The 57378-nt window shown below is 66.3% G+C and carries 49 protein-coding genes, 2 pseudogenes and 1 riboswitch (2 of these 52 cut by a window edge); of the genes and pseudogenes, 27 read left to right on the top strand and 24 right to left on the bottom strand.

Annotation, left to right across the window (positions count from 1 at the left end; all coding sequences use genetic code 11):
• Nucleotides 1-747, top strand: partial view of an argininosuccinate synthase gene (locus tag AC1VV3_RS14190; protein WP_431568731.1) — the 3' portion only. Its footprint begins 474 nt before the window's first position; the window shows 747 of its 1221 coding nt (coding positions 475-1221); the start codon falls outside the window, past its left edge; it ends in the stop codon at nt 745-747.
• A 202-nt stretch (nt 748-949) separates the two neighbouring features.
• Complete coding sequence (locus AC1VV3_RS14185; protein WP_132261910.1) at nt 950-1420, top strand: septal ring lytic transglycosylase RlpA family protein; 471 nt, start codon at nt 950-952, stop codon at nt 1418-1420.
• Between the two features lie 112 nt (nt 1421-1532).
• On the opposite strand, the gene AC1VV3_RS14180 is transcribed toward AC1VV3_RS14185, so the two are convergent.
• Nucleotides 1533-2369 (bottom strand): hypothetical protein, encoded by an 837-nt coding sequence (locus AC1VV3_RS14180; RefSeq protein WP_431568730.1) that lies wholly within the window; start codon nt 2367-2369, stop codon nt 1533-1535.
• A 619-nt stretch (nt 2370-2988) separates the two neighbouring features.
• Here AC1VV3_RS14180 and AC1VV3_RS14175 point away from each other — a divergent pair.
• The gene (locus AC1VV3_RS14175; RefSeq protein ID WP_465128050.1) at nt 2989-3180 is read left to right on the top strand and encodes a hypothetical protein; all 192 of its coding nucleotides are present in this window, start codon (nt 2989-2991) and stop codon (nt 3178-3180) included.
• 131 nt (nt 3181-3311) lie between these two features.
• The gene (locus AC1VV3_RS14170) at nt 3312-4382 is read left to right on the top strand and encodes an ATP-binding protein (protein ID WP_431568729.1); all 1071 of its coding nucleotides are present in this window, start codon (nt 3312-3314) and stop codon (nt 4380-4382) included.
• Nucleotides 4383-4714: 332 nt separating this feature from the next.
• Here AC1VV3_RS14170 and AC1VV3_RS14165 read toward each other — a convergent pair.
• The 4 genes and pseudogenes from AC1VV3_RS14165 to uvrA form a co-directional block, all read right to left on the bottom strand.
• A pseudogene (locus AC1VV3_RS14165) lies at nt 4715-4900 on the bottom strand (excinuclease ABC subunit A); the annotation flags it as partial.
• A 9-nt stretch (nt 4901-4909) separates the two neighbouring features.
• On the bottom strand, nt 4910-5092 hold the full coding sequence (locus AC1VV3_RS14160) for a hypothetical protein (protein WP_431568728.1): 183 nt from the start codon (nt 5090-5092) through the stop codon (nt 4910-4912).
• Nucleotides 5061-5615, bottom strand: a complete 555-nt coding sequence (locus AC1VV3_RS14155; RefSeq protein WP_431568727.1) for a hypothetical protein — start codon at nt 5613-5615, stop codon at nt 5061-5063. The genes AC1VV3_RS14160 and AC1VV3_RS14155 overlap by 32 nt, the downstream gene beginning before the upstream one ends.
• A gap of 2 nt (nt 5616-5617) precedes the next feature.
• Nucleotides 5618-8527: an excinuclease ABC subunit UvrA gene (uvrA, locus tag AC1VV3_RS14150; RefSeq protein ID WP_431568726.1), complete on the bottom strand. Its 2910-nt coding sequence runs from the start codon at nt 8525-8527 to the stop codon at nt 5618-5620.
• 499 nt (nt 8528-9026) lie between these two features.
• Here uvrA and AC1VV3_RS14145 point away from each other — a divergent pair, with 499 nt between their 5' ends.
• Nucleotides 9027-9428, top strand: a complete 402-nt coding sequence (locus tag AC1VV3_RS14145) for a UrcA family protein (RefSeq protein WP_431568725.1) — start codon at nt 9027-9029, stop codon at nt 9426-9428.
• A 13-nt stretch (nt 9429-9441) separates the two neighbouring features.
• Here the strand turns inward: AC1VV3_RS14145 and AC1VV3_RS14140 are convergent, their stop codons facing one another.
• Entirely contained in the window at nt 9442-9603 is a 162-nt protein-coding gene (locus tag AC1VV3_RS14140) for a hypothetical protein (RefSeq protein WP_431568724.1), read from the bottom strand.
• Nucleotides 9604-9624: 21 nt separating this feature from the next.
• Here AC1VV3_RS14140 and AC1VV3_RS14135 point away from each other — a divergent pair, with 21 nt between their 5' ends.
• The 5 genes from AC1VV3_RS14135 (at nt 9625) to AC1VV3_RS14115 (ending at nt 13739) form a co-directional block, all read left to right on the top strand.
• A complete protein-coding gene (locus tag AC1VV3_RS14135) occupies nt 9625-10086 on the top strand; it encodes a hypothetical protein (RefSeq protein ID WP_314463631.1) in 462 nt (153 codons plus the stop codon).
• Nucleotides 10087-10159: 73 nt separating this feature from the next.
• Nucleotides 10160-10672 carry an META domain-containing protein gene (locus AC1VV3_RS14130; protein WP_431568723.1) on the top strand — a complete coding sequence of 171 codons (513 nt, stop codon included), beginning with the start codon at nt 10160-10162 and terminating at the stop codon, nt 10670-10672.
• Between the two features lie 208 nt (nt 10673-10880).
• Entirely contained in the window at nt 10881-11495 is a 615-nt protein-coding gene (locus AC1VV3_RS14125; RefSeq protein WP_431568722.1) for a trimeric intracellular cation channel family protein, read from the top strand.
• A 67-nt stretch (nt 11496-11562) separates the two neighbouring features.
• Nucleotides 11563-12030 carry an SRPBCC family protein gene (locus AC1VV3_RS14120; protein WP_314463636.1) on the top strand — a complete coding sequence of 156 codons (468 nt, stop codon included), beginning with the start codon at nt 11563-11565 and terminating at the stop codon, nt 12028-12030.
• 47 nt (nt 12031-12077) lie between these two features.
• Entirely contained in the window at nt 12078-13739 is a 1662-nt protein-coding gene (locus AC1VV3_RS14115; RefSeq protein ID WP_431568721.1) for a M28 family metallopeptidase, read from the top strand.
• Between the two features lies 1 nt (nt 13740).
• On the opposite strand, the gene AC1VV3_RS14110 is transcribed toward AC1VV3_RS14115, so the two are convergent.
• Nucleotides 13741-15303, bottom strand: a complete 1563-nt coding sequence (locus tag AC1VV3_RS14110; RefSeq protein WP_431568720.1) for an ABC1 kinase family protein — start codon at nt 15301-15303, stop codon at nt 13741-13743.
• A 119-nt stretch (nt 15304-15422) separates the two neighbouring features.
• Between AC1VV3_RS14110 and AC1VV3_RS14105 the strand changes: the two genes are divergently transcribed.
• On the top strand, nt 15423-16007 hold the full coding sequence (locus AC1VV3_RS14105; protein ID WP_314463642.1) for a septal ring lytic transglycosylase RlpA family protein: 585 nt from the start codon (nt 15423-15425) through the stop codon (nt 16005-16007).
• A 41-nt stretch (nt 16008-16048) separates the two neighbouring features.
• On the opposite strand, the gene AC1VV3_RS14100 is transcribed toward AC1VV3_RS14105, so the two are convergent.
• The gene (locus AC1VV3_RS14100; RefSeq protein WP_431568719.1) at nt 16049-16498 is read right to left on the bottom strand and encodes a globin domain-containing protein; all 450 of its coding nucleotides are present in this window, start codon (nt 16496-16498) and stop codon (nt 16049-16051) included.
• Nucleotides 16499-16593: 95 nt separating this feature from the next.
• On the opposite strand from AC1VV3_RS14100, the gene AC1VV3_RS14095 reads away from it, so the two are divergent.
• The 3 genes from AC1VV3_RS14095 (at nt 16594) to AC1VV3_RS14085 (ending at nt 19761) form a co-directional block, all read left to right on the top strand.
• Complete coding sequence (locus AC1VV3_RS14095; RefSeq protein WP_134095069.1) at nt 16594-17019, top strand: Rrf2 family transcriptional regulator; 426 nt, start codon at nt 16594-16596, stop codon at nt 17017-17019.
• Nucleotides 17020-17128: 109 nt separating this feature from the next.
• Nucleotides 17129-17287, top strand: a complete 159-nt coding sequence (locus tag AC1VV3_RS14090; RefSeq protein ID WP_165921306.1) for a hypothetical protein — start codon at nt 17129-17131, stop codon at nt 17285-17287.
• A gap of 290 nt (nt 17288-17577) precedes the next feature.
• Nucleotides 17578-19761 carry a M3 family metallopeptidase gene (locus tag AC1VV3_RS14085; RefSeq protein ID WP_431568718.1) on the top strand — a complete coding sequence of 728 codons (2184 nt, stop codon included), beginning with the start codon at nt 17578-17580 and terminating at the stop codon, nt 19759-19761.
• A 132-nt stretch (nt 19762-19893) separates the two neighbouring features.
• On the opposite strand, the gene AC1VV3_RS14080 is transcribed toward AC1VV3_RS14085, so the two are convergent.
• The 5 genes from AC1VV3_RS14080 to AC1VV3_RS14060 form a co-directional block, all read right to left on the bottom strand.
• Complete coding sequence (locus tag AC1VV3_RS14080; protein ID WP_132261883.1) at nt 19894-20103, bottom strand: hypothetical protein; 210 nt, start codon at nt 20101-20103, stop codon at nt 19894-19896.
• A gap of 234 nt (nt 20104-20337) precedes the next feature.
• A complete protein-coding gene (locus tag AC1VV3_RS14075; RefSeq protein WP_132261881.1) occupies nt 20338-21117 on the bottom strand; it encodes an ABC transporter ATP-binding protein in 780 nt (259 codons plus the stop codon).
• Nucleotides 21114-22082, bottom strand: coding sequence for a FecCD family ABC transporter permease (locus tag AC1VV3_RS14070; RefSeq protein WP_132261879.1), 969 nt, complete (start codon nt 22080-22082; stop codon nt 21114-21116). The genes AC1VV3_RS14075 and AC1VV3_RS14070 overlap by 4 nt, the downstream gene beginning before the upstream one ends.
• Nucleotides 22079-23122 (bottom strand): ABC transporter substrate-binding protein, encoded by a 1044-nt coding sequence (locus AC1VV3_RS14065; RefSeq protein WP_465128048.1) that lies wholly within the window; start codon nt 23120-23122, stop codon nt 22079-22081. The genes AC1VV3_RS14070 and AC1VV3_RS14065 overlap by 4 nt, the downstream gene beginning before the upstream one ends.
• Complete coding sequence (locus tag AC1VV3_RS14060) at nt 23119-24939, bottom strand: TonB-dependent receptor domain-containing protein (protein ID WP_431568716.1); 1821 nt, start codon at nt 24937-24939, stop codon at nt 23119-23121. The genes AC1VV3_RS14065 and AC1VV3_RS14060 overlap by 4 nt, the downstream gene beginning before the upstream one ends.
• Before the next feature lie 99 nt (nt 24940-25038).
• A riboswitch (cobalamin riboswitch) is annotated at nt 25039-25250 on the bottom strand.
• A gap of 236 nt (nt 25251-25486) precedes the next feature.
• Between AC1VV3_RS14060 and AC1VV3_RS14055 the strand changes: the two genes are divergently transcribed.
• Both AC1VV3_RS14055 and AC1VV3_RS14050 read left to right on the top strand, forming a co-directional pair.
• Nucleotides 25487-26668, top strand: coding sequence for a cell wall hydrolase (locus AC1VV3_RS14055; RefSeq protein WP_431568715.1), 1182 nt, complete (start codon nt 25487-25489; stop codon nt 26666-26668).
• 167 nt (nt 26669-26835) lie between these two features.
• Nucleotides 26836-27192 (top strand): hypothetical protein, encoded by a 357-nt coding sequence (locus AC1VV3_RS14050; RefSeq protein WP_431568714.1) that lies wholly within the window; start codon nt 26836-26838, stop codon nt 27190-27192.
• Nucleotides 27193-27245: 53 nt separating this feature from the next.
• Here the strand turns inward: AC1VV3_RS14050 and AC1VV3_RS14045 are convergent.
• Nucleotides 27246-27659: pseudogene (locus tag AC1VV3_RS14045) on the bottom strand (diacylglycerol kinase family protein).
• Between the two features lie 562 nt (nt 27660-28221).
• On the opposite strand from AC1VV3_RS14045, the gene mdh reads away from it, so the two are divergent.
• The 9 genes from mdh (at nt 28222) to AC1VV3_RS14000 (ending at nt 40264) form a co-directional block, all read left to right on the top strand.
• Nucleotides 28222-29184: a malate dehydrogenase gene (gene mdh / locus AC1VV3_RS14040; protein WP_431568713.1), complete on the top strand. Its 963-nt coding sequence runs from the start codon at nt 28222-28224 to the stop codon at nt 29182-29184.
• A 168-nt stretch (nt 29185-29352) separates the two neighbouring features.
• The gene (gene sucD / locus AC1VV3_RS14035; protein WP_132261868.1) at nt 29353-30243 is read left to right on the top strand and encodes a succinate--CoA ligase subunit alpha; all 891 of its coding nucleotides are present in this window, start codon (nt 29353-29355) and stop codon (nt 30241-30243) included.
• A 185-nt stretch (nt 30244-30428) separates the two neighbouring features.
• On the top strand, nt 30429-33278 hold the full coding sequence (locus AC1VV3_RS14030; protein WP_431568712.1) for a 2-oxoglutarate dehydrogenase E1 component: 2850 nt from the start codon (nt 30429-30431) through the stop codon (nt 33276-33278).
• A gap of 8 nt (nt 33279-33286) precedes the next feature.
• A complete protein-coding gene (gene odhB, locus AC1VV3_RS14025; protein ID WP_431568711.1) occupies nt 33287-34519 on the top strand; it encodes a 2-oxoglutarate dehydrogenase complex dihydrolipoyllysine-residue succinyltransferase in 1233 nt (410 codons plus the stop codon).
• Nucleotides 34520-34640: 121 nt separating this feature from the next.
• Nucleotides 34641-36041: a dihydrolipoyl dehydrogenase gene (gene lpdA / locus AC1VV3_RS14020; protein ID WP_431568710.1), complete on the top strand. Its 1401-nt coding sequence runs from the start codon at nt 34641-34643 to the stop codon at nt 36039-36041.
• Between the two features lie 229 nt (nt 36042-36270).
• Nucleotides 36271-36705, top strand: a complete 435-nt coding sequence (locus AC1VV3_RS14015) for a hypothetical protein (RefSeq protein ID WP_482961921.1) — start codon at nt 36271-36273, stop codon at nt 36703-36705.
• 21 nt (nt 36706-36726) lie between these two features.
• Nucleotides 36727-37503 carry a TorF family putative porin gene (locus AC1VV3_RS14010; RefSeq protein ID WP_431568709.1) on the top strand — a complete coding sequence of 259 codons (777 nt, stop codon included), beginning with the start codon at nt 36727-36729 and terminating at the stop codon, nt 37501-37503.
• 107 nt (nt 37504-37610) lie between these two features.
• Nucleotides 37611-39149, top strand: coding sequence for a DUF4403 family protein (locus AC1VV3_RS14005; protein WP_314463668.1), 1539 nt, complete (start codon nt 37611-37613; stop codon nt 39147-39149).
• 179 nt (nt 39150-39328) lie between these two features.
• Nucleotides 39329-40264 (top strand): quinone oxidoreductase family protein, encoded by a 936-nt coding sequence (locus AC1VV3_RS14000; RefSeq protein WP_431568708.1) that lies wholly within the window; start codon nt 39329-39331, stop codon nt 40262-40264.
• Between the two features lie 28 nt (nt 40265-40292).
• On the opposite strand, the gene AC1VV3_RS13995 is transcribed toward AC1VV3_RS14000, so the two are convergent.
• The 3 genes from AC1VV3_RS13995 to AC1VV3_RS13985 all read right to left on the bottom strand — a co-directional run bounded on the left by AC1VV3_RS13995 (nt 40293) and on the right by AC1VV3_RS13985 (nt 44788).
• Nucleotides 40293-41945 carry a dipeptidyl-peptidase 3 family protein gene (locus AC1VV3_RS13995; protein WP_431568707.1) on the bottom strand — a complete coding sequence of 551 codons (1653 nt, stop codon included), beginning with the start codon at nt 41943-41945 and terminating at the stop codon, nt 40293-40295.
• A 255-nt stretch (nt 41946-42200) separates the two neighbouring features.
• Nucleotides 42201-43865, bottom strand: a complete 1665-nt coding sequence (recN, locus tag AC1VV3_RS13990; protein ID WP_134095083.1) for a DNA repair protein RecN — start codon at nt 43863-43865, stop codon at nt 42201-42203.
• Between the two features lie 128 nt (nt 43866-43993).
• On the bottom strand, nt 43994-44788 hold the full coding sequence (locus AC1VV3_RS13985; protein WP_132261849.1) for an outer membrane protein assembly factor BamD: 795 nt from the start codon (nt 44786-44788) through the stop codon (nt 43994-43996).
• A 191-nt stretch (nt 44789-44979) separates the two neighbouring features.
• Between AC1VV3_RS13985 and AC1VV3_RS13980 the strand changes: the two genes are divergently transcribed.
• On the top strand, nt 44980-46761 hold the full coding sequence (locus tag AC1VV3_RS13980) for a cation:proton antiporter domain-containing protein (RefSeq protein WP_132261847.1): 1782 nt from the start codon (nt 44980-44982) through the stop codon (nt 46759-46761).
• Between the two features lie 27 nt (nt 46762-46788).
• On the opposite strand, the gene AC1VV3_RS13975 is transcribed toward AC1VV3_RS13980, so the two are convergent.
• From AC1VV3_RS13975 to dapA, 7 genes are all read right to left on the bottom strand, one after another.
• Entirely contained in the window at nt 46789-47721 is a 933-nt protein-coding gene (locus AC1VV3_RS13975; RefSeq protein ID WP_132261845.1) for a glutaminase, read from the bottom strand.
• A 141-nt stretch (nt 47722-47862) separates the two neighbouring features.
• Nucleotides 47863-50523: an alanine--tRNA ligase gene (gene alaS / locus AC1VV3_RS13970; RefSeq protein WP_431568706.1), complete on the bottom strand. Its 2661-nt coding sequence runs from the start codon at nt 50521-50523 to the stop codon at nt 47863-47865.
• Between the two features lie 371 nt (nt 50524-50894).
• Nucleotides 50895-51971, bottom strand: a complete 1077-nt coding sequence (recA, locus tag AC1VV3_RS13965; RefSeq protein ID WP_132261841.1) for a recombinase RecA — start codon at nt 51969-51971, stop codon at nt 50895-50897.
• 97 nt (nt 51972-52068) lie between these two features.
• Complete coding sequence (locus tag AC1VV3_RS13960) at nt 52069-54492, bottom strand: hybrid sensor histidine kinase/response regulator (RefSeq protein ID WP_314464255.1); 2424 nt, start codon at nt 54490-54492, stop codon at nt 52069-52071.
• A 50-nt stretch (nt 54493-54542) separates the two neighbouring features.
• A complete protein-coding gene (locus AC1VV3_RS13955; RefSeq protein ID WP_132261840.1) occupies nt 54543-55196 on the bottom strand; it encodes a DUF2062 domain-containing protein in 654 nt (217 codons plus the stop codon).
• The gene (smpB, locus tag AC1VV3_RS13950; RefSeq protein WP_132261838.1) at nt 55193-55675 is read right to left on the bottom strand and encodes an SsrA-binding protein SmpB; all 483 of its coding nucleotides are present in this window, start codon (nt 55673-55675) and stop codon (nt 55193-55195) included. Before smpB ends, AC1VV3_RS13955 begins: the two co-directional genes overlap by 4 nt.
• Before the next feature lie 152 nt (nt 55676-55827).
• A complete protein-coding gene (gene dapA / locus AC1VV3_RS13945) occupies nt 55828-56709 on the bottom strand; it encodes a 4-hydroxy-tetrahydrodipicolinate synthase (RefSeq protein WP_132261837.1) in 882 nt (293 codons plus the stop codon).
• An 80-nt stretch (nt 56710-56789) separates the two neighbouring features.
• Here dapA and AC1VV3_RS13940 point away from each other — a divergent pair, with 80 nt between their 5' ends.
• Nucleotides 56790-57378 carry the 5' end (the start) of a lytic transglycosylase domain-containing protein gene (locus AC1VV3_RS13940; protein ID WP_132261835.1) on the top strand. Its footprint extends 1388 nt past the window's final position, so the window shows 589 of its 1977 coding nt (coding positions 1-589); it begins with the start codon at nt 56790-56792; its stop codon lies beyond the right edge, outside the window.

Genomic DNA, 57378 nt, shown 5'->3' with positions numbered 1-57378 from the left:
GCCCTCATCGCCTGGGCCGAGCAGCACCAGATCCCCGTCCCCAAGGACAAGCGCGGCGAAAGCCCCTTCTCCACCGACGCGAACCTCCTCCACACTTCGTCCGAAGGCAAAGTCCTGGAAGATCCGTGGGAAGAGACCCCGGACTACGTCTACTCGCGCACCGTCAACCCGGAAGACGCGCCGGACGCGGCGGAATACATCACCATCGACTTCGAGAAGGGTGACGGCGTCGCTCTCAACGGCGTTGCGATGTCCCCCGCCTCGCTCCTCACTGCGCTCAACGAACTCGGCCGCAAGCACGGCATCGGCCGCCTCGACCTCGTCGAGAACCGCTTCGTCGGCATGAAGTCGCGCGGGATGTATGAGACGCCGGGCGGCGAGATCTACGCCCGCGCCCATCGCGGGATCGAGCAGATCACGCTCGACCGCGGCGCCGCGCACCTCAAGGACGAGCTGATGCCGAAGTACGCAGAGCTCATCTACAACGGCTTCTGGTTCGCACCGGAGCGCGAGATGCTCCAGGCCGCCATCGATCACTCGCAGCTGCGCGTGAACGGCACCGTTCGCCTCAAGCTCTACAAGGGCAATGCCTCGGTCGTCGGCCGCAAGTCGCCGGACTCGCTCTACTCCGAACGCCACGTCACGTTCGAGGACGATGCCGGTGCCTACGACCAGAAGGACGCCGCCGGTTTCATCAAGCTGAACGCCCTGCGACTCCGTCTCCTGGCCCAGCGCGACGCCAAGTAAGACCCGGGATTCGGCCTTCCGAATCCTTTCAATGCGTTAACGACATAGGGCGGCCCGTTGCGAAAGAGCGATGGGCCGCTTTTGCATGGGTCCCCTTGGCGACGAACTGCCTGTAGGACTCCTCCGCATGACGGGGAAGCACAACCAACCGCATAAAGCCCACCGAATTGCTCGGATCGGCTTTGCTCTTGCCACCGCTGCCATGCTGGTAGCTCCGGCCTCCTCGGCGGTTGCCGAGTCGAAGCTGGCGCCCGCAAAGGTGGCCGAGGCCCCGGCTTCTGCCGCCGTCATCCCTGCCCCCGCCATGCCCGCTCCGGTTGCCGCGCTTCCGCAGTCGCTTGAGCAGGATACGCAGGAATTCGAGGATATTCGCGGTGGCACCGCCAGCTTCTACGGCCACTCGCTTCGGGGAGCCCGCACCGCCAGCGGCGAGCGCTTCAACCCGGACGAACTGACCGCCGCACACCCCTCGCTGCCTTTCGGCACCATGCTGCGCGTCACTAACGCCATGACCGGCGACTCCGTGATGGTCCGCATCAACGACCGCGGCCCGTTCCATTCCAACCGCGTGATCGACCTCTCCGAGGCCGCCGCCAAGGAAATCGGCATCGCGCGCATGGGTTCCGGCAAAGTCGAGCTGGCCGTTCTTTCCGACGGCTCCGACAACGACTGATCCCGCCCGGCTCCTACCGCCGGCCAATGCTCCGAAGAAGCGCAGGCCCTCTGAAAAAGGGTAGGCCGACGCGGTAACGGAGGGGGTGGGGAAGCACCGCGCCGGCCTTCACTCACAATAACATCGTACCGCCTGCCGGGTTCCCGGACGAGCCGAACATTCTTCGCCGCCCCCGCACCCAGGCCCGCCGTATCGGCCCGAGGTTGACACGGTTGACACGGTCCAGAGACCGAAAACGCACTCCCGTCCCCAGCCCCGTCCCCGACCTTCCGTCCAGCGACTTGAACTCAAGCGGCCCCTCCTGCCCGCCCCCGCTCTCGCCATAGCCGCCCTCGCCGCCCGAGACGCCGCACACCGCATCGACCGCCGCGAAAGCCCGGTCCTGCCAGACATCCCAAGCCGCCCCCGCCAGCGACCGCCAGACGGCCAAACCCTCGTCCGGCTCGTCCTCCGGCCCGGCCTCGCCCGCCGCCACCGCGCCCAGCCACGCCTCGTAAGCCGCCTCGGCATAAGGCTCGGCCATGCGATCGACATAGACCGCGCGCGCCACCGGCAGGACCGGATCGGGCCGCGACGCCGGCCGCGTCGCCGCCAGAGCCCGCGAACCCGCATCGGCCGAGCAGACCATGTCCGCCTCCGGAGCCTCGCCCGCCAGCAGTGCCAGCACCTCGTCGAACCGCCCGGCGAGATCCTCCACCCCCTCGCCCGAGACATCCGCCCCCGCCGCCCGGTCGAGCCGCGCCAAATGCGCCAGGAGCAGCCGCGTATCGAACCGCCGCCGCACCGCCACCTGCTCGCCGTGATAGAACACCGGCTCCTCCACCCCATCGAGCGCCCGCGTCGCCAGCACTTCCTCGACATGCCGCCGCGCCAGCACCAGCGCCGCCTCCCACCCCTGCCCGAAGACCCGGTCCCGCCGCCGCAACACGTAAGCCGACTGCCGCGACATCCCCACCCGCGCCGCCGCCGCCCGCACGTCGCCCTTCTCGGAGAGATGATCGAGAAACCGCACCTTCCGCGCGGGCGTCCACCCATTGTCGGAGCCTGTCGCGGAGGCGGAGTGCCTTGAAGAGGAGCCGGCAGAAGAAGCACAAGTACGAGGGCCATCGCCCTCGCGCTCCCCGAATGTATCCGCCGCGCCCCACCGATCTGGAGCGGACGCCTTGAGAGCCTCGGTCACAGCGTCCGCACAAGCCGGGGCCTCGGTGCCGAAGCCCCTTTCGTCATCCCAGAGAAAGCTGGGACCGCTGTCGGCCTGAGGCCCACGATGAGGAAAGACCTCCTCCGGTAACCCGACATCCCAAGAAGCCGGAATCCACCCCCTCCCGACAGCGGTGGGATACGAAGATTTGGAACGATCGGACATGGTTCATCCCCAGAACTGGAGCCAATGCCCCGACACAGCCGCGTCGGGTTGAACCGGATCATTTATCGCATGTGCGCGACTGTAGGAAAGTGAGGATCGCCCAAAGGTATCTTCCCTCGTTTTATGTGGAGACTCATTTACGCTGATTGTTACAATTACGGTTCTGATATAAGAACTTAGTCTTTTCCGGTTGGGGGAAACGATGGAACCGAATTCGATTCCGACTATGTCGCAAGAGCAAGCTTATGCGCTCTGTAAACGGCCAGAAGATCAATTCTTTGACCGTAAGTCAGCTCTGTCCAAAGCTAAAACTGCTCAGAAAATTGCCGTCGCTTTCGCCAACGCAGAAGGAGGGAAATTGCGTTCGGCATCAAAGATGACAAAGAAGAAATAAATCCCAAAAATAAAATATCACTCTTTGCGTCACCAGAAGACGCCAATGATGTACTTCACAATATATGCTCTTTAAATCCTCCGGTAACCTTTAGATATTCTTTTCATACCGTAGAGGATAACGAAGGCTACTTGCTCCGTGTTTTTGTCGACAAAACCCAGCACGTACACTGCACCGCCGATGGAACTACTTACAAGCGACTCGGCGCGAGCAGCGTTGCGGTCAAAGACCCTAATGAAATTTCCCAATTGGCATTTTCAAAAGGCGCCATAAGCTTTGAAAACACCAAACTGATCAATCACAAAGCTGAAGATATAGTTGAAACAGAACAGGCTAGTATTTTAACTAGCTCCATTCCCGAAGGCCCTGACACACTCGCATTTGCGATAAATGAAGGGTTAATTGATCGAGAGGATTGGAAGCCTTTTGTGGCTGGCGCACTTCTTCTTTCTGAGAATCCGCAAGGCTTGATCCCAACAAGATGTGAATGTCGCATCGTATTCTACGACACCCGCGAAGAGCGGCCGGAGCGCGAGCACCTAAAGATAAATGAAACCATCGGAGGGCCACTTTATGCACAGATACACAAGGTCGTCGATCGAATCACAGAAATAATATCGGGAATTAGTATTCTTACCCCAGAAGGTATTAAAAAGGTGGATTACCCACCGGAAGCAATCTGGGAGATATTGACCAATGCCATCATCCACCGCGACTATTCCATCGCCGATGACACGCAAATATTGATTTTTCAAAACAGAATTGAGATTATCAGCCCGGGAACATTACCTGCTTTTGTCAATCTAGACAATATACTCGACGTTCGATATAGTAGAAACCCAAAAATAGTCAGAACACTTCGTCGCTATCCAAACGCACCCAATCAGGATTTAGGCGAAGGGCTAAATACTGCCTATCAGAAAATGCAAGATCGACGACTCAAACCCCCCGTCATTGAGATCAACAACAACTCGGTCAAAGTTATTATCGCTCACACGCCTCTTGCGACTCCAGAAGAAGCGGTGATTGAGTTCTTAAAAACTAACGACAGTATTCGTAACAGCGAAGCGCGAGAATTAACTGGAATCAAGAGTGAAAATAAAATGAAGGACGTCTTATATCGCCTACGAGACCAAGGTCTAATTTACCTAGACCCCGAACTCAAAGGAAACAAAGCCACGTGGAGAAAGAAAAAATTATAAGATAAAGCGATGTCAGTATTGGCGCCTGATCGATGCGGTCGTGGAAAAACTGAACTCAACCCACATTCGTCATTGCGAGCGTAGCGAAGCAATCCAGAGTCGGTCTCACGCCGCCCTGGATTGCTTCGCTACGCTCGCAATGACGATGGGAGGGGGGCATTTGTGCGCTGTTTCTCTGCGTGCTCTAAAAGAAAAGCGCCCTACCCTTTCGGGGGGGGGACGACGGGTGATGATGGGTTGGCCCCATCAGAAACCCTAGCTCGACAGGCCAACGGTCCCGGATCAAGTCCGGGGCGACGGGTTTACTGGCGGAGCAACTACTGACGGCGCCCCTACTTCGCCCAGCTGGAAAGCAACGGCTTCAAATAGCGCCCGGTGAAGGACGTCTTCACTTTGACGATATCCTCCGGCGCGCCTTCGGCGATCATCTGGCCGCCGCGGACGCCGCCTTCCGGGCCGATGTCGATGATACAGTCGGCGGTCTTGATGACGTCGAAGTTGTGCTCGATCACCACCATCCACGCCAGTTACCAGTTGGCGTCCGTATTTTCGATTTCATCGAGAAGCGCCTGCTTCGACGGAGTACGCCGCGTACCGTCGTTACGGGGTATTCGGATTTCAGGCGCCCCTTCACGACGCCGGGCGATGCTCCGCGCCAGCGTTTCCAGCGTCAGCGGCTCACGCTTCGTCTGCAAGGTCTTGAAGGCCATGGCTGCCTGCCGTTTCCTCTGAAATCCGTCGTTCCATATAGGCCATGTCCAGACCCTCGCAAAGCGCATAGAGCGCGCGGGCCTGCCCCAGCATTTCCGGCGCACTGCCTGACGCGTACTGGCCCATGCGGTCGGCAATGATATCCTCGGGCGCGATGATGGCGACGGCGCCGTCATCGCCGAGTTCGAGCACACGCACCATGGCGCGATCCGCGAGCCCTCCAAGCAGGGTGTCGGATACGACCTCGAACCCCATGCCCAGCTCCCGATGTATCCAGCCGCGCGTGCTTTTTCCGGGGCCGGATGGGCGTTCGAAGCCGAAGCGGACGAACTGCTCTTCCAGCAAATCCTGCCGACCGCAGATCAGGTCGAAATCGCCAGTGGCGATCTGGCCTTGCGTATAGATTTCCACTGCCGCACCGCCGACGAGGATCGGCGGGCGATGCCCCGCATCGTCCATGGCCATGCTGACACGCGCGAGAACGCGCAAGGCGTCCTCGAACTGCGCGCGCCAGCCTGTCACCGCTACTTTGCCCAGCTGGAAAGCAGCGGCTTCAGATAGTGCCCGGTGAAGGACGCCTTCACTTTGACGATATCCTCCGGCGTGCCTTCGGCGATGACCTGGCCGCCGCGGACGCCGCCTTCGGGGCCCATGTCGATGATCCAGTCGGCGGTCTTGATGACGTCGAGGTTGTGCTCGATCACCACGACCGAATTGCCCTGCTCGACCAGGCGGTGGAGCACTTCGAGGAGCTTGCGCACGTCCTCGAAGTGGAGGCCGGTGGTCGGCTCGTCGAGGATGTAGAGCGTCTGCCCGGTGGAGCGGCGGGCGAGTTCCTTGGCGAGCTTGACGCGCTGCGCCTCGCCGCCGGAGAGCGTGGTGGCCTGCTGGCCCACCTTGACGTAGCCGAGCCCGACTTCGTTCAGCATGTGCATCTTGTCGCGGATGGGGGGCACGGCCTTGAAGAACTCTTCCGCGTCCTCGATCGTCATGTCGAGCACGTCGGCGATGGAGTGGCCCTTGAACTTCACTTCCAGCGTTTCGCGGTTGTAGCGCTTGCCGTGGCATTCCTCGCACGTGACGTAGACGTCGGGCAGGAAGTGCATCTCGATCTTGATGAGGCCGTCGCCCTGGCACGCCTCGCAGCGGCCGCCCTTGACGTTGAAGCTGAAGCGCCCGGCCTTGTAGCCGCGCGCCTGGGATTCCGGCAGGCCCGCGAACCAGTCGCGGATCTGGGTGAAGGCGCCGGTATAAGTGGCGGGGTTGGAGCGCGGGGTGCGGCCGATCGGGGACTGGTCGATCTCGATGACCTTGTCGCAGTTTTCGAGGCCGGTGATGCGGTCGTGCGCGCCTGCCACCACGCGCGCGCCGTTGAGCTGACGCGAGGCGCCGGCCTGCAGGGTGTCGATGGTGAGCGAGCTTTTGCCCGAGCCGGAGACGCCGGTAACGCAGCAGAACGTGCCGAGCGGGAACGCCGCCGTGACGCCCCGCAGGTTGTTGGCGCGGGCGTTCTCGACCACGATCTTCTTGCCGTTGCCCTTGCGGCGCTCGGTCGGCACCTCGATCTTGCGGGTGCCGTTGAGGTAGGCGGCGGTGAGGCTGTTCTTGCTCTTGAGAACCTGCTTGAGCGTGCCTTCGGCCACGACTTCGCCGCCGTGGACACCGGCGCCGGGGCCGAGGTCGACGATGTGGTCAGCGGTGCGGATGGCGTCTTCGTCATGCTCGACGACGATCACGGTATTGCCCAGGTCGCGCAGGCGCTTCAGCGTTTCCAGCAGCATGTCGTTGTCGCGCTGGTGGAGGCCGATCGAGGGTTCGTCGAGCACGTAGAGCACGCCCGAAAGGCCCGAGCCGATCTGGCTGGCGAGGCGGATGCGCTGGCTCTCGCCGCCCGACAAGGTGCCGGAAGTACGGTCGAGGTTGAGGTAATCGAGCCCGACGTTGTTGAGGAAGCCGAGGCGCTCGTTGATTTCCTTGAGGATGGCCTTGGCGATCTGCTGCTGCTGGCTGGTCAGCTTGCCCTCAAGCTCCCCGAACCATGCGAAGCCGTCCGACACGGAAAGGCGCGCGGCATCGGCGATGTCGCTGCCGGCGATCTTGACCGAGAGCGCCTCGGGCTTGAGGCGTTTGCCCTCGCACGTTTCGCAGGGCTGCGCGGTCTGAAACTTGGACAGTTCCTCGCGCATCCAGGCGCTGTCCGTCTGGATCATGCGGCGGTTGAGGTTGCCGATCACGCCCTCGAACGGCTTGTTGACCGTATATTCCTTGCGCCCGTCCTTGAACGTCAGCGGCACGGCCTTGCCCACGGTGCCGTAGAGAATGACGATCTTCACCTCGGGCGAGAGCGCGTCCCACGGCGTGGTCAGGTCGAACCCGAAGTGTGCGGCCAGGCTGGAGAGCACCTGCATGTAGTAAGGCGAAGGCGGGTTGGACTTGGCCCAGGGCACGATCGCGCCCTGCTTGAGGCTGAGATGCTCGTTCGGCACCACCAGTTGCGGGTCGAACAGCAGCTTCTCGCCCAGGCCGTCACAGGCCGGGCACGCACCCTGCGGCGCGTTGAACGAGAACAGGCGCGGTTCGATCTCCTCGATGGTGAAGCCGCTGACCGGGCAGGCGAACTTCTCGGAGAAGACGATGCGATTGGGCGGCAGGCCGGTACCCTTGAGCGTCTTCTTGCTACCCTTCCCCTCGTCCTCTCGGCCCGGCACCACGCCGTCGGCAAGGTCGATATAGGCCAGCCCCTCGGCCAGCTTGAGTGCCTGTTCGAAGCTGTCGGCAAGGCGGGTCTGGATGCCGTCCTTCACCGCGATGCGGTCCACCACGACTTCGATGTCGTGCTTGTACTTCTTGTCCAGCGCGGGGGCGTCCTCGATGGCGTAGAGTTCACCGTCGATGCGCACGCGGGTGTAGCCCGCCTTCTGCCACTCGGCGAGTTCCTTGCGGTACTCTCCCTTGCGGCCGCGCACGACCGGGGCGAGCAGGTAGGCACGCGTGCCTTCGGGCAGTTCCATCACCCGGTCTACCATGTTGGAGACGGTCTGCGCCTCGATCGGCAGGCCCGTGGCAGGCGAATAGGGAATGCCCACGCGCGCCCAGAGCAGGCGCATGTAATCCCAGATCTCCGTCACCGTCGCCACCGTGGAGCGCGGGTTGCGGCTGGTGGTCTTCTGCTCGATCGAGATCGCGGGGCTGAGGCCGTCGATATGCTCGACATCCGGCTTCTGCATCATCTCCAGGAACTGGCGCGCATAGGCCGAGAGGCTCTCGACATAGCGGCGCTGCCCCTCGGCATAGATCGTGTCGAAGGCGAGGCTGGATTTCCCCGAGCCCGAAAGCCCGGTGATGACGATCAGCTTCTCGCGCGGAAGCTCGATGTCGAAGCCCTTGAGGTTGTGCTCGCGCGCACCGCGCACCGTGATGTGGGAGAGACTCATGGAGGTGACGTGTTCCAGATTTGTTCGCAAAGCGCAAGCAGCCGCGACCAGAGCTTTTGCTGCAGGGACGGGACCTCATGTGGGAACCGGCTGCCGGATTGCAACGGTTTGCCCTGCGCATCGCGGCGGCCGCCCGGCCGGCGATGTCATCCGTCGGCCGAACTATGCCGTTCGACGATCCGACCCAATGGATGACTTGAATGCGACGAGGTTAAGAGTAATAGAGAAGTTGCCCGGTAATAATAACCGACTCACCTTTTGCCGCATGGTCAACAAGAAATACAAGTAAATGTCCAGACATTGCTCAAAAGCCAAGGCGAGATCGAAGGGGCAGAACTAAAGTATATACATGTTCAATGGAGTCGACACACTCCCCGCGACGTTACCGTTGTTTGGGAACGACTTTTCTCATCGATTGAGGTCGCGTTGCAGTTCGCGTTTCGCGGGCCGTGGGGGCTTGCGTGCGGAGATCTGCACTCTTGAGCAACAGGAGAATGCAATGACCAGGATTCACACCGCTTTCGCCGCCATCGGCATGCTGTTCGTGGCGACCTCGGGGCTTGTCGCCCCGGCCCTTGCCGACGTGGTCGTCAAGGACGGCTCGCTCCGCGACGTTCCGCATCGTGAGGTGCGTTACGGCGACCTCAACCTCGATACCCAGGCGGGTATCGATACGCTCAATACCCGGCTGGAAGTTGCCGTTCGCGCCGTTTGCGGACCGCTTGAAAGCAACCAGCTGGATCAACTGGCCCGCGTGCACGACTGCCGCGACGCCTCGCTCGACCGGGCCTTTGCGGCCCGCGATGAAATGATGGCGACGCGGATGGCCGCCCGCGAAAACCCGGGCCAACTGGCGGCAGCCGCCCCCAGCCTCGCCGTCGTGGCGCGCCGGGGGAAGTAGGCACACCTTAGTCTCAGACTCCGCCGAGGAAGCCGCCGACGGGAAAGTTCCTGTCGGCGGCTTCTTTCTGCCGCCATCCGGCGCACGCCTCGCGCGCCTCGTCGTGCGCGCCTGCCGCTCGTCGCATATCGAATTGCCTCCGGCCCCGCGCCTCGCCAGGGATCGCCTGGATCATCCAGGGACGGAGACGAGAACAATGAGGGGCCGCAAGACGGGTACGCGTATCCTGCTGGCGCTGGGCACGCTGGCGCTTTGTGCGCCGGGCTTTTCGGGTACCGCGCGGGCCGACGATCCCAATGACCGCATGAGCGCCGAGGACATTGCCCGCGACGCCGCGATCATCCGCAAGCTCAATCGTGATCAACTGGACTATGTGCGCAAGCGCGATGCGCAATACGCTTCCGGCTGGAAAGCCTATCGTGCGCGCCAGGGCGGCGGGGACGAGCAGGACGACGAGGCGACCGGGCAATATGCACGCGGCGACTATGCCGGCGACGAGGACGGCGAGCCTTATGCGCGCCGGGACGAACGCCCGGCCTCTTCCAGCCCTTCGCGCGCTTATGCCCAGGCCCGCCGCGACTACGAGGCCGATCTGGCGCAGTGGCGCCGCGACGTCTCGGCCTGCCGCGCGGGTGACTATTCGCGCTGCGAGCGCTGACGCATACCAGGGACCGGCGCCGAAACACCGTTTCGGTCGCCGTGCCGTCATCTTTCCGTGGCTTTCCGGAAACATGACCAGACCGGCCCTGATTCTTGCCCTGCTCCTTTGTGGATGCTCACCCGACATCGCCGCGCACCGGATCGGCAGCGCGGAGGCAGGCGAGGCACCGCGGCTGACCGGCCAGCCCTGGGCCTTGCACGAATTGCAGGGGCACCGCGTCCCCCGCCGCACGAACGGGGGCAAGGGCGCGCGCACTGCCGCCACCCTGCACTTTGCGCGGGACGGTTATGTCTCCGGCACCTGGTCCTGCAATTCCGTAAGCCAGGGCGATCTTCGCTGGACCGGCGTTCCGGGCGAGCCCTTCGGCGGGTTGAACCGGGACGGCAAATATACCAGCATCATCACGGCGGCGGGTTGCGGCAACACCAGGGCCGAACTCATGGCCACGCGGTTCTGGGGTCTCATGCTTTCCGCCCGCACCTGGACCATCGTACAGGAGCGTCACGGTTGGCACCTGCGCATCGACTTCGTCGACGGCACTTCGGCGCTGTTGGTGCCGATCGCCAAGGCGCCCGGCGCCTGAGCGTCCCTGCCTGAGCGCGCCTTCTTGAGCGCCCTTCCTTGAGCAATGGCCCAGCCGTGTTAGACTTGCCGTGAGAAGACCGCGTCCGGCATGGTGCGCGCACACTTCCAGGGGGCAGTCATGATGCCGACAGACGCTGCGGATTTCCTGTGATCGGCCGCTGCCCGTGACGCCTGCGGCACCCGTCAACGCCCGCATCCGCGACAGGATGCTGACTGCCGTCGACCTCGCCGCCACTTTCGTGCTCGCCGCCGAATGCGCGCTGACGGGGGTGCAGGCCGATCTCGACCTCTTCGGTATCCTGGTGCTCGCTTTCGCCGGTTCCGTCGGCGGCGGCGTGATCCGCGATCTCCTGCTGGGCGAACATCCCCCGGCGCCGCTGCGCGACTGGCGCTATGCCGCCCTTGCCCTGGCCGCAACCGCGGGGGTGATCGCGGCATCCCTGATGCTGGGGCCGGTGGCGAATGTCACCCCGCCGCTCGCCATCGACATGTTCGAGGGCGTGGGCCTGGCGCTCGCCGCCGTGGCCGGCACCCGCAAGTGCCTGGACTACGGCCTGGACGGCGCGCCGGTCGTCGTGATCGCCACGATCAACGGATGCGGCGGCGGCATCCTGCGCGATGTGCTGATTGCGCGGGTCCCGCATGTCCTGCATGAAGACTTCTACGCCACGGCCGTGCTGGCGGGCGCGACGCTGATGGTTGTCCTGATCCAGCGCTTCGGCCTGCGCCGGGACGCTGCCGGCATCGTCGCCGGCATCGCCATCTTCTCGTTGCGCGCGGCGGCGCTGCTGGAGGCCTGGCGCCTGCCGCATCTGCGTTAGGACAGGCCCGGAAGACCCCGCCGAGCCGGCGGAATGCGCCGGAAAGGCGCTGCATGGGAGACGAGTCATGATGCCGAAGTTCACCGTTCGGGGCCGGATCGCCAGGCCCGTCGCGGACGTATTCGAGGCCGTTGCCGATCCTGCCGTTCTGTCCGAGTTCTTCACCACCGGCGGCGCCAGGGGGCGGCTGGAGACAGGCGCCGTCGTCACCTGGGATTTCCACGACTTTCCCGGCGCCTTCCCGGTCCATGTCGTAGAAGCCGAACCGCCCCGCCACATCCTCCTGCGCTGGGGCGGTGACGAGGCCGCCGTTCTGGCCGATGCCGAGGGCGAGCACCGCACCCTCGTCACCCTGGCCTTCGAGCCGCTCGAGGATGGCCGCACGCTCGTGCAGATCAGCGAGGAAGGATGGTCGGAAACGCCGGAGGGGCTCAAGGCGTCCTATGGCAATTGCGAAGGCTGGACGGGCATGCTGGCAGCGATGAAGGCCTGGCTGGAACACGGCGTCCGCCTGCGGGAGGGGTTCTACAAGTAGCCCGGCGCCGCTTGCCTCTCCCGTCCCGCGCCCTAAAAGCGCAGGACATGAACAAGCCTCTCCTCGCGCTCTCCACCGCGCTGCTCGCTGCCGTGTCCCATCCCGCCATCGCCCGGGAGGCCATCGATGCCGACCGGATCGTCGCCGATGTCAGGACGCTCGCATCCGATACTTTCGAGGGCCGCGCGCCCGGCACGGTGGGCGAGGAAAGGACCATCGGCTACCTGATCGCGCGCTTCCAGGACATCGGCCTCCAGCCCGCCGGACCTGACGGACAGTGGGTGCAGAAAGTGCCGCTGCTCCACACCCGCCTTGCCGCGCCGAAGACGCTGGCGTTCTCCGGCCCGAAGGGTGCCATGCCGGTGACCGTCGCCAAGGACATCTACATCTCCACCGTCCGCCCCGACGACTCCGCGCGCATCGCGGGCGCGCCGGTGGTCTTCGTCGGCTACGGCGTGAACGCACCGGAGCGCGGCTGGGACGACTTCAAGGGCATGGACCTCAAGGGCAAGGTCGTGGTCTTCCTCATCAACGATCCGGACTTCCACGCAAAGAAGGGCGAGCCCGCCGCCGGCAAGTTCGGCGACCGGACGATGACCTACTACGGCCGCTGGACCTACAAGTTCGAGGAAGCCGCAAGGCAGGGTGCGGTCGGCGCGCTGATCGTCCACGAGACGGAGGGCGCCGGCTATGGCTGGAACGTCGTCACCAGCCCCGGCGGCGAGAACTACGATATCGTGCGGAGCCCCGACAAGCTCACCAGCCTGGCGCTGCAGGGCTGGCTCTCGGGCGAGGCGGCCAACCGCCTGTTCGGCTCCGCCGGGCTGGACCTCGCCAGGCTCTCGGCCGCCGCGCGCCGTCCGGACTTCAAGCCGGTGCCGCTGAAAGGCGTCACTTTCGATGCGGACGTCCCCGTCGCGCATGAAGAAGTCATGAGCCACAACGTGCTGGCCCAGATCCCCGGCACCACGCGCAAGGACGAAGTGGTGATGTTCGGTGCCCACTGGGACGCCTACGGCAAGGGCGCCCCCGACGCGCAGGGCCGCATCTACCGTGCCGGCGCCAATGACGACGGCGTCGGCATCGCCGCCCTCTTCGACATCGCCCGCGTCATGAAGAGCGAGCCCGCCCCGCAGCGCAGCGTCGTCTTCGCGGCCTGGACGGCGGAGGAGCGCGGTCTGCTCGGCTCGGAATTCTATGCCGCCAGCCCGGTCTTCCCGATGGAGAAGACCGTCGCCAACCTCACCATCGACGTGCTCCAGACGGCGGGCGCCGCCAACGACGTGACGCTGATCGGCAAGGGTCAGGATACCCTGGAGGACGACATGGCCCGCGTCGCCGCAGCCCAGGGCCGCCGCGTCACCCCGGAAGGCCTGCCGGAGCGCGGCCTGTTCTACCGCGCGGACCATTTCTCCTTCGCCAAGCGCGGCGTGCCGGTCATGCTGATGATGGGCATTGCCGGGGCCTCCGACCTCAAGCAGGGCGGCGTCAAGGCGGGCCAGGCCTGGATCGATGCCTATACCGGCCAGTGCTACCACCAGGCCTGCGATGCCTGGTCGCCGGAGTGGAAAATGGAAGGCGCCGTGCAGGACGTCGAACTCGTCCGCACGATCGGCACGGACCTCGCCAATTCCGACAAGTGGCCGCAGTGGAAGGCCGGCTCGGAATTCAAGGCAGCGCGCGACAAGTCCGAAGCGGCCCGCCGATAATTCAGGTCCAGTGAACGAGCAGGTCGGCGGCGGCGTGGATCACCACGGCGCCGCCGATCAGCCATCCGGCCCGGCTCACCGCTCTGGCCGTGCCCCCCTCTCGCCCGAAGTCTCGGCCGGATTCCCTTGCAGGTGGTGACGATGCCTCCATCCGGGCCGAGGCCGCGCGCAGGAAGCGCGGCGCTTCCTCGGCCACGCGCGAGAGTTCGAGCAGCGCCGTCTCCAGATTGTCCGGCGCGGCAAGACGCGAAAGCCGCGAAGCGACCAGCCGCCCGCGCATCCGGCCCAGCGCTTCGGACAAGTCGAAGTCCGGCGCGATCCCGGAAAGCACGCCGTCCATCGTCACCATGGCCTTGAAGATCAGCACCAGGTCGGGCGGCAGCACCAGCCCCTCCTGCCGCAGCAACGGGAAGAAATCCGCCACCATCGCATTGAGCACGAGCGCCCCGGTGCCGTGCCGCGACACCAGCCGTTCGGAGGCACGCAGCAGCTTTTCGCGCGGGACTTCGCCGTCCTGCGACCAGGTGGCCAGCATGTCCGCCACGCCGCCGGGGTCGCCGCTGCGCAGCGCCAGGATGAACGTCAGGAATTCGTGCTGCCGCCGCGGGCTGACGAAGCCGACCGAGCCCAGGTCCAGCAGCGCCAGTCCGTCACCGCCGGGCACCTGCGGCGGCAGGCAGAGCAGATTGCCCGGATGCGGATCGGCGTGGAAGCGGCCGTTGACCAGCACCATCTCCAGCACCAGTTCCGCCCCCAGCGCGGCGATGCGGGAGGGATCGATCCCCGCCGCCTTCAGCACGGCCGGATCGCGCGGGGCGATGCCTTCGATATAATCCATCACCAGCACCTGCTCGCCCGTCCACTCCCAGTGGATGCGCGGCACGGTGATCCGCTCCAGCGAAGCGAGGTCGGCGCGCAGCAAGTCGGCGTTGCGCCCCTCGGCCGTGAAATCGAGTTCGTCCAGGATCTCGCGGCCAAGCTGCTCGATCATCGCCGCGGGCTTCATTCGGCGCACGGCGGCGCTGCGCGCTTCCGCCAGCGCGCCGAGGTGGCGCATGAGCCGCAAGTCCGCCTCCATCCGCGCGCGAATGCCCGGTCGGCGGATCTTCACCACCACTTCGGTGCCGTCGTGCAGCCGCGCCCGGTGCACTTGCGCGATCGAGGCGGCGGCCAGCGGCTCGGTGTCGAACCGGGCAAAGACGCTCTCCGGCGGCCCGCCCAGCGCCGCTTCCACTTCGCCGCGCAGCGTCTCGAAGGGCAGGCGCGGCGCATCGCTCTGCAACTGTTCGAAAGCGGCGATCCAAGGATCGGGCAGCAGGTCGCGCCGCGTCGCCAGGATCTGGCCGAGCTTCACGTAAGTCGGGCCGAGCGCCTCCAGCGCCTTGCGGGTGCGCGTGGGCACGTCGCGCGGTTCCGCGCTCTCCTGCGCATCATCGCCCTCTTTCCCGTCGCCACCGATCCCGAGCCGGACCGCCAGCGAGTCCAGCCCGAAGCGGGCGATCACGGCCGAGACTTCCGCCATGCGGCCCCGATCGCGTGCGGCAACGGCTATCGACTTGAACATGCGTCACTCCTTCAGCGGGAGACAACCGGCCTCAAGGCCCGGAAGTTCCGTCGCCGTCTCACTGGCCCTCACGCCGGGAGGCATGGACAGCGCCGCCCCGGGAAAGCTAGGAAGCCCGCATGAGCGAGAGTTTAACGGGGGTGCTCAAGCCCGCATTCGCAATCGTCCTCACCGCGGCCCTGGCGGCCTGCGGCGGCGGCACGAAGTTCCGGCCGGTCAGCGATGCGCCGGTACGCATCGGCCCGCCCTACAAGGTCCGAGGAAATACTTATACGCCGGCCGCCCAGCCCGGCTACGACGTGCTCGGCTATGCCACCTGGTACGGCAGCGAATCCGGTAACCGCGCCGCCAATGGCGAGCGCTTCCGCCCGGACTGGATCACGGCCGCGCATACCACCCTGCCGCTGCCGAGCTATGTCGAAGTGACCGCCCTCGATACCGGCCGCCGCATCCTGGTGCGCGTCAACGACCGCGGCCCTTTCGGCGAAAGCGCCCGCGTCATCGATCTTTCGCGCGGCGCCGCCGAAGCGCTGGGGGTGCGAAGCAAGGGCAAGGCCGCCGTGCGCGTGCGTGTGGTGGAACCGGCGGAAAAGGACCGTGCCGCCCTGCGCAAGGGCAAGGCGGCGAAGGAACTGCCGCCGGTCTCGCCCACGGCGCTGGCGAACCTCCAGTCGCAGTTCGAGACGGGCGTGGGCACGCGCTGAAGCAGGATGCTTCGCGGAACCGGTGCCCTGCCCCCCGAAGGTCAGGCCTCTTCCAGTTCCGCGTAAGCCGCGGTTTCCTTGCCGATCAGGATATCGGCCAGGAACCAGTAAGCCTCACCCCAGGCCGCCAGCACTTCGTCGGTCGCCGCCGCGCCCAGGACGTCGCGGATGGCGGGCAGCAGCGCTTCGGCCACCAGCGGGTAATGCTCCGCCTTCACGCCGGTATCGACATGGCGCTGCACCATGCGCGCGACCGCGCCGGTCAGGTTCTGCAGCTTGTCCACGTTCTGCGCATAGCCGAGGATCGCGGCGGCCAGGCGGCGCGGCTGCTCGCCGGAATCCTGCGCGGCCTGGTCGAACATGGCGCGGACCTCCTCGTTACGGAACAGCCGCTCGTACATGCGGGTGGTGATTTCCACCCCATGCTGCTGAAGCGCGGGTGCAGTCGCCTTGATCGTGGCGACGGTCTGTTCGCTGAGCGGAGCGGCCATTTCGATTCGTCCTCTTAAATGATGCAAACTGGATGCATCTATACGCCGATCCAAAAAGATGTAAATGAGGAGCATCATTTTCCCGGAGACCCGCCTTGCGCCTTACCGCGCACACCGACTACGCCTTGCGCATCCTGCTCCACGCTGCGGTCGATCCCGCGGGGCTGTTTTCGATCGCGGAAGTGGCGCAGGCCCACGCGATCTCGCGCAACCATGCGATGAAAGTGGTGAACCTGCTGGGCAATGCCGGCCTGCTGGAGACGGTGCGCGGCCGAAACGGCGGTTTTCGCCTGGGCCGTCCCGCGCACGCGATCACGCTGGGCGAAGTGGTCCGGCTCACCGAGCCGAACATGAGCCCCGCCGATTGCGGGAACTGCCTGCTCCAGGGCGCCTGCGGGCTGACGGCGATCCTGCGTCAGGCGATGGCGGCCTTCCTCGCCGAACTCGACGCCCACACTTTGGCGGATGCCGCTTCAGCGACCCGGCTGCCCTTCGGCCTTCTGGCGGATCGGGCAGGTTAGCGCCCCGGCCTTCGCGGCGCCCGCCACGCCAGGGCGGTGCGACACCCCGCTTCCTTTGGGAACTTTTCACCCTGCTGCGGCGTTGCTCCTCGATAGAGGAGAGCCTGAAATGAATATCGGAGCCGAAATTCCGTTTCGCCGCAGCCAGTTCGCGCGGAAGACGGGATCCTTGATCCTGGATCGCCAGCGCGAGGAACATCGCCGCGACCACGACGAAGGCACCGAACCCATGTTGGTGTGGACCAAAGGTCGCTTCCGGTCGAGCTGACCGGACCGATTCCCCCTGTCGGAGCGACCTGACGGCGCGCCGGAGCGCAACTTGATTGCGCTCCGGCGCGTATTCCTTTCCGCGAATAAACGTCGCATGCGTCATTTGCGCAATGGCGTTCCTGCCTGCGCTCCAGCCCTTGCACCCCTCGGTTTTCTCCGCTTCAACCCCGTGTGTTGACCACTTTTCGGCACCCGCCCGCGACCCCGCAGGGAGGCCTTCCCTGCTTATTTCGGGCTGCATCTTTCGAGCTGTATCTTTCGGGTTGCCGAAGCCAGGAGAAAAGACCGATGAAGACCCGGCTCATGGCCGCCGCCGCCCCGCTCGTGCTCGGCGCCGGCCTGCTTGGAGGATTTTCCGTGACGGCTGCCGCAAAGACAGACGCCAGGAGCGCCGCCACGGCGCCCGCCTATAACGGCCCCTTCGCCAAGCCCAGCGCCCTGCCGCTCCACGCGCCGGACTTCACCCAGTACAAGGACAGCGACTGGCAGCCCGCCATCGAAGCCGGCATCGCCGCCAAGCGCGCCGAGATCAAGGCCATCGCCGGCAGCAAGGCCAAGCCGACTTTCGAGAACACCATCGTCTCGATGGAGCGCGCCGGAACGCTGTACGACCGCGTCTACAACGTGTTCAGCCAGCTCACCTCGGCCAATACCAGCGATGCGCTGGATGCCATCGATACGGCCGTCAGCCCGCAGATTTCCGCGCTGAACGACGATATCTACCTTGACGACGCGCTCTTCGCCCGCGTCAAGGCCGTGCATGACAGCGCCTCAGGAAAGGCCCTGACCGGCGAGGACGCCATGCTGCTGGCGACCACTTACGACAAGTTCGTCCACCGCGGCGCCCTGCTCTCGGCCGCGCAGAAGGTCGAGCTGAAGGCGATGAACCTCGAAATCGCCAAGCTGGAAACCGCCTTCTCGCAGAAGCTGACCACGGCCACGGCCGCCAAGGCGCCGATCTTCGACACGGCCGCGCAGCTGGACGGCCTTTCGCAGGCCGAAATCACCGCCGCCGGCAAGCTCGCCGCCGAAAAGGGCCATGCGGGCAAGTTCATGCTGGCGCTGGGCAACACCACGCAGCAGGCCGCGCTCGCCAGCCTCACCAACCGCGACAGCCGCAAGAAGCTCTGGGACGCCAGCATCAACCGCACCTCGGGCGGCGACGAATACGACACGACCGCCATGGTCACCCAGATGGCGACCCTGCGCGCGAAGAAGGCCAAACTGCTGGGCGCGCCCGACTTCGCGACGTACCAGATGTACGACCGCATGGTGAAGACGCCCGCCAAGGCGATGGAGTTCATGAAGGGCTTCGTCCCCGCACTGCGCGCCACGCAGGACCGCGAAGCCGCCATGCTCGAAGCCGCCATGAAGGCAGAGGGCACCAAGGCCGGCGGCCAGAACGCCACGCTGGCACCGTGGGACTGGTCCTACTACGCCGAGAAGGTCCGCAAGGCGAAGTACGAACTCGACGAAAGCCAGATCAAGCCCTACTTCGAAGTCTGGCGCACGCTGGAAGACGGCGTATTCTATGCCGCCAACCAGACTTACGGCCTGACCTTCAAGCGCCGCACCGACCTGCCGGTCTACCACCCGACCATGCGCGCCTACGAAGTGTTCGATGCCGACGGCAAGCAGCTGGCGATCTTCTATTACGATCCCTTCGCCCGCTCCAACAAGAAGGGCGGCGCTTGGATGAGCAACTTCGTCGAGCAGTCATACCTGCTTGGTGAAAAGCCCGTCGTCAGCAACACCCTGAACATCGCCCCGCCCGCCGACGGCCAGCCCGCGCTCGCCAGCTTCGACGATGTGGAAACCATGTTCCACGAATTCGGCCACGCGCTTCACGGCTTCTTCGCCAGCCAGAAGTATCCCTCGCTCTCGGGCACGAACACCGCGCGCGACTTCGTGGAGTTCCCCAGCCAGTTCAACGAGAACTTCGCGACCATTCCGGCCGTGCTCAACCACTACGCCAAGCACTACCAGACCGGCGCGACGATCCCGGCCGACCTGATCGCCAAGATCAAGGCCGCGCACACCTTCAACCAGGGCCTCGGCCTGGGCGAGACACTGTCGGCAGCCATGCTCGACATCCAGTGGCATCAGCTCTCGCCGGAAGAAGCCGCGCAGCCGCCGATGGCCTTCGAAGCCAAGGCACTGGCCGCCACCGGGCTCAACACCGACCTGATCCCGCCGCGCTACAAGACGCCGTACTTCCGCCATATCTGGGACAACGGCTATGCTGCGGGCTATTACTCGTACATCTGGACCGAGATGCTCGCTCACGACGGTTGGGACTGGGTGGAGAAGCACGGCGGCATGACGCGCGCCAATGGCGACCACATCCGCAAGACCTTCCTCGGCCAGGGCCACACGAAGGACTTCGCGCAGCTCTACCGCGACTTCACCGGGCATGACCCCGAAGTCGAACCGATGCTGGAAGCCCGCGGCCTGGCGCCGAAGGCTCAGTAAGGATCGGATCCCGGGCAGGCGCTCGACGCGCCGGCCCTGCCCGAACGAAGCCGCCGCTCCGGAAACGGGGCGGCGGTCTTGCATGGAGCACGGTAAGCCGCGCCCGGCGGCGCAGGCTCGGCGGGCCGCGCCTTACTTCGTGGCGTATTCGCCGGGCTGGGCATTGAAGTTCTCGCGCGCGAAAGCCCGCGCGGCGTTGGCCGTCTTGAACGCGCCGTCCTGAAGCGTGGCCGTCACCAGCGGATAGCCGCGTGAATTGTACCTCGTCGTTCTCACGGTAAGGCGGAAGGCCCCATCCTCATCCTTGGTGATGAGGAAAGGACGAGTGCTCGGATCGGTCATGGAATGAATCCCGTTTAGCCGTAGGCCCCCAAGGGCAGGAAAAGCGCTCTGGACGTTCTCGTCCGGCGCATCGCGGCATGCACGTCTCGGCGCATTCCGGCGTCATGAGGCTCGTAAGGGACAAGGGGGGAGCAATGGCTGCCCGATGGTCCGTCGCACGCGACGTCAGCGTGGACGGTGATAGACGATATTTGCGGAAAATGCAATTATAACCCGCGGCCGCATTCCCGCGCGCTAGAACTGCTGCCGGAAATCCACGGCGAGCGGCGCCGGGGCGCCGATCGAGAGGGCGCGTTCGCCGGGGTCGCCCAGCCAGTGCGCGGGGCAGTTCCACACGCGGGTGATGACCTCGCGCGAGAGGGCCATTTCCGGCGGGCCTTCCGCCTCCACCCGGCCTTTCGCCAGCACCAGCACCTGGTCCGCATGGTTCATCGCCGTCGCCAGGTCGTGCAGCACAAGGACGACGCCGCGCCCCGCCCGCGCCTGCTGGCGAAAGCGGTGCATCAGCGCCGCACCATGGGCCAGGTCGAGGTTCGCGAAAGGCTCGTCCGCCAGCAGCCAGCCGGGCTGGGTCGCCAGGACGCGGGCCATCAGCGCCCGCGCGCGTTCGCCGCCGGACAGGGTCGAGACCGGGCGGTGGCGCAGTTCCTGAAGATCCATGGCGGCGATGGCGTCCTCGATAGCGTCCTGCGTTTCGGCAGCGGGCGCACCGCGCCAGGGCAGGCGGCCGAGCGAGATCAGCACTTCCACCGAGACATCCCAGGCCACTTCCGGCGTCTGGGGCAGATAGCCGATCCACTGCGCGCGCTGGGCCAGCGAGACCGCCGCCAGCGCCCGGCCGCCCATGACCGCCCTGCCCGCATCGGGCTTGAGCAATCCGGCGATCACCGAAAGCAGCGTCGATTTGCCCGCACCGTTGGGCCCGCAGATCGCCGTGATCATGCCGCGGCGGCAATTGAGGGATACCCCGTCGAGCCGCCCGGCGACCGTGACGTTGTCGGCGCCGAAGCTCATGCCACCATGCCCCGGCGCATCTTCAGCAGCAGGCGCAGGAAGAACGGCGCGCCCAGCAGGCTGAGCGCGATGCCCAGCCGCAGTTCGCCGCCGGACAGCGGCATGATCCGGCAGATGCAGTCCGCCACCAGCAGCAGCAGCGCCCCCGCCAGCGCCGAAGGCACGATCAGCGACGAGGGTTTGCGGTCGGTCATCGGGCGCACGAGGTGCGGCACCATCAGGCCGACGAAGCCGATGATGCCGGCTACCGCCACCCCCGAACCGACGACGAGGCCCACGCCCAGGATCAGCAGGGCCTGGAGCCGCAGCGGCTCCACGCCCAGCGAGCGCGCGGCCATTTCGCCCAGGGTCATCGCGTCGAGATCGCGTCCCGCCGCCAGGATGACGCCGATCCCGGCCAGCGTCAGCGGCGTGGCGATCCAGACCTCGCGCCAGGAGCGGTCGGCCAGCGAGCCCATCATCCAGGTGACGATCTCGCTCATGGCGAAAGGCGAAGGCGTCAGGCTGATCGCCAGGCTCATCAGCGCGCCGGCGAGACTGGAGACCATGAGGCCGGCCAGGGTGAACAGCGCCACGCCGCCGCCGCGTCCCGCGATCAGCGCCAGCAGCGCCATGGCGCCGCCCGCGCCGATCAGCGCGAAGAGCGGCAGCATCCACGGCGCCGAAGCATAGCCGGTCCAGAAGCTCAGCACGGCACCCAGCGCCGCGCCCGGCGCGATGCCGAACAGGCCGGGATCCGCCAGGGGGTTGCGCAAATACCCCTGCATGGCCGCACCCGCCGCGCCCAGCCCAGCCCCCAGCACCAGCGCCAGGACCGCGCGCGGCAGGCGAAGCTGAAGCAGGATGACCGAGGCGCTGTGCAGTTCCGGGGCGAAAGGATTGATCCACACCCGCCCGGCCAGCAGGGACAGCGGCACCGCGACGACGAGCGCGAGGACCAGCAGCAGGACGAAACGCAGGTTCATGGTCTTGCGGAAACGATCCGCCCGGTGGCTTTTGCGGGGGCCGATGCGGGGCCTGTTGCGGTGCCTGTCGCGGGGGCTGTTGCGGTGCCTGCCCCGTGGGCCGGCGGCATCTCCGTTTCCGCAAGCGCGCGGCGCGCGGCGGCCAGTTCGTCCAGCGCACGCGGGATGGTCGCCCCGCCGCACCAGAGAATGGAGCGGCTGAGCAGGAAACGCCGGGTACTGGTCAGCGCGGAGAGCGCCGGATGATGCAACATTCGGTCCTCCTCGGCGAGCGGATCGCCCACCGCGAAGACCACGCGCGGAGGGTCCGCCAGCACGTGCTCCAGAGGCAGGTAATCGGCCTGGGAAAGGCCCCGCGCGCCGGCAATATTCGTAAAGCCGGTGTGCTTCATCATGTCAACGATCAGGGTCTGGTCACCCGCCACCAGTCCACCGGATTCCCACACTATTGCCGGAAGAAGCGCTGAGCCCGGCGGCGGTGCATCGCGGCGCACGGCGGCGTCGATGCGGGCCACCAGCCTTTCGCCCAGCGCGGCATGACCCGCCAGCCGTGCCAGCGTGCGGACCTGTTCGCGCGCGGCTCCCAGGTCCGAGGCGATCGGCATCTTCACCAGCCGGTAGCCGAGGCGCCGGAATGCCGCCTCGCTCGCGGGGTCGAGGAATGCGCTGGCGACGACCACCCTGGGATGGATCGTCGCCACTTCCTCCACCGTCCCCGAGATCGCCCGGTACCGGCGCGCGCGGGCGATCGGCATCGAACTGCTCTCGGGATCCTGGCTATAGCTGGAGATCGCCAGCAACTGCCCCGGATCCGTCACTTCGGCCAGGATGGCGTCCGTGCAGGGGTTGAGCGAGACGATGGTGGGGCGCTCCGCCCCGCTCTCGCCGTGGCCCGGTACCGCGGGGGCGGCCTCGGTGGTGTCACCGCCCCCGCAGCCCGCCAGCGCCGCCGAGCCAGCCAGAGCCAGCACGACAAGGAACCGGCGGGCCTTGCGCCTGCCCCGTCCAACCGATGTCGTCAGGGCAGACGACAGGATCACATCTTCACCCGCACCCCGGCATAAGCCGCGCGGCCCGGGGTGCCATATGTCCGCACCACTTCGTAGTGTTCGTCGAACAGGTTCTCGACACGGCCGTAGACCTGGATGTTCTGCGTCACGTCGAAGGCGCCGCGCAGGCCGACGACGACATTGCCGCCGAGGTAGTAGGTATTGGCGATGTCGTCATAGCGACCGCCGCCCACGCGCAGGTCCGCACCGAGGCGGAAGCCGTCCGACCAGTGCTTGTCCAGGCTGGCATAGAGGTTCGTCTTGGGACGGCGAGCGAGGCGCGTGCCGGTCACCTCGTTGGTGGCGTCGAGGTAAGTGGCCGAAAGGCTCATGTCGAAGCCTTCCCAGTCGCTCACCTGCATGCCCAGTTCCACGCCCTTCGCCCGCGCGCGGCCGACGTTGTAGTAGTTGAAGGCGGTCAGGTCGTAATCGATCAGGTTCTTCGTCTTGCGGTCGAAGTAAGTGACCGAGAACGTGCCGTGGCCTTCCGCAAAGGGCTGCTCCACGCCGACATCCCACGACTTCGACGTCTCGGGATCGAGCGCGCGGAAGCCGGAATTGGAATAGAGCTGGTAGAGCGACGGCGCCTTGAAGCCCTCTCCATAGCTGGCGCGCAGGATCGGCGCTTCCTCGCTGCCCCCGATCACCCAGGCACCGTTGGCCGAGAAGGTGGTCTTGTGGCCGAAGTCCGAATTGTCGTCATAGCGCAGGCCGCCGTTCAGCGTCAGCCCGGTGACGGGGCGCAGGGTCAGCATGCCGAAGTAGCTGTCGATCGAGGTCGAATCCTTCGAGCCGTAATTGTCGGAGAACTTCTGCTTCTCCGTCTCGGCACCGACGAGAATGCTGGCCATGTCGATGGGGGTGTAGGAGACCTGACCCTCGAAACGGTCGGCGCGGCCATTGGTGGTGTAGGGACCGAAGACGGCATCGTCCGAGATGCGGCGCGTATCGGTGAGGCCATAGCCCAGGCGCGCGCTGAGGCGGCCGTCCAGCCCCTTGTAGCGCAAGTTGGCATAGCCCACGGTGTCGCGCTTCAGGCCCACGTTCAGGGCATCGGCGCCGGTGTTGTCGTAATCGTAATTGGCCTTGGTCCAGTACGTCCCGGCATCGGCGGAAAGACCGCTCACCAGCTCCACTTCGGCGCGGGCGTTGGCGCTCTTGCTCTCGAAGCCGTCCTTCTCCTGGCCGCCGAGGCGCTCGTCGAAAGCGGAGTAGCCGTCGCCCTTGAGCCAGTTGCCGCCCAGCGTCAGGCCCACCGGACCGACCTTGCCCGCCGCCGAGGCGCCGAGCTGCTTCTGGTCGCGCCAGCCGTATTCGGCCTGGCCGCGCGCGGTCCACTGCTCGGTCGGGCGCGCGGTGATGAGGTTGATGACGCCGCCGATCGCGCGGCTGCCCCAGAGCACGCCGGACGATCCGCGCACCACTTCGATGCGGTCAAACTGGCCGACGGTCAGGCTGCCGAAGTCGAAGCCGCCGCCCACGTCGCCGGGATCGTTGATGCGCACGCCGTCGATCAGCACAAGGCTCTGCGCGTTCTCGGCGCCGCGGATGAACACGCTGGCCGGCTGGCCGAAACCGCCCGACTGGGCGAACGTCACGCCCGGCAGGCGGGCCAGGATGTCGGTCGCGGTGACCGCCTGGGTGCGCTCGATATCCTCGCGGGTGATGACCGAGACGGACTGGCCGATCTCGCTGGTGGGGGTTTCGGTGCGCGTCGCGGTGACGACGATACTATCGATTGCGGCTTCATCCGCGAAAGCGGGGGTCGAGACGGCAAGAGCCGTCCCCAGCAGAAACAGGTACTTCACGCGTATTCCTCCAACCTGAACGACTTTGCCGTCCATGGCGGAGACGCGCGCTTTTCCTCATGCGCGTGCTCGCTGCATGCCGGGACACCCCGCCCGGCTGCGGAACGACCGTCAAAGGCAGGTCTCCTGGCTCCCGAATCTTCGCGCCGCCTGCCGCCTTCCCGGTGTGACCCAGTGGCATAGCGTGGCAGGGGCGCTCCCCGGTTACAGTTGCGGGGGCAGCTTCGGACTTGCGCCGAAATTCCCACCAGGGTTCCCTTTTCACGAAACCCGGGGCCCGGCTCCGGGCCACCCATGACGTCGCGAGTGCCGATACTGGGCAGTGGGGGGATTGGCAAGCGGCGCAAAGGGCGGCGCGGCGGTATCGCCGGGGAAGATCGCAAACAAACTCTTAAGCGATTCAGCCTATCGCTGCCCGCTGTACCGCTTCGGGACGCGCCGATTTCCAGGGATGCCGCGCCCGGCAAAGCAGGTTAGGCGCAAGATGCGCGATGACCCGATGGAACGCGAAATCCGCGCTGGCCGACGATGCGCCGAAAGGACCCGAGTGACCGCTGCCGCCCTTCCTGCCTGCACCGAAACCTGGGAGCCGCGCCCCCGCGATTTCCAGGGCCATTTCGTGCGCGGCGGACGCAAGCGGCTGCAACGCAGGCGGCGGCGCTGGACGCTCGGCTCGGCCGCGCTCGTCGCCGTGGCCCTGCCTGCCTTCGCCGCGCCTTCCTTCGCCCCGGCCGAAGCCTGGGACCGCCTCACCGCCTCCGGGACGGAAACCGGCGGCGCGCCCGTTCTGCCCATGCCCTTCGAGCAGGCCGGCGCCAGCTTCCCCGGCTCTGCCTATTACTATCTCGAAGCCGAACAGCCCGTGCTCAAGATAGGCGAAGGCATCCATTCCGACGCGGATGACGGAACCAGCGGCCCCGGCCCGGTCGCCCGCGCCCTGCGGATCGACAATTCCGGGGTGGACCGCAGCCGCGCGCTCCAGTGCCTGACGGCGGCGATCTATTACGAAGCCGCCAGCGAGCCCGACGGCGGCCAGCGCGCCGTGGCCCAGGTCGTGCTCAACCGCGTGGCCCATCCGGCCTATCCCAAGACCGTCTGCGGCGTCGTCTATCAGGGTTCGGAGCGGCCGACCGGCTGCCAGTTCTCCTTCGCCTGCGACGGATCGCTGGCCCGCGCGCCGCAGCGCTTCTTCTGGCAGCGTGCCGAATCCGTCGCCCGTGCCGCGCTGTCCGGCGAAGTCTATACGCCGATCGGGCTGGCGACGCATTATCACACGATCCAGGTCAATCCCTACTGGGCCCCGAGCCTGCACTATCTGACCACGATCGGCGCTCATCGCTTCTATGCCTTCAACGGCGCCGCGGGCCGCCCTGCCGCGTTCCGCTTCGCTTATTTCGGCGGCGAGCCGCTGGCCGCCCCGCATCGCCGCGACGAGTCCGCCGCCTCGGCCCTCGCCACCGCCGCGCTGGACCCGCTGGCCGTGCAGCGCAGCTTCGGCACCGCCGAGGCGCTCCGCCCCGGGCAGGCCGCTGCGCCTTCGCCCGCCATGCCCTCCGCCACCCCTTCCACGGGTGCGGAGCGCGCGCCCGTCTATGCCAGCGACGTGCGGGAACGCGGGGGCGAGTCGCTCTACAAGGCCAGCAACTTGCCCGAGACCCAGGGCGTGCGGCCGGAATATGCCAATTCGGGCAAGTGGATCGCCCAGCCGCGTCAGGAGCAGGCCCGCTGAGGGCAAGTTGGCGCCTTTAGCGATCCGGCGCTTTCATCAATTCGTCACGGGAACGACTGCAAGGTTTCAGCAACCATAGCCCCACACCAAGACTTAGCGGCTTCATCCTATAATACCGGGAGAGACGCCAAGCCCCCGAGCGTTTCCAACAAGAGGCTCGCTTTACCATGGCAATCCGCTTTTCCGCCGCCCGGGACGTCTCCTGCCCGGTGATGGTGCGAGCGCTGTGCCCGTCGGTTTCGCTCTGCGCGGTGAACGACAACGGCGCCGGCCTGCGCGGTGGCCTCCGCCGCGAGCCGGTCGCGACGGCGACCACGGACACGCCGCACCAGCGCATCCTGGCTGAAGCGCTGCGCCACTTCGCCCGCCATGGCCTGTCCGCCGCCGCCCACGCCCGCGCCCATGCCGCCGCCGCGCGGCTTGCGGGCAACGACGGCGAATGCACCCGCTGGATCGCCATCTGCCGCCAGCTCGACCGCCGCATGGCCGACGCCTTCGCCGGACGGATCGCCAGGAACGACTGAAACCGGCCAACCGCCTTCAGGCCCTACCCGCCGCCTTCAGGCCCTGCCAGTCGCTAGAACAGGCGGGCCAGCAGGGGCGGTCCCAGGGTCAGCACCCCGATCAGGGCCGCGGCGATCGAAGCGACCAGCACGCCGCCGGCCCCCAGATCCTTGATCCGGCCGATGGCGGGGTCGAACTCCGGATGGATGCGGTCGCACAGGCCCTCGACCGCGGTGTTGAACGCCTCCGCCAGCCATACCAGGGCCATGGCCAGCACGAGTCAGCGCCAGTCGGCGGCGGAAATCTCCAGCCAGAACCCGGCGACCACCACGCCCAGCGAGGCCGCCAGGTGCAACCGGGCATTGTGCTCGTCGCGCACCAGCCAGCGCAGCCCGCGCCCCGCGAACAGGAAACTCCGCAGGCGCGCCCGCGGGCTGAAACCGGGACTGAAAGGGCTGGAGGTCGGCTTTCCGGGCGGTTTCAGCAAGCAAGTCAGTCCAGCGATTGCGCGACGAGGCCGTGGCGGCCCGTCACGGAGGAGCGATCGGCACGAACGCGGACAGTGTCCGCAACCGGGCTCCTCGGCAAGCACCGCCCGCAGGATCTGCAAGCCGCAACATTTGGAAAAAGGCACGACACGGCCGGTACGTCCACGCTCTCTATAAAGAGCCATGCCGCGACCGCCCGCCCCTCATCCGGGCCGACTCGCACCCTGCGACGCTTGCCTGTCATCCGGACGTGCGAGACAGTGAGCCACCCTCGGGAGAGCACCCGGAGGATGCAATCTGCGCCCGGTCTGTTGCGTGAAACGGCCGCACCACCCTGGCTCAGGGCGCCGTTTCCTGCGCATTTTCGCTCACTATTGCAATTGCGAACTATTATCAGTAAAAACTCGCCTGCCTGCCCTTCGCGCGGGCTTTTCCCGGTTGCAATGTCGGTTCGGGGGGCGTAGGCCGCCCTTCGTTGAACACCGGCACCTGCCTTAGCGGGACAAAGCAGGCCGCCTTTTCGTCCGTTGGTCCCGCCTTTGGGAAGGACAAGCAAGCATCATGGCTCGTAAGAAGATTGCCCTCATCGGCGCCGGCAACATCGGCGGCACTCTCGCGCACCTCGCCGCGCAGAAGGAACTGGGCGATATCGTCCTCTTCGACGTGGCTGAAGGCCTGCCCCAGGGCAAGGCTCTGGACCTGTCGCAGTGCGGCCCCGTTGAAGGCTTCGACGCCAAGATCACCGGCACCAACGACTATGCCGACATTGCCGGCGCAGACGTCATCATCGTCACCGCCGGTGTCGCTCGCAAGCCGGGCATGAGCCGCGACGACCTGCTGGGCATCAACCTCAAGGTGATGAAGTCGGTCGGCGAAGGCATCGCCGCCAACGCCCCCGACGCTTTCGTGATCTGCATCACCAACCCGCTCGACGCGATGGTCTGGGCGCTGCGCGAATTCTCGGGTCTGCCCCACAACAAGGTCGTCGGCATGGCCGGCGTGCTCGACTCGGCCCGCTTCTCGACCTTCCTCGCCTGGGAATTCGGCGTTTCGATCCGCGACGTGAACACGTTCGTGCTCGGCGGACACGGCGACACCATGGTGCCGGTCGTGCAGTACTCGACCGTCAACGGCATCCCGGTTCCGGACCTCATCAAGCAGGGCCGCACCACCCAGGAAAAGATCGACGCGATCGTCCAGCGCACCCGTTCGGGCGGCGGCGAGATCGTCGGCCTGCTCAAGACCGGCTCGGCCTTCTACGCGCCTGCCGCCTCGGGCATCGCCATGGCCGAAGCCTACCTGAACGACCAGAAGCGCATCCTGCCGATCGCCGCCTATGTCGATGGCCAGTACGGCGTTGACGGTCTCTATGTCGGCGTGCCCGCCGTGATCGGCGCGAACGGCGTCGAAGAGATCATCGAAATCGAGCTGGACGGCGAAGCCAAGAGCAACCTTCAGGTCTCGGTCGACGCGGTCAAGGAACTGCTGGTCGCCTGCAAGGGCATCGACAGCACTCTGGCCTGATCCAAGATAGACGCCCCGCCCGCCCCGTGGAACCACGGGGTGGGCGGGGCTTCGGCCTATCCGGCCGTTGATTTTACGATCTGGACGGTTGCACTTCGCGGAATTTGCGCCAAGGCGCTTCCCAAGCCGGAATCGGCCTACACCAGGAACAGGAATTAGGATTCCCCTATGTCCATTCTCGTCAACAAGAACACCAAGGTCATTACCCAGGGTATGACCGGTGCCACCGGCACCTTCCACACCGAGCAGGCCCTTGCGTATGGTACGCAAATGGTCGCCGGCGTGACCCCCGGCAAGGGCGGCACGACCCACATCGGTCTGCCGAACTACAACACCGTCGCCGAAGCCAAGGCCGCGACCGGTGCGACCGCCACCTGCATCTACGTTCCGCCGCCGTTCGCGGCCGACTCGATCCTGGAAGCGATCGATGCCGAGATGGAACTGATCGTCGCGATCACCGAGGGTATCCCGGTTCTCGACATGGTCCGCGTGAAGCGCGCCCTCTCGGGCTCGAAGTCGCGCCTGATCGGTCCGAACTGCCCCGGCGTCCTGACCCCCGGCGAATGCAAGATCGGCATCATGCCCGGCAGCATCTTCTCCAAGGGTTCGGTGGGCGTCGTCTCGCGCTCGGGCACGCTGACCTATGAAGCCGTGTTCCAGACCACGAACGCTGGCCTCGGCCAGACCACCGCAGTCGGCATCGGCGGCGACCCGGTCAACGGCACCAACTTCATCGACGTCCTGGAACTGTTCCTGGCCGACGACGAGACCAAGTCGATCATCATGATCGGCGAAATCGGCGGCAGCGCCGAAGAAGAAGCGGCCCAGTTCCTCAAGGACGAAGCCAAGCGCGGCCGCAAGAAGCCCATGGCGGGCTTCATCGCCGGCCGTACGGCGCCTCCGGGCCGCCGCATGGGCCACGCCGGCGCGATCGTGTCGGGCGGCCAGGGCGGCGCCGAGGACAAGATCGCGGCGATGGAAGAAGCGGGCATCCGCGTCTCCGCCTCGCCGTCGCTCCTGGGTGAAACCCTTGTGGAAGTCCTCAAGGAACTCGCCTGACCCCAATCCCCCGCGGGCGGCGCGAATCTTCGGATTTGCGCCGCCACGGGACCCACACGCGATCCGGCACGTTCGAGATGCCGGACGCCATGCGAACGAAACGGCCCCCTCTCCATCGGGACCATCGTTCCAGATCTAGCTTGGTAGCGCCGGCCGTTTTCCGGCGCGACAAAAGGTGACACCCGATGGGCGACGAAAGTTTCGACTTCACCCCCGATGATGCCCTCGACGGCCCGCAGGCCGGCCCGAGCTGGCAGCGCAAGAACTGGCCGCTCGTAGGAGCGGAGTTCGAGGACGACCTGACCCAGGGCCTCGACCCCAGCGCGCTCAAGGTCCAGATCGAGAAGGCAGCGGCAAAGGGCGGCCAGAAGGTCGACCAGTCCCGCATAGACGAAGCCGCGGCCGACGCAATCCGCGCCATGATGCTGATCCGCACATATCGCGTGCGCGGTCACCTGGCTGCCGATCTCGATCCGCTCGGCCTCAACCAGCGCCAGCTTCCCGCTGACCTCACCCCCGAATACCACGGCTTCGTAGGCGCCGCGCAGGACCGTTCGGTCTACGTCGGCGGCGCACTCGGCCTGGAGTGGACGACCGTTCGCGAGATCGTGCAGATCCTGCGCGCCAACTATTGCGGCAAGGTCGGCCTCGAATACATGCACATCGCCGATGTCGAGGAACGCCGTTTCCTCCAGGAGCGCATGGAAGGGGCGAACAAGGAAATCGAGTTCACCCCCGAGGGCAAGAAGGCGATCCTTCAGGCCGTCGTGCGCGGCGAGCAGTACGAGAAGTTCCTCGGCAAGAAGTACGTCGGCACCAAGCGCTTCGGCCTTGACGGCGGCGAGGCCATGATCCCGGCGCTCGAAGCCGTGATCAAGTACGGCGGCACGCTGGGCGTGAAGGAAATCGTTTACGGCATGGCCCACCGCGGCCGCCTGAACGTGCTCGCGAACGTCCTTGCCAAGCCCTACAAGGTCATCTTCCACGAATTCTCGGGCGGCACCGCCAATCCCGAGGACGTGGGCGGCTCCGGCGACGTGAAGTACCACCTCGGCACTTCGGCCGACCGCGAGTTCGACGGCATCAAGGTCCACATGAGCCTGATGCCCAACCCCTCGCACCTCGAAACCGTCGACCCGGTCGTGCTCGGCAAGGTCCGCGCCTACCAGGCGATCGCCGACGACATCGGCGACGACATCGGCCCGGGCGCCAAGCACAAGCAGGTGCTGCCGGTCCTCATCCACGGTGACGCGGCCTTCGCCGGCCAGGGCATCATCTGGGAGTGCTTCGGCCTCTCGGGCGTGAAGGGCTACAACACCGGCGGTTGCATCCACTTCATCATCAACAACCAGATCGGCTTCACCACCAGCCCGCAGTTCGCGCGCAACTCGCCCTATCCTTCGGATGTGGCGAAGGGTGTCCAGGCGCCGATCCTGCACGTCAACGGCGATGATCCCGCCGCGGTGACTTTCGCCTGCAAGCTGGCGATCGACTATCGCCAGACCTTCGGCCGCGATATCGTGATCGACATGTGGTGCTATCGCCGCTTCGGCCACAACGAAGGCGACGAGCCTGGCTTCACGCAGCCGCTGATGTACCAGAAGATCCGCCAGCACCCGCCGGTCAGCCAGATCTACGGCGAGCGCCTGAAGCAGGACGGCGTCATCGACGACACCTTCCTGTCGCAGACCGAAGCGGACTTCACCGCCCATCTCGAAGAGCAGTTCGAGGCGGCCAAGACCTACAAGGCCAACCAGGCCGACTGGTTCTCCGGCCAGTGGAGCGGCTTCCACAAGCCTGCCGATCCCGAAACCGCGCGCCGCAACGTCGACACGACGATCGAGAACAAGCTGTTCGACAGCCTCGGCCGCACGCTGACGACGGTTCCCGAGGGCCTGACCGTCCACAAGACGCTGGCCCGCGTGCTCGCGGCGAAGGAAGAGATGTTCAAGTCGGGCGAAGGCTTCGACTGGGCCACGGCCGAGGCGCTCGCCTTCGGCAGCCTCGTCACCGAAGGCTACGGCGTGCGTCTCTCGGGCCAGGATTGCGGCCGCGGCACCTTCTCGCAGCGCCACGCCGTCTGGACCGACCAGACCGACGAGCACAAGTACACCCCGCTTTCGACCCTGCCCCACGGCAAGTTCGAAGTGCTGGACTCGACGCTGTCGGAATATGGCGTGCTCGGCTTCGAGTACGGCTTCGCCAGTGCCGACCCGAAGACCCTGGTCCTCTGGGAAGCCCAGTTCGGCGATTTCGCCAACGGTGCGCAGATCATCATCGACCAGTACGTCGCCTCGGCCGAGTCCAAGTGGCTGCGCGCCAACGGCCTCGTCATGCTGCTGCCCCACGGCTACGAAGGCCAGGGTCCGGAGCACTCGTCGGCACGTCTGGAACGGTATCTGCAGCTCTGCGCGCAGGACAACATCCAGGTCTGCAACATCACGACGCCCGCGAACTACTTCCACGTTCTGCGCCGTCAGATGCACCGTCCGTTCCGCAAGCCGCTGATCATCATGACCCCGAAGTCGCTGCTCCGCCATCCGCTGGCGAAGTCGACGGCCGCGGAGTTCACCGGCGGCACCTTCTCGCGCATCCTCTCCGACCCCAAGGGTTCGGAAGACGCCGCGACCAAGAAGGTCATCCTGTGCTCGGGCAAGGTCTTCTACGACCTGCTCGAAGCCCGCGATGCCGCCGAGATCGACGATACCCAGATCATCCGCATCGAGCAGCTCTACCCCTTCCCGGGCGAGCCGCTGGCCAAGCGCCTTGCGCGCATGCCGAACCTCGAAGAGGTCGTGTGGTGCCAGGAAGAACCGCAGAACAACGGTGCGTGGTTCTTCGTCGAATCGCAGATCGAGGCCGCTTCGAAGGAAGCCGGCGTCGCCCAGCCGCGTCCGCGCTATGCTGGCCGCAACGCCTCGGCCTCGCCGGCCACCGGCCTCGCCAAGCGCCACGTTGCCGAACAGGCCGCGCTGGTTGCCGACGCGCTGCACCTTTCCGTCCGTTCCGAACTCCGTCGCAAGCAGAAGGCTTGAGATAAATCATGACCACTGAAGTCAAGGTCCCCGTCCTCGGGGAATCCGTCGCCGAAGCCACCATCGGCCAGTGGCTCAAGCAGCCCGGCGAAGCCGTTGCCGCTGACGAGCCCATTGCCAGCCTCGAGACCGACAAGGTCGCGATCGACGTCATGGCGCCCCACGCGGGCGTCATGGGCCAGCAGCTCGTGGCCGAAGGCGACACCGTCGTCGTCGGCGCGCTGATCGCCACGATCGAAGAGGGCACCGGCGCTGCCGCCGCTCCCAAGGCCGCAGCCGCTCCGGCCGCCGCCGCCCCGGCTCCGGCCCCCGCCGCTGCCGCCGTCGCCCCGGCTGCTGCAGCCTCGGACGAAGCTTCGGCCGGTTCCTCGGTCCTCTCGCCGGCCGTGCGCCGCGCGGTCCTGGAGCACGGCATCGATCCGGCCACCATCAAGGGCACCGGCAAGGACGGCCGCATCACCAAGGACGACGTCCTTGAAGCGGCCAAGAACAAGCCCGCCTCGGCGCCTGTCGCTGCTTCGGCTGCCGCTGCTCCGGCCGCGCGCAACGAAGAACGCGTCAAGATGACGCGCCTGCGCCAGACCATCGCCAAGCGCCTGAAGTCCGCGCAGGACAACGCCGCGCTGCTCACCACCTTCAACGACGTCGACATGTCGGCCGTCATCGAAGCGCGTGAGAAGTACAAGGACGTGTTCCAGAAGAAGCACGGCATCAAGCTCGGCTTCATGTCGTTCTTCGCCAAGGCTTCGGTCCTGGCGCTCAAGGACATCCCGGCGGTCAACGCGCAGATCGACGGCGACCAGATCGTCTACCACGACTATGTGGACATCTCGATCGCGGTCTCGGCCCCGAACGGCCTGGTCGTTCCGGTCGTAAAGGACTGCGACAAGCTGGGCTTCGCCGGCATCGAGAAGGCGATCGCGAACTTCGGCAAGAAGGCCAAGGAAGGCACGCTGACCATGGCCGACATGGCCGGCGGCACCTTCACGATCTCCAACGGCGGCGTGTTCGGCGGCCTGATGTCGACCCCGATCATCAACCCCCCGCAGTCGGCCGTGCTCGGCCTGCACCGCATCGAGGACCGCGCCGTGGTTCGCAACGGTGAGATCGTGATCCGCCCGATGATGTACATCGCGCTGTCCTACGATCACCGCCTGATCGACGGCCGCGAAGCGGTCACCGCGCTCAAGACGATCAAGGAAGCGATCGAGGATCCCACCCGTCTCCTCATCGACCTCTGAGTTAAAAGCCCCGCCCGCCCCGAGAAACATCCGGACGGGCGGGGTTTTCACTTGAGCCGAAATGACTATTTTCCGCTCGTGCCCAAAATGTGCGAAGCACGAGCGTACGGAGGCCTGAACAATGGCTGATTACGATTACGACGTCCTTGTCATCGGTGCCGGCCCCGGCGGCTATGTCGCCGCGATCCGCGCCGCGCAGCTCGGTCTGAAGACTGCCTGCGCCGAAGGCCGCGAGACGCTGGGCGGCACCTGCCTCAACGTCGGCTGCATCCCCTCGAAGGCCCTGCTCCACGCTTCGGAATACTTCGAAGCGGCGAAGGAAGGCGGCTCGATGGCCAAGATGGGCATCAAGGTCACCCCCGAACTGGACCTCGACACCATGCAGGGCCAGCGCCTCGATGCGGTGAAGGGCCTTACCGGCGGCATCGAATTCCTGTTCAAGAAGAACAAGATCGATTGGCTGAAGGGCTACGCCCAGTTCAAGGACGCCCACAGCGTCGAAGTGGCCGGCAAGACCGTGACCGCCAAGAACATCGTGATCGCCACCGGCTCCTCGGTCACCCCGCTTCCGGGCGTGGAGATCGACAACGCCGGCGGCGTGGTGGTGGATTCCACCGGCGCGCTGGAACTGAAGGCCGTTCCCAAGAAGATGGTCGTCATCGGCGGCGGCGTGATCGGTCTCGAACTCGGTTCGGTCTGGCGCCGCCTCGGCGCGGAAGTGACCGTCGTCGAATTCCTCGACCAGCTTCTGCCCGGCATGGACGGCGAAGTGCGCCGTGAAGCCGGCAAGATCTTCAAGAAGCAGGGCATGGCCCTGAAGCTGGGCACCAAGGTCACCGGCGTTTCGGTTGAAGGCAAGACCGCCAAGGTTACCGTCGAACCCGCCAAGGGTGGCGAAGCGGAAGTCATCGAAGCCGACGTCGTGCTGGTTTCGATCGGCCGCCGTCCCAACACCGAAAGCCTCGGCCTCGGCAACATCGGCCTCGAACTGAACGCCCGCGCCCAGATCGAGACCGACCACGACTTCGCCACCAAGGTGGACGGCGTCTGGGCCATCGGCGACGTGATCCCCGGCCCGATGCTCGCCCACAAGGCCGAAGACGAAGGCATCGCCGTGGCCGAGAATATCGCCGGCCTCACCGGCATCGTGAACCATGACGTGATCCCGGGCGTGGTCTACACCCAGCCGGAATTCGCGGGCGTCGGCCTCACCGAGGAAGCCGCCAAGGAACGCGGCGCGATCAAGGTCGGCAAGTTCCCGATGCTCGCCAACTCGCGCGCCAAGACCAACCACGAGCCAGACGGCTTCGTGAAGGTGATCGCCGATGCCGAGACCGACCGCGTCCTCGGCGTGTGGTGCATCGCCTCGGTGGCGGGCACGATGATCGGCCAGGCCGCGCAGGCCATGGAATTCGGCGCGACCTCGGAAGACATCGCCTACACCTGCCATGCGCACCCGACCCATTCGGAAGCGATCAAGGAAGCGGCCATGGCCGTGCTGGGCAAGCCGATCCACATCTGATCGGCCCCCACCTTCGAAGGCTAGGAAAGGCCGGCGGTGCGAAAGCATCGCCGGCCTTTTCGTTTCCAATCGTTCCGGAAACGCATCGCCGGCATCCAAGGACCGAGCGCGGCCAGACAGGGAACTTCAATCACCGGAAACCAGCGGGACACGTTGGCCTGCTACCCCTCATGCTCAAGAATTAAGCAGAACATGCCTTGTTTTTAGGCACTATGAGAGGATGTAAGACGTGAGCCTCCTTGCCCTGACCGCCGCCGCCGCCCTCACCGCCGCTCCTGTCACGGCCCATAGTGTGCAGATCGACCACCACGGCGCCAGCTATGCGGTCGACTACGTCACGCACGTCGAAACCCGCTCCAAGGCCATCGGCATCTCGCCGCCCACCCGTCCCAGTTCGCGGCGCTGCATCGTCAGCGCGGACGTCTCGGTCGAGCGCCGCATCCAGCCTGCGGGCGGCGGCCGGGCGATCGCCACGCGCCTGCCGGAAACCCGCACGTTCACCCAGAACCATCCGAGCGACTGCCGTTCTGACGGCAAGGACGCGGCAAAGCTCGTTGCCGGCAAGTCCGACGCCATCGGCGCCCATGTCCGCAAACTCGCCTCGGCCGATCACCACGACACCCTGGCCGCCATCGACGCTGCCCGCGATTTCGCCGTGAACTGAAAACAGGCTACACGCCCGCGAATGAACCGTTATCTGATTCCGGCGGCCCTTTCGGCCGCCGCTGCCGCCACGATGGCCGCCTCCAGCGAGGCCCAGGCCCAGACTGCCTCCCCCACCTTCTCCCTCGAAGCGACCACTGACTTGCGCGAACGCGGCCTGAGCTGGAGCGATGGCAAGGCCGCCCTGTCAGCCGATGCCACCGTCCCCTTGTCCCAGAGCGTCACCCTCGACCTTGGCGCCGCAAGCCTGCGGGACAGCACGAGACATGGCGGCGCCGACCTCGGCCTGACCGCGGCGCCGGAAATCTCGCTGCTGTCGCGCGGGGGCTGGACGCTGTCGGCAGGCGCCACCGGCCATGTCTTCGTAGGCGCCTCCGGCCTCAGCTACGGTGAATTGAACTCCACGCTGGCCTACGCCATCGGCCCGGCCCAACTGGCCTTCGGCGCCAGCTTCGCGCCCTCGCAAAAAGCCATCGGCGGCAGCGACCTCTACCTTGAGGGCAATGCCGCACTGGGCGTTCCCGGCACGGCGCTTACGGTCTATGGCGGCGGCGGGTACAGCACCGGCTCGACCCGCGACGACGCCCTGGCGGCCGACCGCGTGCGCCGCCTGCGTCCGGGCGGCAGCTATTGGGACTACTATCTCGGCGTCGAGCACCAGATGGACCGGCTCGCGCTGGGCCTGCGCTATACCGGCACTTCGATCGGCGACGACCTGGCCGCCGGCAGCGGCAACGGCCGCTATCTCGATCGCGACACCGGCTCACGCCTGGCTGCCTACTTGCGCTTCACGCCGTGATTCGCTGACCCCGGCGCGCGAAAGCGCCGCGCCCGGTACCGATTGGAACCACGCCATGTCTCGGGTATTGTCCCAGTCCAAGGGGACATATCCGGGGCATCCACGCGATGAGGACAGGAAGAGCCCGCACAGCGGGCGGTGCGACCACGCTGACGCCGATCGTGCGAGCCACGACGCTTGCCCTCTGCCTGCCGCTCGCGCTGGCGGGCTGCAAGCGCGGCATGGATGACAAGCCGCCGCCCCGGGCCAACGATGCGATCACCATCGAGCCTCAGGCCTCGCTCATCACCGTACCGATCCACGCCGACGTCACCGGGCTTGCCGCCGCGCTGGAAAAGGAAATCCCCCGCCGGCTCTGGTCGATCGACCGGCCCGAGACGCCCTGCGTGCCCTCGAAGCGGGTGAAAGTGGTCTTCGTCAAGATCAAGACACCCACGATCAAGTGCCGCATCGTCGGCGAAGTGAACCGCGGGCCGCTGCGCATGACGGGCAAGGGGCGCGACATCCTGCTCAGCATGCCGCTTCATGCCGTGGTGCGGGCCGAGGACATCGGCGGCGTGCTCAAGCGCGAGACCGCCACGGCCGATGCCAATGCCCATGCCACGATCCGGCTGAAGCTGGGATCGGACTGGACGCCGCGCGGCACCGTGGACATCCGCTATGACTGGACGAACGCACCGCACCTCGATTTCCTGGGCCAGCGCATCGAATTCACCGATCAGGCGGACAGCAAGCTCAAGCCGGTGATCGCGCGGCTGGAGCGCACCCTGCCCGGCCACCTGGCCCGTCTGGAACTGCGCCCCCAGATCGAGCGCGCCTGGGCCTCTGCCTTCACCTCGCTGCTGCTGAACGAGAAGAACCCGCCCGTATGGATGCGGGTGACGCCTGAGGAACTGCAGTACGGCGGCTACGAACTCCAGGGCAATCGCCTGCTGCTGCGGCTCGGCCTCAAGACACGGACGGAGACGTTCATCGGCGACCGGCCGGCAGACCCCACGCCGAAGCCCCTGCCCCCGGTGCGGCCGCTGGAAGACGAGGCCGGCAAGCTGGCCTTCTTCATTCCCGTCATCGCCGACTATCGCCAACTGGAGCCGGTGCTGATGCGCGCACTGCGCAAGCGCGCCCAGCGGCCTTTCGACGTGCCGCACCTCGGCCCACTGATCGCGGATTTCCAGAAGGCGACGATCTACGGCACCAATGGCGGGCGCATTGCCGTGGGGGTCACGTTCAGCGCGCGCGACAAGGCCGGCCGCATGAAACCCGCGCACGGCACCGTCTGGATGACCGCCACCCCGGTCAACGCCGAGAATTCGCGCAAGGTGGACTTCGCCGACTTCCACGTCAGCGGCACCACCGACGCCGTGGGCGGAGACCTGTTGCTGCGGATCGCCAATGCTCCCGGCATGTCGGCCACGCTGGCGCTCGCCCTCGGCCAGAACTTCGAGCACGACTACCAGGAACTTCTCGGCAAGATCGCCCGCGCCATCGACGACAAGCGCGAAGGGGATTTCATGATCCGCGCGCAAGTCCGCCAGGCCCGCACCGGCCGGATCCAGGCCAGCGGCAAGGGGCTCTACCTGCCCGTGTCCGCCCAAGGCACCGCTTCGATCGTGCTGCGTCCCCAAGGCCATACCCCCAGGCCCTGACAGCGTCTCGATTCTGGACGGATCCGGGGGGATTTGCGCCAGAAAGGGACGGTTTCACTTTACGACGCCCTTGACGTGCAAACGATTTTATACAGAGTTGTCTGACGAACCTAACGCAACCAGAAGAACACGGGGATCGCTTGCAGGCAGTACTTTGCTCCGGCCACGGAGGCAGCCCCTTGCTCACGTTCGGGGAAGCACCCGATCCGGACGTCGCGGCGGACATGGTCCTTATCCGCGTCGAACTCGTTTCCATCGAAGCCATCGATCTCGTCAAGCTGGCGCTTTACCGCCGCGGGCTGGTCGAGGTTCCCGGCTGCGGCGTCGTCGGCTGCCAGGCGAGCGGCACGATCGTGGCCGCCGGCACCGAAGTCAGCCGCTTCAGCGTCGGGGACCGCGTGGTGGCCTATCACGGCTGCGGCAGCCATGCCGAACTCTTCGCCGCCCCCGAAGCCTCGACCTGGCACTTGCCGGACGGGCTGGACCCGGGCATCGGCGCCGCCGCGCCCTTCACCCTGGCCGCCACGCACGACACGCTGAATGCACGCGGCCGGTTGCAGGCCGGCGAGACGATCCTCATCAATCACGTCACCAGCAGCCTGGGCATCATCGCCCTGCAACTGGCGCTGGCGGCCGGCGCGCGGGTGATCGGCATCGCCCGCGATCCGTTCTGCCACGAACGCCTGCGCAAGATCGGCCTGGTCGACATGCTCAGCGCGGGCCGGGACGACGTGATCGCCGGATGCCTGGAGCTGACCGGGGGGCGCGGCGTGGACTTCGTATTCGACGTCAGCGCGGGCGAGCGCTTTGCACAGCTCGCGCGGCTGGTCGTGCCGGGCGGCCGCTATGCGGCGCTTTCGGCCACCGGGATGCTGACCGACATCGGCTACGGCATGGACGGCGCGGCGCCGGAACTCCATCGCCTGACGATCATGCCCGCCGCCCCGATGCGCGATCCCGAAGTCCACGCCCAGGTGGCGAGGATGCTGGAGCGCATCGCCGGCGGCGACCTGCTATTGCCGATCGAGCACGAATTCGCGCTCTGCGAGGCCGCCGAGGCCTATGAATTCATCCTCGGCGGGCGGCCGTTCGGGCACGTCGTCATGCGCCCCTGACGGCCAAAACCCGTCAGGATAAACGTGCTCAAACCCCGTCCGGGTAGACGGGGCGGATGTCCACGGGCAGTTCGGCCATGCTGGCGATCACCGCTTCGGCCTGCGGGTCCAGCTTCGCCCAGCGCGCCATGAAGGCCTTTGTGCCCTCGTAGTCGCCCTTGGCCTGGAGCATCAGCATGTCATGCAGCAGGTCGCGCAGGCCGGCTTCCATCTTCGCGTCGTCAAACGTGTAGCGCTTCGTCGCCGCGTCGTAAGTGAAGGCACCCTTGGCGCGCAAATAGCCGTACTGAAGCGCCGCGCCCTTGCCATGCGCTTCCACCGCGCCGAAGCGCACTGCGCGGAAGATCCCGGCGACATAAGTGGCGAACAGCTGCGGCCGTTCGGCGGCGGGAATTTCGCCCTTCTTCATCATCAGCAGGATGTCCCAGACCCCCGCGACGTCGGCCTTGGCTTCCTCGATCGCCGAGTTCTGCTCCTTGAGCGCCTTGTCGACCGTGGTGGTCTGCCCGTTCACGACGATCGTGCCCGGCCCCAGGCTGTGCGACAATTCGTGGAACAGCGTTTCCAGCTGCATGTACTTGCGGTCGACCAGGCCCGCCTGTGCCGGCACCAGCACGAGCGCGCCCATCGGCTTCAGGATGCGCTCGAACTTGGCGCCCAGCACGTTGGACAGGATCACCTTCTTCGCACCCTTGGCCTCGCGCACGCGCTCGTCGTTGGGCAGGTTGAAGGCCACCGTCTGCGGCCCCGGCACGTTGTCTCCGCCGCCGCGGATCTGCTCGGCCACGGCGATCGGGCTTTCGAAACCGCGCTGGAAGTTCTTGTATTCCTCCGCGATCGGCAGGTTCGCCTCCATGTCGCGCAAGTAGTTCTTGTACTTGGCGAGCGAGGCCGATTCCTCCGGGTCCTTCAGCGTCACGAAGCTCTCGAACGAGGTTTTCGCACCCATCAGCCGATCGGTATAGACCTCGTAAGGCCCGATAGCGACTTCGATCGGCGTGTCCTTCAGGTCCATCCAGGCCAGTTCGCTGGCATAGTAGTCATCCGTGCGGAAGGCCTTGGCGCGCAGCGAGAGGAACGTCTTGAGGCTGGCATTGCTGGTCCGCGCCGCCGCCTGGTCGAGAAGCTGCGCCGCCGGCTCCAGCCACTCCTTGTAGGCCACCGAATAAGGCACCGCGACCAGCTTCGCGCCGTCACGGCGAACCACCGTATAAGGGCTGGTCAGCGCCGCCTTCTGCTCGGGATGGGCCGTCAGATAGGCCTCGAAATCGGCACGCGTCAGGTCTTCGGGATAGAAGCCGGCACCTTCCGGCATCGGCGTCGTGCCCCAGAACGGATGCAGGTCGGCCAGTTCGTCCCAGGGGCCGAAATTGCGGTCGAACATTTCCACCAGCAAGTCCCGGTCGGCCCGGCGGTTCATCGAGATCGCGCCGCGGACCTGCGGATTCTCGGCATAACGCTGGCGCAGATAGACCGCGCTCATCAGGTCGGACGCCTTGATGAGCAGGTTCACCACGTCCCGCTCCTCGGCAGAGAGGAACTTCGTGTCCACCTCCATCGGGATCGTCGCCAGCTTCGCCTTCTGCGCGGCAAGATCGTAGGCCGGCTCGGCCGCGAGGACCGGTGCCGAAACGAGGCTGGTCGCAGCCAGAAGCGCGGGGGCAAGGAGGAATTTGGGCATGATCGGGTCCGTATGGTGGGATTTGTCGGGGCGGACCCTAGGCTTCCTGTCCCGGGAAGAAAAGGCAGAAGCAGGGGAGCAAAGCCCCCCCTGCACCCCCGGGAATGTCGAAGTCATGTCCAGCCTATCCGTCTGGCGCCCACGGCTGCGTCGGGAGACTTGATGGCTGCGCCGCAAGGAGCGCACCACGGGCAGGCAGCGCGCGAGGCTGACATTCCGAGGGTCCGGGGGATCATCCCCCGGGTCTCCCCTAGTTCAAACCCCTTCGAGCAACCGATCCGCCTGCGCCCGCGCCTCTGCCGTCACTTCCGCCCCGGAGAGCATCCGCGCGATCTCTTCCTTGCGCTCGCCCTCGTCCAGCAGCGCCACCGAGGTGCGCGTCACGGTGCCCTCGCTGGACTTGGCGATCATGTAGTGCCGCCGCCCCCGCGCCGCGACTTGCGGGCTGTGAGTGACGGCCAGGAGCTGCCCTTCCGAGGCGAGCCGCGCCAGACGCTCGCCGATCGCGCTGGCCACCGCACCGCCCACGCCCCGGTCGATCTCGTCGAAGATCACCGTGGCCGCACCGCCCTCTTCCGCCAGCGCCACCTTGAGTGCGAGGATGAAGCGCGAAAGCTCGCCGCCCGAAGCGATCTTGGCGAGCGGCGCGAAGTCGGCACCCGGGTTGGTGCTGATGAGGAATTCCACCGCATCCATGCCCTGCGCGCCCCAGCGCTCCTCGGGCAGGCGGATCACCGAAGTCTGGAAACGCGCGGCATCGAGCTTGAGCGGCGCCAACTCCGCGGCCACGGCCTTGTCGAGCCGCTTGGCGGCCGAACGGCGAAGGTCGTGGAGCGCCTCGGCCTGCTCGCGGTAGACCAGCGCCGCCTTCTGCGCGCTGCGTTCCAGCCCGGCGACATGTTCTTCCCCGCCCTCGATGGCATCGAGCGCGCTGCGCATCTCGCGCATCTTCTCGGGCAGGTCGTCCACCTGGCAGCCCTGCTTGCGCGCGGCGGCGCGAAGGTCGAACAGGCGGGTCTCGATGCGGTCGAGTTCGTCGGGATCGAAAGCCAGGGCCTCGGCGGCGCGGTCCAGGCGGTCTTCCGCTTCGCTGGCCTCGATCACCGCGCGGTCAAGCGCTTCCAGCGCCTCGGCCAGCAGCGGATGCTCCCCGGCGATGCGGTCTAGCCGGCGCGATGCCCCGCGCAAGGTTGCCAGCGCCGAATCGGAGCCGGTCCACAGGTGCTGCAGCGCCACGAGATCGTCGGACAGCTTCTCGCCCTTCTGCATCCCGGCACGCGCCTCGGCGAGTTCTTCCTCCTCGCCTTCCAGCGGCGAGAGAGCGTCCAGTTCGGCCAGGTGCGCCAGGAGGAGGTCCTGGTCCTCGGCCGCCTTGGCGACTTGCGCACGGGCGGCATCGAGCGCGTTCTGGGCGCTGCGCCAGGTCTTCCAGGCCGCTTCCACTCCGGCCACGTCACCCCCGGCGAACCGGTCGAGCAAGGCGCGGTGGCCCTTGGAGTTGACGAGACCGCGATCGTCGTGCTGGCCGTGGATCTCCACCAGCGCAGGCGCGATCTCGCGCAGCAGGGCCACGCCCACCGGCTGGTCGTTGAGGAAGGCGCGGCTGCCGCCGTCGGCCTTGAGCTGGCGCTTGAGGATCAGCGGCTCGCCCGGCTCGATGTCGATATCGGCATCGTCGAGCACGGCGCGGACATGGGCGGGAAGCTGGGGAAACTCGAAACTGGCGGTCACCGTGGCGCGGCCTTCGCCGGCGCGGACGAGGCCGCTGTCGGCGCGGTTGCCGATGACGAGGCCGAGCGCGTCGAGCAGGATCGACTTGCCCGCGCCGGTCTCACCGGTGAGAACGCCCAGTCCCCTGGCGAAATCCAGGTCGAGCGCTTCGATCAGCACGATGTTGCGGATGGAGAGGCGGTTCAGCATGTTCGCGATCCGTTCTAACGAAAACCGTGCCGCCCGTCACGCCTCTTCGTGCGCCCGCCTTCCTGCCGGCTCGGCGCAAGCACGGCAGGACTCTCGGGAATGCCGCAAGGGCACCCCCGAGGCAACCGTCAGGTCAGGTTGCTGGGCGCGTTCTTGTTCATCAGCTTGTAGGCGCGTTCGTACCACTTGCTGCTGGGATAGTTGTGTTCGAGCACGGCGGCGGCCTTCTGCGCTTCCTCGGGAACGCCGAGTGCGAGGTAGCCTTCCACCAGGCGGAACAGCGCTTCGGGCGCGTGGCTGGTGGTCTGGAAATTGTCGACCACGTTGCGGAAGCGCAGCGTTGCCGCCAGCCACTTGCCGCTGGCCTCGTAGCCGCGGCCGATGGTCATTTCCTTGCCCGCAAGGTGATCGTTCACGAGGTCGATCTTCAGCTTGGCGTCCGAGGCGTAGGACGTGCCGGGATAGCGGCGCATCACGTCGGTAAGGGCCTGCTTGGCCTGCTCGGTGGTCTTCTGGTCACGCGTCACGTCGCTGATCTGTTCGTAGTAGCAGATCGCGATCAGGTAATAGGCGTAAGGCGCGTCCTTGTTGCCCGGGTGAATCGAGAGGAAGCGCTGCGCCGACTGGATCGACTTGGTATAGTCACGCGAGGCGTAATAGCTGAAGGCGCTCATCAACTGGGCGCGGCGGGCCCAGGGGGAATAAGGGTGCTGGCGCTCGACTTCGTCGAACAGCGCGGCGGCCTGGCGGGTGCGGCCTTGGTTCAGGCGCTCCTGCGCGGCGGCGTAGAGCGTGTCCACGTCGCGGGCGACATAGGCAGTATCCTTGTTGCCACCTCCGCGTCCGGCACATCCGGCAGTCAATACGAGCGCCCCGGTAGCGGCGGCAGCGAGGGCGATCTTGAAGCGCGAACGTTCGAACATGCGCCGGTCTATAGCCAGCGCTTTGCTGAACGCCAAGTGAAGTTGCAGGACGTTACGCACAAGAGCGTTGCGCCGATCCTCTCCCCGTCCAACCCCGGCCCCTCGTGAAGCGGCGTCAATCGCAGAAATACTCGGATTCAGGGCGGTTTGGCGGTTGTGCCGAGCGCCGTCCCTGCCATAGTCGCGGGAACATGGCCGGCACCAACGCACTCTCTTCCCCCGTCATGTCCGACGCGCTCGTGATCCTGGGCGCCGCGGGCATCGTGATTCCCGTCTTCAACCGATTCCGCATCACCCCGGTGATCGGGTTCATCCTGGTCGGCCTGCTGGTCGGCCCGTTCGGTCTCGGCCGGCTGGTCTTCGACCATCCCTGGCTGTCCTGGGTGACCATAACCGACCCGGACGGGCTGGAGATATTCGCCGAGTTCGGCATCATCCTGCTGCTGTTCTCGATCGGGCTGGAGCTGTCCTTCGGCCGATTATGGGCCATGCGGCGCTTCGTCTTCGGGCTGGGCTCGCTCGAACTGATCCTGACCGGCAGCGCCCTCACCTTCTTCTTCGCCGCGATCGGACAGGGCTTTTCGGGTGCCATGGCGCTTGGACTGGCGCTGGCGCTGTCCTCCACGGCGCTGGTGCTGAAGATGACGGACACCACCACCCCGGTCGGCCGCGCCGCCCTGGCGATGCTGCTGTTCGAGGATATCGCCCTCGTCCCCATCATCTTCCTGCTCGGCGCGCTGGCGCCCCATGCCAAGGGCGCGGGCATGGACGAACTGGTCCACACGCTCGTCTGGGGCACGCTGGTGGTCACCGCCCTGCTGGTGCTCGGCCGCTACCTGCTGCCGCCGCTCTTCGCCCAGGCCGCGCGCACCAAGAGCCCGGAGCTGTTCCTGGCCGCCAGCCTGCTGGTGGTGATCCTGGCCTCGCTGGCGACCGGCGCCACCGGCCTCTCCCCCATCGTCGGCGCGCTGGTGGCCGGCCTGCTGATCGCCGAGACCGAATATCACACCGAGGTCGAGCAGATCATCGAGCCGTTCAAGGGCCTTGCCCTCGGCGTGTTCCTGATCACCATCGGCATGAGCATCGACTTGCGCGTCGTGTGGGAGAACCTCGCCTCGATCCTGATCGCCACCGTCGGCGTGATCCTGCTCAAGTCCACGGTCACCGGCCTGCTGCTGCGCATGATGGGCGCCCGGCGGGGCACCGCGACCGAGACCGGCATCCTCATGTCGAGCCCTTCGGAAACGACCCTGATCGTGCTCAGCGCCGCGGGCGCCGCGCAGCTCATCCAGCCCGGCACCGCGATGTTCTGGCAGATCGTCACCGCGCTGGGGCTGACGGTGACGCCGCTGCTCTCCATGATCGGCAAGGTCCTGGCGCGGCAGGTGGACAGTGTGGAAACGCCGCACCAGCCCGCCGAAGCGCCCGACAAGCCCCGCGTCCTCATCATCGGCTTCGGCCGCGTCGGCCGGCTCGTCGCCGACATGCTGGCACGCCACGGCCGTCCCTACCTGGCGGTGGACAGCAATACCGATCTCGTCACCGACGGGCGCCGCCACGGCTACACGGTCGCCTTCGGCGATGCCGGCCGGGGAGACGCCATGCTGCGCTTCGGCGCGGCGGGCGCGGCGGCGGTGATCCTGACCATGGACGAGCCGGTCACCGCCCAGCGCATCGTCCGCAAGCTGCGGGCCGATTTCCCCGAACTGCCGATCATCGCCCGTGCCCGGGACGCCGAACACGCCGCCGTGCTCTACCGCGCCGGTGCCACGCATGCCGTGCCCGAGACGCTCGAAAGTTCGCTGCAGCTCTCCGAAGCCGCGCTGACCGAGATCGGCGTGGCCATGGGCCCCGTCATCGCCTCGATCCACGAAAAACGCGACGAATTCCGCGAGCAGATCATGGAACAGGGCGGGCTTTCCCAAAAGCCGGCGCTCAAGTCGAGCCAGTTGCGAGAGCCTGAGAAGGCCTAGTTCACGGGCCTGCTCGGCGCCGCGGCGTCAACCGGCGCGCGGCTCGAACACGGACCACCCGGTGCGCTGGACAAGCCGCTCCAGCGCCATCTGGCCAAGCTGGGAATTGCCGCTCTCGTTGAGCCCCGGCGACCAGACCGCCATGCTGGCGATCCCGGGCGCAACCGCAAGGATACCGCCGCCCACCCCGGATTTGCCCGGAAGGCCGATCCGGTAGGCGAAGTCGCCCGAGTTGTCGTAATGGCCGCAGGACATCATCAATGCGTTTATGCGCCTGGCCCGCTTCTCGCTGATCACGCGGTGCCCGTCCGACCGGCCGCCGTTCATCAGGTAGCGCCCCGCCAGCGCCAGTTGCCGGCAGCTCATGGTCAGCGCGCAGAAATGGAAATAAGTGCCCAGCACGCGTTCCACCTCGCCCCGGACATTGCCGAAGGCCCGCATGTAATTGGCCAGCGCGCGGTTGCGGAAACCCGTGGCACTCTCCGCCGCCGCCACGACTTCGTCGATGGCGATGGTATCGTCACCCGCCAGTTCGCGCACGAAGCGCAGCAACTGCCCGATCGCCTCGCGCGGCTCCAGGCGGCCGAGCAGCACGTCGGTCACGACGATGGCCCCGGCATTGATGAAAGGGTTGCGCGGAATGCCGTGCTCGGTTTCGAGCTGCACGATCGAGTTGAAGGCGCTGCCCGAAGGCTCGCGGCCCACGCGCTCCCAGAGCTGATCGCCCACGGCGCCAAGCGCCAGGGTAAGCGCGAAGACCTTGGAAATCGACTGGATCGAGAACGGCTCGTCGGCATCGCCCGCGACGTGGACGGCGCCGTCCGCCATGACCACCGCCAGCCCGAACTTGTCGAGCGGCACCTGGGCCAGCGGCGGGATATAGTCGGCGACCGCACCGCGGCTGCCGACTTCGCGCATTTCTTCCGCCACTTCGGTGACGATGGCGGCAATCGGCGACATTGATGCCCCTTCCCCGTCTTCCCGGACCAGACCCGGGACCGCTGGCCGTGAACGGCCCACCTCTTGGCAGGGCGCCCTGCCCAAAGCTATCGCCTCGGGAATTGCCGGCGGTCCCGGATCAAGTCCGGGACGACGCGCGAATTACCCCGCCAGTACGGCCTTCACCGCGGCGATGGCATCGGCAGCCTTGTCGCCGTCCGGACCGCCGCCCTGGGCCATGTCGGCGCGGCCGCCGCCGCCCTTGCCGCCCAGCGTCTCCACGCCCTTGCGGACGAGATCGACGGCGCTGATCGTGCCCATCAGGTCTTCGGTCACGGCCGCCGCGATCGAGGCCTTGCCCTCGTTCACCGCGACGATCGCGGCCACGCCCGAACCCATGCGCTGCTTCGCTTGATCGAGCAGTCCGCGCAGTTCCTTGGGATCGAGGCCTTCGAGGACCTGGCCCGAGAACTTCACGCCGCCCACTTCCTCGTCGGCCGCCTCGGACTTGGCACCGCCGCCGCCAAGGGCGAGCGCCTTCTTCGCTTCGGCCAGCTCGCGCTCCAGCTTGCGGCGCTCGTCGAGCAGCGCGGCCACGCGGGCCTCGACGTCTTCCGGCGTGGTGCGCAGCGCGCTGGCCGCAGCCTTGAGGGCTTCCTCGCGGGCCACGAGCCACTGGCGCGCACCTTCGCCGGTCAGCGCCTCGATACGGCGAACGCCCGAGGAGACCGCGCTTTCCGACACGATGCGGAACACGCCGATGTCGCCGGTGGCGCGCACATGGGTGCCGCCGCAAAGCTCGACCGAATAGTTGCGCTCGCCCGCTTCCGTCTTGGCGCTGCGGCCCATCGAGAGCACACGCACTTCATCGCCGTACTTCTCGCCGAACAGCGCCATGGCACCCGCTTCGATCGCATCGTCGGGCGTCATCAGGCGGGTGAGCACGGGATCGTTGGCGCGGATTTCCGCGTTCACTTCGGCTTCGATCGCCGCAATGTCCTCGGCGTCGAGCGCCTTGGGGTGCGAGAAGTCGAAGCGCAGGCGCTCGGCGGCGACCAGCGAGCCCTTCTGGGTGACGTGATCGCCCAGGCGGTTACGCAGCGCGGCATGCAGCAAGTGCGTGGCCGAGTGGTTGGCGCGCACGGCATCGCGGCGCTCGACATCGACCGTGAGGTTGACGGCATCGCCCACCTTGATCGTGCCGGCTTCCACCGTGCCGCTCATGGCGTGGAGACGGCCGAGCGGCTTTGCGGTGTCGACGATGGCGATCTTCAGGCCGCCGGCGCCGGCAATCGTGCCGCGATCGCCTTCCTGGCCGCCCGATTCGCCGTAGAACGGCGTCTGGTTGGTCAGCACGACCACCTGCTCGCCGGCGGTGGCCGACTGGACTTCCTTGCCGTCCTTCACCAGGGCGACGACCTGGCCTTCGCCGGTGGTCGAGGCATAGCCGGTGAACTCGCTGGCGCCTTCGCGCTCGGCGATGTCGAACCAGACTTCGCTGTCCGCAGCCTGGCCCGAACCCTTCCACGCGGCGCGGGCGGCGGCTTTCTGCTGGGCCATGGCGGCATCGAAGCCGGCACGGTCCACGGCGATGCCGCGCGAACGCAGGGCGTCCTCGGTGAGGTCGTAAGGGAAGCCGAAGGTGTCGTAGAGCTTGAACGCGGTCTCGCCGGGCAGTTCGCCGCCCTCGCCCATGTCGCCGGTCGCTTCGTCCAGCAGCTTGAGGCCGTTGGCGAGGGTGCGGCGGAACTGCACTTCCTCGCGCTCCAGCGTTTCCTCGATCAGCGGCTGCGCGCGGCCGAGTTCCGGATAGGCCTGGCCCATCTCGGCCACGAGGGCCGGCACCAGGCGGTGCATCAACGGATCGCGGGCGCCGAGCAGGTGCGCGTGGCGCATGGCGCGGCGCATGATGCGGCGCAGGACATAGCCGCGGCCCTCGTTCGAGGGCAGCACGCCGTCCGCCAACAGGAAGCTGGTCGAGCGCAAGTGGTCGGCAATCACGCGGTGGCTGGCGCGCTGCTCGCCCTCGGCGGCGACGCCGGTGAGGCTTTCGGAAGCGGCGATCAGGGCCTTGAAAGTGTCGATGTCGTAGTTGTCATGCACGCCCTGCATGACCGCAGAAATGCGTTCGAGGCCCATGCCGGTGTCGATCGAGGGCTTGGGCAGGTTGCCGACGATTTCGCCGGCCGACTGCTCGAACTGCATGAACACGAGGTTCCAGATCTCGATGAAGCGGTCGCCGTCTTCTTCCGGCGATCCCGGCGGGCCGCCCCAGATGTGGTCGCCGTGGTCGAAGAAGATTTCCGAGCACGGACCGCAGGGGCCTTCGTCGCCCATCGCCCAGAAGTTGTCCTTCGTGGGGATGCGGATGATCTTCGATTCCGGCAGGCCGGCGATCTTCTTCCAGAGATCGAAGGCTTCGTCGTCGGTGTGGTAGACGGTGACCAACAGCTTATCGACCGGGAGGCCCCATTCCTTGGTCAGCAGGGTCCAGGCGTGCGTGATCGCCTGTTCCTTGAAGTAGTCGCCGAAGGAGAAATTCCCCAGCATCTCGAAGAAGGTATGGTGGCGCGCGGTGTAGCCGACATTGTCGAGGTCGTTGTGCTTGCCGCCGGCGCGAACGCACTTCTGCGAGGACGTGGCGCGCGGCGCGAAGGGCGTTTCAAGACCCGTGAACACGTTCTTGAACGGCACCATGCCGGCGTTCACGAACATCAGCGTCGGATCGTTGTAAGGAACGAGCGGCGCGGACTGAACGGCCTCGTGACCATTGCTGGCGAAATAGTCGAGGAAGGACCGGCGGATTTCGTTGGTCGTGTGCATGACCCGCGCCGATAATCCAGCGAAGCGGCGGCGGCAAGCGGCTTGCTGCGGTCAGACTGTTCGGTTCTCGCGATAAGCGGCAGCCACTTTGGCGGTGTTGCAAGCGTGCCACGGGTTTTGGCTGCTTCTCGTCCCGGACTTGATCGGAGATCGCCGGCAGTCCTTGAGGCGCGCGTTAGCGCCAGGGCGCCTTGCCGTGCGGTGGGCTGCTCATGGCCAGCGGTCCCGGATCAAGTCCGGGAAGGCGGGTTCCCTATGTAGGGCCTTAAAACAAAAACCCCGGCGCGATGGCCGGGGTTTTCTTCGTTCTGCGGGGACACGCAGATTTATTCGGCCCGGATTTGTTCGGCCCAGACTTACTCTGCCCAGACTTACTCCGCGTCGTCTTCCGCCGAGGGGCCGACCATCATTTCTTCGGCAAGGCCTGCGGTCTGCGCGCGGATGGCCTTTTCGAGGCGGTCGGCGACCTCGGTGTTTTCCTTCAGGTAGTTCTTCGCGTTCTCGCGGCCCTGGCCGATGCGGATCGAATCGTAGCTGAACCAGGCGCCCGACTTCTCGACGATGCCGGCCTTGACGCCGAGATCGAGGATTTCGCCGATTTTGGAGATGCCCTCACCGTACATGATGTCGAATTCGACCTGCTTGAACGGCGGCGCGACCTTGTTCTTCACGACCTTCACGCGGGTGGCGTTGCCGACGATATCGTCGCGGTCCTTGATCTGGCCGGTACGGCGGATGTCGAGACGGACCGAGGCGTAGAACTTGAGCGCATTGCCGCCCGTGGTCGTTTCCGGGTTACCGTACATGACGCCGATCTTCATGCGCAGCTGGTTGATGAAGATCACCATGCAGCGCGAGCGGCTGATCGAGCCGGTCAGCTTGCGGAGCGACTGGCTCATCAGGCGAGCCTGGAGGCCCACGTGGCTGTCGCCCATCTCGCCCTCGATTTCCGCGCGGGGGACCAGCGCGGCAACCGAGTCGACCACCAGCACGTCAATCGCGTTCGAACGGACCAGGGTGTCCGTGATTTCGAGCGCCTGTTCGCCGGTATCGGGCTGCGAGACGATCAGTTCATCGATGTTGACGCCCAGCTTCTTGGCATAGACCGGATCGAGCGCGTGCTCGGCATCGATGAAAGCGGCGGTGCCGCCCGACTTCTGCGCTTCGGCAATGACATGAAGGGCGAGCGTGGTCTTGCCCGAGCTTTCCGGCCCGTAGACTTCGATCACGCGGCCGCGCGGAAGACCACCGACCCCCAGCGCGATGTCCAGTCCCAGCGAGCCGGTGGAGATCGCTTCGACCTGCATCGCCTCCTTGGAACCCAGCTTCATCGCGGAGCCCTTGCCGAACGCCTTGTCGATCTGCGCAAGCGCGGCTTCGAGCGCCTTCTGACGGTCCATGTTGTCCTTTTCCTTGCCTTCCTGGATCAGCTTGAGCTGAGCAGCCATGTCACTTCCCCTTTGCTACCGGCCTGACCGGAAAGGTCAACGTCGCGGGGATCTATGTATCGCCTTTGTTCTCATGGAACAAGAGGGGAACGTCGGCTTATTTCCTATTTTTAACGCCGCCTGCCGTGCGTGCGAGAACATCCCCGACTTTTTCGGAGAGCTGCTGCACCGAGAACGGTTTGGGCATGAACCAGGCATTGGCGATGCCGATTTCCTTGCGCAGCTGCTCCTCGGCATAGCCGGACATGAACAGCACCGGCAGGTCCGGCGCGATGCGGCGGATCTCGCGCGCCATGGCCGGGCCGTCGAGCGAGGGCATCACCACATCGGAGACGACGAGATCAAACCGGCCGCCTTCCTCCACCAGTTCGAGGCCTTCCTCGCCGTCGCGGGCGCAGGTCACTTCATAACCCTGCCGCGTCAGCGCGCGTTCGGCGACGATGCGGACGGGATCCTCGTCTTCCACCAGCAGGATCGCGCCGCCCCCGGCCCACTGGCTCGGCTCGGCCTCCGGCTCTTCCACCGGCGAGGGCTCGGGCGCCGCGCCCGGCGCGACGTGATGAACCGGTAGGTAGACCACGAAGCGGGTGCCCCGCCCCGGCTCGCTTTCCGCGAAGATGAACCCGCCGGACTGCTTGACGATGCCGTAGACGGTGGAAAGGCCGAGGCCGGTGCCCTTGCCCTGCTCCTTGGTCGTGAAGAACGGCTCGAAGATCTTGCCGAGATGCTCGGGAGGGATACCGCCGCCCGTGTCTTCCACGAAGAGCGCGGTATAATCACCGGCGGGAATGATCTCGCTGCGCATGGCCCGCACGTCCGTGTTGCTGATGCGGCGGGTCGCGAGCGTCAGGATGCCCGCGCCGTCGCCCTTCATCTGCATCGCATCGCGCGCGTTCACGGCGAGATTGACGATCACCTGCTCCAGCTGCGTCGGGTCGGCGCGAACCGGCCCGAGATCGCGGTCGTGACTGACGACGAGCTGGATCTTTTCACCGATCAGGCGGCGCAGCATCTGCGATACGTCCGCCACCACGTCGGGAAGCTGGAGCACTTCGGGGCGCAGCGTCTGCTGGCGCGAAAACGCCAGAAGCTGGCGCGTCAGCGAGGCGGCGCGGTTCGAATTGGCGCGGATCTGCTGGATGTCATCATAGTCGGAATCCCCCGGCGTATGGCGCATCAGCATGAGGTCGCAGGTGCCCAGGATGGCCGTGAGCACATTGTTGAAATCGTGCGCGACGCCGCCGGCGAGCTGGCCCACGGCCTGCATCTTCGTCGCCTGCGCGACCTGGCGCTTGAGGCGGGTTTCCTCAGACGTGTCGGTCAGCCCGAGAAGCACGGCCGCCTCGCCAAGCCCGCGAACACCGGCAAGGCTGAGGGAAACCGGGTCGTCCGGCTGCGCGGTCAGGCGCACGGCGATGTCGCCGGCAGCGGCGGGGCCCTGCGCGAAACGGCGGATCGCTTCCGAGAGCGCGCGCTTGTCGTCCCGCACCACCAGGTCTGTCGGGTAGCTTGGCGGATGCTGGCCTTCCTGCCCGGCGGCGCGCATGAAAGCCGGGTTGGCGAAGAGCAAGCGTCCATCGCGGTCGGCCATGGCAAGGCCGAGCGGCAACTGGCTGAGCAGCGCTTCCAGATGCGGCGCGGCCGTGCCCCCGCCGCCGCCCGCACCGATGCCCTGCCCAGCCTCCACCACCAGCATCAGCGACGGCGTGACGTTGGGATCGGGCTCGACCGGCGATTCGGGGTCGGCAATGGGAACGTGATAAAGCACCAGCGGACCGCCGCGCCCCGCATCGCGCGCCCAGCCGATCCTTTCGCCTTCTTCCTGGCTGATCAGCGAAACGAAATCGAGCCCGGTCATGTCCGAGAGGGCATCGCCCGTCGCGCGCTGGGAAAAGCCGGCGCTGGCGGCCCGGATCATGCCGTCGGGATCGACCACGGCCGCGGAAATGCCTGCCCGCGCCAGGCCCTTGCCGAGCCGGCCGTCGACCTGCCGCACCAGTTCCCCCACGAGATCGACCGCGCTGACGGGCTGGATGCGCCAGACCAGGAAGTCGTCCCCCCGGCCCGAGCGCTGGATTTCCACCCGCCAGTCCGCGGCGGTATCGCCTTCGGTGCGCACTTCGGCGCGGGCATGGCCATCGCGCCAGGCCGCGCGCACGGCATCGGTGAGGCGCTCCATCGCGGCATCGTCGACCGGTAGGCGCGGCGGCGGGTTGGCGGTGCCAAACCAGAGTTCGAAGCTGCCATTGGCGCAGGCCAGGCGGCCGGCGCGATCGGTGACGGCAATGGCCGTATCGGTCCGGTCGATCGCGGCGACGGTGACTGACCAGTCAGGCTGCGCGAATTCGATATCGGACGCTTCGGGCCGACGATTGGCGATCATCCAGGCCAGACCGGCGAAGACCAGCAACGTGCCCGTGAGCACGGCGACCAGCAGGCCGTCCCCGCTCACCAGCCAGACCAGCGCGGCGCTTGCCACAAGCGCCAGGCCGACGACGGCGGTGTCCGAAAGGCCGCCCATCCGGTTCCGGCTGACGGCCTGCGTAACGCCCGACCGCTGCTGGCCTGCCTTCATGCAATTCCTTCCGTGTCGCCGGTCTTTACCGAAGCCTTCGCCGCAGGCGTCGAGGAGGCGGCCAGGGATATGGAGGCGGCCTCGTTCTCGGCATGGCGGAACAGCGCGCGGTGGCGGCGGGCGCGGTGCTTGCGGCCGATCCAGTAGCGCCAGAACCACATGGTGAGGAAATAGCTCAGGAAAGCGGCGACGATCGACTGGATGAACAGACCGATGAGAACGGCCGGCGCCGTGTCGGACAGCAGCCAGCTGCGCCACTGGGCCAGGCCCGCGCCTTCGCGCACCATCGCCTCCACCGTGGCGATGTCGGCGTGATAGCCGAAGCTGTTTCCGATCGCGACCGCAAGCGGCAGGATGATGAGCAGCGTCGTCACCGGGTTGCTGATGAAGGTGACGGCCGCCGCGAGCGGGATATTCCCGCGGAACGGCACGCACATGAGCGCCGCGCCGACGATCTGGACACCGGGAATGAGAGCGAAGATCCCGATGAACATGCCCACGGCCACGCCGCGCGGCACCGAGCGGCGGGTGAAGCGGAACAGTTCCGGGCGGCGGGTGAACGGCGCGGTGAAGCGATTCGCCTCCAGCTGTGCATGCGTGGGCATCTGGCCGTGCAGCCAGGCCCCCAGGCGGTGCAGCAGGTCGCTCACTTGTGTTCGCGCAGGATGCGGCCCTGCTCCCGCTTCCAGTCGCGTTCCTTGATCGTGTGGCGCTTGTCCGCCGCGTTCTTGCCCTTGGCCAGCGCCAGTTCGACTTTGGCGCGGCCCCGGCCGTTGAAGTAGATCGAGAGCGGCACCAGCGTCATGCCCTTGCGCTCCACCGAACCCTGCAGGCGCGAGAGTTCCCGTTCATGCAGAAGCAGCTTGCGCGGGCGCTTGGGGACGTGATTGTAGCGATTGCCGTGGCTGAATTCGGGCACGTTGGAGTTCACCAGCCAGCACTCGCCGTTCTTGATCTCGGCGTAGGATTCCGCGATCGAGCCTTCGCCGAACCGCAGCGATTTCACTTCCGTGCCGGTCAGCGCGATGCCGGCCTCGAAAGTTTCCTCGATGTAGTACTCGAATCGCGCCTTGCGGTTTTCCGCGACGCTCTTGTGCTTGTCGAATGTCGTGTGCTGCGGGCGTGCCATGATGACCCGGCATGTAGGGATTGGCGCGGGAAAAGGAAACGCCCCTTTGCGTCATTTCGTCCTGCGGCGATGGATAGTCGGCCGTCGCTGGATCGGGAGCACGAACGGCGCCGTCGTCCCGGACATGATCCGGGAGGACGGCGCCTTGTCGCTCAGACCAGTCCGGCGTGGGCCAGGGCTTCGTCCACGGCGGTGCGGGCCTTGTCGCTGCAGGGGACGAGCGGGAGGCGCAGTTCGTTTTCGATCCAGTCGTGGACCTGGGCCAGCGCGTACTTGCACGGTCCCGGCGAGCTGTCCTCGAACATGGCGTAGTGCAGCGGATAGAGCAGGTCGTTCAGGCGGCGCGCTTCTTCCAGGTCGTTGGCGGCGCAGGCCGCCTGGAATTCGGCGCAGAGCTTCGGCGCGACGTTGGCGGTCACCGAGATGCAGCCCACGCCGCCTGCCGCGTTGAACGGCAGCGCGAGTTCGTCGTCACCGCAGAGCTGCACGAAGTGCTTGCCGATGCCCATGCGGTGATCGGTGACGCGGCTGAGATCGCCGCTGGCATCCTTGATGGCGATGAAGCGGTCCGGGAAGCGGCGCGCCAGTTCGCAGACGGTTTCCGGCAGCAGGTCGGTGACGGTGCGGCCGGGCACGTTGTAGAGCACGATCGGCAGGTCGTTGTTTTCGGCCAGATACGTGAAATGGGCCAGCAACCCTTCCTGGCTTGGCCGGTTGTAGTACGGCGCCACCAGCAGCGCCGCCGAGGCGCCGCACTTCTTGGAGAAATTCATGTGCAGCAGCGCGTTCATCGTATCGTTGCTGCCGCAGCCCGCGATCACCGGCACCCGGCCGGCGGCCTGCTCCACGCAGAGTTCGATGACGCGATGGTGCTCGGCATTCGAAAGCGTTGAATTCTCGCCGGTCGTACCGCAGGGCACGAGGGCCGAAGAACCCGCTTCTATCTGCCAGTCCACGAGTCGCCGAAAAGCCTGCTCATCGAACGCTCCGTCGCGAAACGGTGTAACAAGCGCAGGAATGGAACCCGAGAACATGGACTTTACCTCACCTGATGTTCATTGATCGAGCCCGACGGACCCGATGTTCAGCGCCTGATAAGGAGCCTTTTCCCAAAATGTCCAGCATGCAGCGTGTCGCCCCCCTCGTCCTGCTTGCTTCGACCGCCGCATTCGGCATCGCCATCGGCAGCCCCGCAGCCGCGCAAGACGGCCGCGAATGGGACCTTGCCAAGGCTCAGGCGATGCAGTCGCACGACATGGCGGTTCACCAGTCGATCGACCGCTGGCGCCAGCTCTCTGCGTCGGACAGCTTCGATTTCGGCAGCTATTCCGGCTTCCTGCTGACTTATCCCGGTTATCCGCAGGCGGACAAGATTCGCGTTTCGGCCGAACGTGCGCTGCTGAACCAGTCGCCCGACGCCAATTCGGTGGTCTCGTTCTTCACCCGCTATCCGCCGCTGTCGAACCAGGCCGCCGGGCGCTACGCCGTGGCGCTGACCACGCTGCGCCGCCCCGATGCGCAGCAGCGTGCACTGGCCGCCTGGCGCGGCGGCACGCTGGCGCCGAACGACGAAGCACTGATTCTCGCCACCTACCGCGGCATGCTGACCCCGGCCGACCATGACATCCGCATGGACCGGCTGCTGTGGCAAGGCGAAACCTCGCAGGCGGAGCGGCAGGTTTCCTTCGTGTCGGCCGAGCGGC

This window comes from Novosphingobium sp. BL-S-34, from assembly GCF_056857015.1.
This window is presented reverse-complemented; position numbering and strand designations above follow the sequence as displayed.

Bases quoted from the DNA above. Each gene is read 5' to 3' on its own strand.
- AC1VV3_RS14185 (WP_132261910.1), top strand. From the start codon at position 950: ATGCTGGTAGCTCCGGCCTCCTCGGCGGTTGCCGAGTCGAAGCTGGCG.
- AC1VV3_RS14180 (WP_431568730.1), bottom strand. From the start codon at position 2,369: ATGTCGCGGCAGTCGGCTTACGTGTTGCGGCGGCGGGACCGGGTCTTC.
- AC1VV3_RS14175 (WP_465128050.1), top strand. From the start codon at position 2,989: ATGGAACCGAATTCGATTCCGACTATGTCGCAAGAGCAAGCTTATGCG.
- AC1VV3_RS14160 (WP_431568728.1), bottom strand. From the start codon at position 5,092: ATGGCCTTCAAGACCTTGCAGACGAAGCGTGAGCCGCTGACGCTGGAA.
- uvrA (WP_431568726.1), bottom strand. From the start codon at position 8,527: ATGAGTCTCTCCCACATCACGGTGCGCGGTGCGCGCGAGCACAACCTC.
- AC1VV3_RS14145 (WP_431568725.1), top strand. From the start codon at position 9,027: ATGACCAGGATTCACACCGCTTTCGCCGCCATCGGCATGCTGTTCGTG.
- AC1VV3_RS14140 (WP_431568724.1), bottom strand. From the start codon at position 9,603: ATGATCCAGGCGATCCCTGGCGAGGCGCGGGGCCGGAGGCAATTCGAT.
- AC1VV3_RS14135 (WP_314463631.1), top strand. From the start codon at position 9,625: ATGAGGGGCCGCAAGACGGGTACGCGTATCCTGCTGGCGCTGGGCACG.
- AC1VV3_RS14130 (WP_431568723.1), top strand. From the start codon at position 10,160: ATGACCAGACCGGCCCTGATTCTTGCCCTGCTCCTTTGTGGATGCTCA.
- AC1VV3_RS14125 (WP_431568722.1), top strand. From the start codon at position 10,881: ATGCTGACTGCCGTCGACCTCGCCGCCACTTTCGTGCTCGCCGCCGAA.
- AC1VV3_RS14120 (WP_314463636.1), top strand. From the start codon at position 11,563: ATGATGCCGAAGTTCACCGTTCGGGGCCGGATCGCCAGGCCCGTCGCG.
- AC1VV3_RS14115 (WP_431568721.1), top strand. From the start codon at position 12,078: ATGAACAAGCCTCTCCTCGCGCTCTCCACCGCGCTGCTCGCTGCCGTG.
- AC1VV3_RS14110 (WP_431568720.1), bottom strand. From the start codon at position 15,303: ATGTTCAAGTCGATAGCCGTTGCCGCACGCGATCGGGGCCGCATGGCG.
- AC1VV3_RS14105 (WP_314463642.1), top strand. From the start codon at position 15,423: ATGAGCGAGAGTTTAACGGGGGTGCTCAAGCCCGCATTCGCAATCGTC.
- AC1VV3_RS14100 (WP_431568719.1), bottom strand. From the start codon at position 16,498: ATGGCCGCTCCGCTCAGCGAACAGACCGTCGCCACGATCAAGGCGACT.
- AC1VV3_RS14090 (WP_165921306.1), top strand. From the start codon at position 17,129: ATGAATATCGGAGCCGAAATTCCGTTTCGCCGCAGCCAGTTCGCGCGG.
- AC1VV3_RS14085 (WP_431568718.1), top strand. From the start codon at position 17,578: ATGAAGACCCGGCTCATGGCCGCCGCCGCCCCGCTCGTGCTCGGCGCC.
- AC1VV3_RS14080 (WP_132261883.1), bottom strand. From the start codon at position 20,103: ATGACCGATCCGAGCACTCGTCCTTTCCTCATCACCAAGGATGAGGAT.
- AC1VV3_RS14075 (WP_132261881.1), bottom strand. From the start codon at position 21,117: ATGAGCTTCGGCGCCGACAACGTCACGGTCGCCGGGCGGCTCGACGGG.
- AC1VV3_RS14070 (WP_132261879.1), bottom strand. From the start codon at position 22,082: ATGAACCTGCGTTTCGTCCTGCTGCTGGTCCTCGCGCTCGTCGTCGCG.
- AC1VV3_RS14050 (WP_431568714.1), top strand. From the start codon at position 26,836: ATGGCAATCCGCTTTTCCGCCGCCCGGGACGTCTCCTGCCCGGTGATG.
- mdh (WP_431568713.1), top strand. From the start codon at position 28,222: ATGGCTCGTAAGAAGATTGCCCTCATCGGCGCCGGCAACATCGGCGGC.
- sucD (WP_132261868.1), top strand. From the start codon at position 29,353: ATGTCCATTCTCGTCAACAAGAACACCAAGGTCATTACCCAGGGTATG.
- AC1VV3_RS14030 (WP_431568712.1), top strand. From the start codon at position 30,429: ATGGGCGACGAAAGTTTCGACTTCACCCCCGATGATGCCCTCGACGGC.
- odhB (WP_431568711.1), top strand. From the start codon at position 33,287: ATGACCACTGAAGTCAAGGTCCCCGTCCTCGGGGAATCCGTCGCCGAA.
- lpdA (WP_431568710.1), top strand. From the start codon at position 34,641: ATGGCTGATTACGATTACGACGTCCTTGTCATCGGTGCCGGCCCCGGC.
- AC1VV3_RS14010 (WP_431568709.1), top strand. From the start codon at position 36,727: ATGAACCGTTATCTGATTCCGGCGGCCCTTTCGGCCGCCGCTGCCGCC.
- AC1VV3_RS14005 (WP_314463668.1), top strand. From the start codon at position 37,611: ATGAGGACAGGAAGAGCCCGCACAGCGGGCGGTGCGACCACGCTGACG.
- AC1VV3_RS13995 (WP_431568707.1), bottom strand. From the start codon at position 41,945: ATGCCCAAATTCCTCCTTGCCCCCGCGCTTCTGGCTGCGACCAGCCTC.
- recN (WP_134095083.1), bottom strand. From the start codon at position 43,865: ATGCTGAACCGCCTCTCCATCCGCAACATCGTGCTGATCGAAGCGCTC.
- AC1VV3_RS13985 (WP_132261849.1), bottom strand. From the start codon at position 44,788: ATGTTCGAACGTTCGCGCTTCAAGATCGCCCTCGCTGCCGCCGCTACC.
- AC1VV3_RS13980 (WP_132261847.1), top strand. From the start codon at position 44,980: ATGGCCGGCACCAACGCACTCTCTTCCCCCGTCATGTCCGACGCGCTC.
- AC1VV3_RS13975 (WP_132261845.1), bottom strand. From the start codon at position 47,721: ATGTCGCCGATTGCCGCCATCGTCACCGAAGTGGCGGAAGAAATGCGC.
- alaS (WP_431568706.1), bottom strand. From the start codon at position 50,523: ATGCACACGACCAACGAAATCCGCCGGTCCTTCCTCGACTATTTCGCC.
- recA (WP_132261841.1), bottom strand. From the start codon at position 51,971: ATGGCTGCTCAGCTCAAGCTGATCCAGGAAGGCAAGGAAAAGGACAAC.
- AC1VV3_RS13960 (WP_314464255.1), bottom strand. From the start codon at position 54,492: ATGGGCGGCCTTTCGGACACCGCCGTCGTCGGCCTGGCGCTTGTGGCA.
- smpB (WP_132261838.1), bottom strand. From the start codon at position 55,675: ATGGCACGCCCGCAGCACACGACATTCGACAAGCACAAGAGCGTCGCG.
- dapA (WP_132261837.1), bottom strand. From the start codon at position 56,709: ATGTTCTCGGGTTCCATTCCTGCGCTTGTTACACCGTTTCGCGACGGA.